General features: G+C 55.1%; 50 protein-coding genes and 9 pseudogenes (2 of these 59 cut by a window edge). 28 read left to right on the forward strand and 31 right to left on the reverse strand.

From position 1 onward, the window contains the following. The 6 genes in view from ASE07_RS12335 to ASE07_RS12360 are tightly spaced (at most 39 nt apart) and all read left to right on the forward strand, a layout consistent with a single transcriptional unit that may run on beyond the window. Positions 1–764: the 3' portion of a branched-chain amino acid ABC transporter permease gene (locus ASE07_RS12335; RefSeq protein ID WP_057291129.1), read on the forward strand. 277 nt of this gene lie to the left of the window's left edge; only the last 764 of its 1041 coding nucleotides appear in the window; its start codon lies off the left edge, out of view; its stop codon occupies positions 762–764. 23 nt (positions 765–787) lie between these two features. Further along, a complete protein-coding gene (locus ASE07_RS12340) occupies positions 788–1975 on the forward strand; it encodes an ABC transporter substrate-binding protein (protein WP_057291130.1) in 1188 nt (395 codons plus the stop codon). Between the two features lie 33 nt (positions 1976–2008). After that, positions 2009–2800 carry an ABC transporter ATP-binding protein gene (locus ASE07_RS12345; RefSeq protein WP_156396576.1) on the forward strand — a complete coding sequence of 264 codons (792 nt, stop codon included), beginning with the start codon at positions 2009–2011 and terminating at the stop codon, positions 2798–2800. A 2-nt stretch (positions 2801–2802) separates the two neighbouring features. After that, a complete protein-coding gene (locus ASE07_RS12350; protein WP_057291132.1) occupies positions 2803–4614 on the forward strand; it encodes an AMP-dependent synthetase/ligase in 1812 nt (603 codons plus the stop codon). Positions 4615–4640: 26 nt separating this feature from the next. Beyond that, on the forward strand, positions 4641–5384 hold the full coding sequence (locus ASE07_RS12355) for a TetR/AcrR family transcriptional regulator (protein ID WP_057291185.1): 744 nt from the start codon (positions 4641–4643) through the stop codon (positions 5382–5384). A gap of 39 nt (positions 5385–5423) precedes the next feature. Continuing rightward, positions 5424–6209 (forward strand): enoyl-CoA hydratase/isomerase family protein, encoded by a 786-nt coding sequence (locus ASE07_RS12360; protein ID WP_057291133.1) that lies wholly within the window; start codon positions 5424–5426, stop codon positions 6207–6209. 69 nt (positions 6210–6278) lie between these two features. Here ASE07_RS12360 and ASE07_RS12365 read toward each other — a convergent pair whose 3' ends face one another. After that, entirely contained in the window at positions 6279–7958 is a 1680-nt protein-coding gene (locus tag ASE07_RS12365; RefSeq protein WP_057291134.1) for a GGDEF domain-containing protein, read from the reverse strand. 769 nt (positions 7959–8727) lie between these two features. Here ASE07_RS12365 and ASE07_RS12370 point away from each other — a divergent pair. The 14 genes and pseudogenes from ASE07_RS12370 to ASE07_RS29440 form a co-directional block, all read left to right on the forward strand. Then, positions 8728–9342: an A24 family peptidase gene (locus ASE07_RS12370; protein ID WP_156396568.1), complete on the forward strand. Its 615-nt coding sequence runs from the start codon at positions 8728–8730 to the stop codon at positions 9340–9342. Between the two features lie 31 nt (positions 9343–9373). Continuing rightward, positions 9374–10219, forward strand: coding sequence for a Flp pilus assembly protein CpaB (gene cpaB / locus ASE07_RS12375; RefSeq protein WP_057291136.1), 846 nt, complete (start codon positions 9374–9376; stop codon positions 10217–10219). Positions 10220–10239: 20 nt separating this feature from the next. Continuing rightward, entirely contained in the window at positions 10240–11763 is a 1524-nt protein-coding gene (locus ASE07_RS12380; RefSeq protein ID WP_235548447.1) for a type II and III secretion system protein family protein, read from the forward strand. Between the two features lie 12 nt (positions 11764–11775). Continuing rightward, positions 11776–12045 (forward strand): hypothetical protein, encoded by a 270-nt coding sequence (locus tag ASE07_RS12385; RefSeq protein WP_057291137.1) that lies wholly within the window; start codon positions 11776–11778, stop codon positions 12043–12045. Between the two features lie 179 nt (positions 12046–12224). Beyond that, entirely contained in the window at positions 12225–12437 is a 213-nt protein-coding gene (locus ASE07_RS12390; RefSeq protein ID WP_057291138.1) for a Flp family type IVb pilin, read from the forward strand. 180 nt (positions 12438–12617) lie between these two features. Beyond that, positions 12618–12827 carry a Flp family type IVb pilin gene (locus ASE07_RS12395; protein ID WP_057291139.1) on the forward strand — a complete coding sequence of 70 codons (210 nt, stop codon included), beginning with the start codon at positions 12618–12620 and terminating at the stop codon, positions 12825–12827. A gap of 374 nt (positions 12828–13201) precedes the next feature. Further along, positions 13202–14467 (forward strand): TadE/TadG family type IV pilus assembly protein, encoded by a 1266-nt coding sequence (locus ASE07_RS12400; RefSeq protein ID WP_057291140.1) that lies wholly within the window; start codon positions 13202–13204, stop codon positions 14465–14467. A gap of 8 nt (positions 14468–14475) precedes the next feature. Beyond that, a complete protein-coding gene (locus tag ASE07_RS12405) occupies positions 14476–14904 on the forward strand; it encodes a TadE/TadG family type IV pilus assembly protein (protein ID WP_057291141.1) in 429 nt (142 codons plus the stop codon). Beyond that, on the forward strand, positions 14901–15332 hold the full coding sequence (locus tag ASE07_RS12410; protein ID WP_057291142.1) for a TadE/TadG family type IV pilus assembly protein: 432 nt from the start codon (positions 14901–14903) through the stop codon (positions 15330–15332). The genes ASE07_RS12405 and ASE07_RS12410 overlap by 4 nt, the downstream gene beginning before the upstream one ends. Positions 15333–15348: 16 nt before the next feature. Continuing rightward, positions 15349–16500 carry a nucleotide-binding protein gene (locus tag ASE07_RS12415; RefSeq protein WP_057291143.1) on the forward strand — a complete coding sequence of 384 codons (1152 nt, stop codon included), beginning with the start codon at positions 15349–15351 and terminating at the stop codon, positions 16498–16500. A 69-nt stretch (positions 16501–16569) separates the two neighbouring features. Next, positions 16570–17916 carry a CpaF family protein gene (locus ASE07_RS12420; RefSeq protein ID WP_057291144.1) on the forward strand — a complete coding sequence of 449 codons (1347 nt, stop codon included), beginning with the start codon at positions 16570–16572 and terminating at the stop codon, positions 17914–17916. 8 nt (positions 17917–17924) lie between these two features. Continuing rightward, a complete protein-coding gene (locus ASE07_RS12425; RefSeq protein ID WP_057291145.1) occupies positions 17925–18917 on the forward strand; it encodes a type II secretion system F family protein in 993 nt (330 codons plus the stop codon). A gap of 15 nt (positions 18918–18932) precedes the next feature. Continuing rightward, positions 18933–19844, forward strand: coding sequence for a type II secretion system F family protein (locus ASE07_RS12430; protein ID WP_200960928.1), 912 nt, complete (start codon positions 18933–18935; stop codon positions 19842–19844). Between the two features lie 269 nt (positions 19845–20113). Continuing rightward, positions 20114–20381 (forward strand): annotated as a pseudogene (locus ASE07_RS29440) (DDE-type integrase/transposase/recombinase); the annotation flags it as partial. A 42-nt stretch (positions 20382–20423) separates the two neighbouring features. Here the strand turns inward: ASE07_RS29440 and ASE07_RS29700 are convergent. Further along, positions 20424–20513: pseudogene (locus ASE07_RS29700) on the reverse strand (IS6 family transposase); the annotation flags it as partial. A gap of 79 nt (positions 20514–20592) precedes the next feature. Further along, on the reverse strand, positions 20593–21675 hold the full coding sequence (locus tag ASE07_RS29705) for a methyl-accepting chemotaxis protein (protein WP_162256878.1): 1083 nt from the start codon (positions 21673–21675) through the stop codon (positions 20593–20595). A gap of 1040 nt (positions 21676–22715) precedes the next feature. On the opposite strand from ASE07_RS29705, the gene ASE07_RS12450 reads away from it, so the two are divergent. Continuing rightward, positions 22716–23306, forward strand: coding sequence for a hypothetical protein (locus ASE07_RS12450; protein ID WP_057291150.1), 591 nt, complete (start codon positions 22716–22718; stop codon positions 23304–23306). Between the two features lie 226 nt (positions 23307–23532). Here ASE07_RS12450 and ASE07_RS28050 read toward each other — a convergent pair. The 7 genes and pseudogenes from ASE07_RS28050 to ASE07_RS12475 all read right to left on the reverse strand — a co-directional run. After that, positions 23533–23655, reverse strand: a pseudogene (locus ASE07_RS28050) (IS3 family transposase); the annotation flags it as partial. A gap of 105 nt (positions 23656–23760) precedes the next feature. Next, a pseudogene (locus ASE07_RS28770) lies at positions 23761–23874 on the reverse strand (DDE-type integrase/transposase/recombinase); the annotation flags it as partial. A 37-nt stretch (positions 23875–23911) separates the two neighbouring features. After that, positions 23912–25510: an MFS transporter gene (locus tag ASE07_RS12455; protein WP_057291151.1), complete on the reverse strand. Its 1599-nt coding sequence runs from the start codon at positions 25508–25510 to the stop codon at positions 23912–23914. A gap of 10 nt (positions 25511–25520) precedes the next feature. Beyond that, positions 25521–27416, reverse strand: coding sequence for an amidohydrolase (locus ASE07_RS12460; protein ID WP_057291152.1), 1896 nt, complete (start codon positions 27414–27416; stop codon positions 25521–25523). Positions 27417–27501: 85 nt separating this feature from the next. Further along, positions 27502–27774 (reverse strand): XapX domain-containing protein, encoded by a 273-nt coding sequence (locus tag ASE07_RS12465; RefSeq protein ID WP_057291153.1) that lies wholly within the window; start codon positions 27772–27774, stop codon positions 27502–27504. A gap of 79 nt (positions 27775–27853) precedes the next feature. Then, complete coding sequence (locus tag ASE07_RS12470) at positions 27854–28537, reverse strand: hydrolase (protein ID WP_057291154.1); 684 nt, start codon at positions 28535–28537, stop codon at positions 27854–27856. Positions 28538–28693: 156 nt separating this feature from the next. After that, entirely contained in the window at positions 28694–29398 is a 705-nt protein-coding gene (locus ASE07_RS12475; RefSeq protein WP_057291155.1) for a pirin family protein, read from the reverse strand. Between the two features lie 177 nt (positions 29399–29575). On the opposite strand from ASE07_RS12475, the gene ASE07_RS12480 reads away from it, so the two are divergent. Further along, positions 29576–30502: a LysR family transcriptional regulator gene (locus ASE07_RS12480; protein WP_057291156.1), complete on the forward strand. Its 927-nt coding sequence runs from the start codon at positions 29576–29578 to the stop codon at positions 30500–30502. A 165-nt stretch (positions 30503–30667) separates the two neighbouring features. Here ASE07_RS12480 and ASE07_RS12485 read toward each other — a convergent pair. Further along, positions 30668–30883 (reverse strand): annotated as a pseudogene (locus tag ASE07_RS12485) (IS110 family transposase); the annotation flags it as partial. A gap of 112 nt (positions 30884–30995) precedes the next feature. On the opposite strand from ASE07_RS12485, the pseudogene ASE07_RS29710 reads away from it, so the two are divergent. Beyond that, positions 30996–31145 (forward strand): annotated as a pseudogene (locus ASE07_RS29710) (transposase); the annotation flags it as partial. Positions 31146–31201: 56 nt separating this feature from the next. Here the strand turns inward: ASE07_RS29710 and ASE07_RS29285 are convergent. After that, the gene (locus ASE07_RS29285; protein WP_057291158.1) at positions 31202–31543 is read right to left on the reverse strand and encodes a hypothetical protein; all 342 of its coding nucleotides are present in this window, start codon (positions 31541–31543) and stop codon (positions 31202–31204) included. Between the two features lie 124 nt (positions 31544–31667). Then, positions 31668–32324: a glutathione S-transferase family protein gene (locus ASE07_RS12495; protein WP_057291159.1), complete on the reverse strand. Its 657-nt coding sequence runs from the start codon at positions 32322–32324 to the stop codon at positions 31668–31670. Positions 32325–32440: 116 nt separating this feature from the next. On the opposite strand from ASE07_RS12495, the gene ASE07_RS12500 reads away from it, so the two are divergent. Further along, on the forward strand, positions 32441–33664 hold the full coding sequence (locus tag ASE07_RS12500; protein ID WP_057291160.1) for a polyhydroxyalkanoate depolymerase: 1224 nt from the start codon (positions 32441–32443) through the stop codon (positions 33662–33664). A 66-nt stretch (positions 33665–33730) separates the two neighbouring features. Here ASE07_RS12500 and ASE07_RS12505 read toward each other — a convergent pair whose 3' ends face one another. Both ASE07_RS12505 and ASE07_RS12510 read right to left on the reverse strand, forming a co-directional pair. Beyond that, positions 33731–34102 (reverse strand): cysteine hydrolase family protein, encoded by a 372-nt coding sequence (locus tag ASE07_RS12505; RefSeq protein ID WP_057291161.1) that lies wholly within the window; start codon positions 34100–34102, stop codon positions 33731–33733. Then, positions 34099–34593: pseudogene (locus ASE07_RS12510) on the reverse strand (ABC transporter ATP-binding protein); the annotation flags it as partial. The pseudogene ASE07_RS12510 and the gene ASE07_RS12505, both read right to left, overlap by 4 nt. 380 nt (positions 34594–34973) lie before the next feature. Here ASE07_RS12510 and ASE07_RS12515 point away from each other — a divergent pair. Next, positions 34974–36536, forward strand: a complete 1563-nt coding sequence (locus ASE07_RS12515) for an MFS transporter (RefSeq protein ID WP_057291163.1) — start codon at positions 34974–34976, stop codon at positions 36534–36536. 456 nt (positions 36537–36992) lie between these two features. On the opposite strand, the gene ASE07_RS12520 is transcribed toward ASE07_RS12515, so the two are convergent. The 13 genes and pseudogenes from ASE07_RS12520 to ASE07_RS12575 all read right to left on the reverse strand — a co-directional run bounded on the left by ASE07_RS12520 (position 36993) and on the right by ASE07_RS12575 (position 48050). Then, entirely contained in the window at positions 36993–37853 is an 861-nt protein-coding gene (locus ASE07_RS12520; RefSeq protein ID WP_235548450.1) for a sulfite exporter TauE/SafE family protein, read from the reverse strand. Next, positions 37845–38027, reverse strand: a pseudogene (locus ASE07_RS29715) (FAD-binding protein); the annotation flags it as partial. The gene ASE07_RS12520 and the pseudogene ASE07_RS29715, both read right to left, overlap by 9 nt. After that, positions 38021–39076, reverse strand: coding sequence for a YeiH family protein (locus ASE07_RS29720; RefSeq protein WP_235548448.1), 1056 nt, complete (start codon positions 39074–39076; stop codon positions 38021–38023). The gene ASE07_RS29720 and the pseudogene ASE07_RS29715, both read right to left, overlap by 7 nt. A 137-nt stretch (positions 39077–39213) precedes the next feature. Then, positions 39214–39987 (reverse strand): ferredoxin--NADP reductase, encoded by a 774-nt coding sequence (locus tag ASE07_RS12530; protein WP_057291164.1) that lies wholly within the window; start codon positions 39985–39987, stop codon positions 39214–39216. Continuing rightward, positions 39980–40375 (reverse strand): gamma-butyrobetaine hydroxylase-like domain-containing protein, encoded by a 396-nt coding sequence (locus tag ASE07_RS12535; protein WP_057291165.1) that lies wholly within the window; start codon positions 40373–40375, stop codon positions 39980–39982. Before ASE07_RS12535 ends, ASE07_RS12530 begins: the two co-directional genes overlap by 8 nt. Then, entirely contained in the window at positions 40365–41222 is an 858-nt protein-coding gene (locus ASE07_RS12540; RefSeq protein ID WP_057291166.1) for an ABC transporter ATP-binding protein, read from the reverse strand. The genes ASE07_RS12535 and ASE07_RS12540 overlap by 11 nt, the downstream gene beginning before the upstream one ends. Continuing rightward, entirely contained in the window at positions 41219–42163 is a 945-nt protein-coding gene (locus tag ASE07_RS12545) for an ABC transporter permease (RefSeq protein WP_082584114.1), read from the reverse strand. Before ASE07_RS12545 ends, ASE07_RS12540 begins: the two co-directional genes overlap by 4 nt. A gap of 2 nt (positions 42164–42165) precedes the next feature. Then, complete coding sequence (locus ASE07_RS12550; RefSeq protein WP_057291167.1) at positions 42166–43608, reverse strand: ABC transporter substrate-binding protein; 1443 nt, start codon at positions 43606–43608, stop codon at positions 42166–42168. Between the two features lie 54 nt (positions 43609–43662). Continuing rightward, positions 43663–43992, reverse strand: a complete 330-nt coding sequence (fdxA, locus tag ASE07_RS12555; protein WP_057291168.1) for a ferredoxin FdxA — start codon at positions 43990–43992, stop codon at positions 43663–43665. Further along, complete coding sequence (locus ASE07_RS12560; protein ID WP_057291169.1) at positions 43989–44939, reverse strand: HEAT repeat domain-containing protein; 951 nt, start codon at positions 44937–44939, stop codon at positions 43989–43991. Before ASE07_RS12560 ends, fdxA begins: the two co-directional genes overlap by 4 nt. A gap of 11 nt (positions 44940–44950) precedes the next feature. Next, positions 44951–45184 carry a 4Fe-4S dicluster domain-containing protein gene (locus ASE07_RS12565; protein ID WP_057291170.1) on the reverse strand — a complete coding sequence of 78 codons (234 nt, stop codon included), beginning with the start codon at positions 45182–45184 and terminating at the stop codon, positions 44951–44953. Between the two features lie 22 nt (positions 45185–45206). Beyond that, a complete protein-coding gene (locus ASE07_RS12570) occupies positions 45207–46934 on the reverse strand; it encodes a fumarate reductase/succinate dehydrogenase flavoprotein subunit (protein ID WP_057291171.1) in 1728 nt (575 codons plus the stop codon). 381 nt (positions 46935–47315) lie between these two features. Next, a complete protein-coding gene (locus ASE07_RS12575; protein ID WP_057291172.1) occupies positions 47316–48050 on the reverse strand; it encodes a GntR family transcriptional regulator in 735 nt (244 codons plus the stop codon). 536 nt (positions 48051–48586) lie between these two features. On the opposite strand from ASE07_RS12575, the gene ilvD reads away from it, so the two are divergent. Next, positions 48587–50260: a dihydroxy-acid dehydratase gene (gene ilvD / locus ASE07_RS12580; RefSeq protein WP_057291173.1), complete on the forward strand. Its 1674-nt coding sequence runs from the start codon at positions 48587–48589 to the stop codon at positions 50258–50260. Positions 50261–50691: 431 nt separating this feature from the next. Here the strand turns inward: ilvD and ASE07_RS12585 are convergent, their stop codons facing one another. From ASE07_RS12585 to ASE07_RS12595, 3 genes and pseudogenes are all read right to left on the reverse strand, one after another. After that, entirely contained in the window at positions 50692–53232 is a 2541-nt protein-coding gene (locus tag ASE07_RS12585; RefSeq protein ID WP_162256881.1) for a sensor domain-containing protein, read from the reverse strand. 958 nt (positions 53233–54190) lie between these two features. Next, positions 54191–54445, reverse strand: a pseudogene (locus ASE07_RS28780) (IS6 family transposase); the annotation flags it as partial. Between the two features lie 126 nt (positions 54446–54571). Continuing rightward, the gene (locus tag ASE07_RS12595) at positions 54572–55699 is read right to left on the reverse strand and encodes a C4-dicarboxylate TRAP transporter substrate-binding protein (RefSeq protein WP_200960931.1); all 1128 of its coding nucleotides are present in this window, start codon (positions 55697–55699) and stop codon (positions 54572–54574) included. A gap of 403 nt (positions 55700–56102) precedes the next feature. Between ASE07_RS12595 and ASE07_RS12600 the strand changes: the two genes are divergently transcribed. Next, entirely contained in the window at positions 56103–56372 is a 270-nt protein-coding gene (locus ASE07_RS12600) for a hypothetical protein (RefSeq protein WP_156396572.1), read from the forward strand. Between the two features lie 70 nt (positions 56373–56442). Then, a protein-coding gene (locus tag ASE07_RS12605) for an AMP-binding protein (RefSeq protein WP_057291177.1) crosses the window boundary here: on the forward strand, positions 56443–57671 show its 5' portion. It continues 373 nt past the right edge of the window; the window shows 1229 of its 1602 coding nt (coding positions 1–1229); the start codon lies at positions 56443–56445; the stop codon falls past the right edge of the window.

Below are 57671 nucleotides of genomic sequence, written 5' to 3' on the forward strand. Positions count from 1 at the left end.
TCGGTTCTCCCTTCCTGATCAATTTACTCGCCGGCGGCATCGTGGCAATGATTGGCGGCATCTTCGTCGGCTTGCCATCGCTACGCGTGAAGGGTCTTTACCTTGCGATCGCCACCATCGCGGCTGGCTTCATTTCGCATTTTGCATTCTCCCATTGGGCAAGTTTGACCGGCGGCACAGGCGGCTTGGCTGTACCGCCCGCGCAATTGTTCGGGCTAGCGCTCGACACTTCCTTCCGGTTGTATTGGGTCATCATGCCGATCACCATACTGATGTTGTTCGGTGCGGCCAATCTGTTCCGTACGCGTATCGGACGCGCCTTCATTGCCATTCGCGACCGCGATATTTCAGCGGGTGTGCTTGGCATTCCTCTGTTGCGCTACAAGTTGATGTCTTTTGCCTTGTCCTCCTTTTACGCCGGTGTGGCAGGCGGCATGTTTGCGTACTTCTTCCGGATCGTTACACCGGAAAGTTTTCCCCTGATCATGTCGATCTTCTTTCTGGCCGCTGTCATCGTCGGCGGCATGGGCACCATACGTGGCGGCATCTTTGGCGCAGTGTTCATGACCATGGTGCCCGAATTGCTCAAGCTGGTAGTCGGCTGGCTGCCGCTGACCAGTAACGCGACGCTGATACTTTCACCGGTCCGTACTGTCGTATTCGGCCTGCTGATTGTGCTGTTCCTGATCTTCGAGCCGCACGGCCTGGCCGAGATATGGCGCCGTGTTCGCCGCACTTTTCACCTATGGCCATTCCGGACATAGGACATAACAAGAGGAGACGACAGATGTTTGGCAATCAATGGAAGAAGTGGCTTGCGACACTCGCCGCAGCCGGCACTCTCGGCCTTGCCGGCAATGCATCGGCACAGCAAAACGCACAGCAAAACGATATCGTCCTGGGTGGCTCCATTCCCATGACCGGTGTGTTTGCCTTCGCCGGTATCGGCATTGACGCTGGTATCAAGGATTACCTCAAAATCGTCAACGATGCGGGCGGTATCAAAGGCCGCAAGGTGTTGTACGTGCCCGAGGATACGGGCTACAAGGTTGACGCCTCGATGGCGGCCTTCAAAAAAATCACCAGCCAGCACAAGGTCAATCTTTATTACGCCGATTCGACCGGTTTTTCCAAAACGGTCAATCCCGAACTGGAGCGTGCCGGATCGATGCTGATGACCGGTGCGTCGTTTGCGAAAGAACTCAACGATCCGCAGAAATATCCGCTGCAGTTTATGGTTGGACCCGACTATACGGAAATGGTCGGCATTCTGCTGAATTACATCGCCAAAACCAAACCGGGCGCAAAGATTGCGCTGGTGTATTCCGATACGGAGTTCGGCCGTGACCCGGTAGAGGGAACGCGTGCCGCCGCCAAAAAGCTGAACCTGAATCTCGTCAGCGAAATCGTGACTCCTCCAAGCAGTGTTGATGTGAGCGCCGAAGTGATCAAGCTCAGGCGTGCCGACCCCGACTATACGATTTTCCATGGCTACGTCCTGGCACCCATTCCTGAATTTATCAATCAGGCCAAGGCGATGGGGATGAAATCCGCTTTCATGGGCACATTCTGGACCATGGACAATTCCACTGTGATGCGTATGGGCGACGCTGCTGACGGCTTCATGGGTGTGATGCCATATCGGTATTACTACGATACCGAAGGCAAGTCACCGATGCTGGAAAAAATCCGGCAAATGCGTCCCGAATACCAGAGCACTGCTTACACACAAGGATTCCTGGCGGCGATGCTTATGACGGAAGCGGTCAAGCGCACGCTTGATGCAGGAAAACCGCTCGACGGAAAAAACCTGAAAGCAGCGTTGAATTCGATTCAGAACTTCGACACTGGCGGTCTCATCGGGACGCCGATTTCCATCAAGGGAAATTCCATTCCGGTGGGGCGCATCTACAAGGCAGACATGAAGCAAAAGAAAATGCTGCCGGCATCCGACTGGATCACACTGAGCCAGTAAGGAACCGACGTGAGCGATAGTGAGAGCGAAGGCATGGTCCTCGAGGTGAATAACATCGAGGTCGTCTACAACAAATCTGTGCAAGTCTTGCGCGGCCTGTCGCTCGCGGTCCCGCGCGGCCAGATTGTGGCGCTGCTAGGCAGCAATGGCGCTGGTAAGTCGACCATGCTGAAGGCGATTTCCAATCTGCTGCCATTGGATGACGGCGCTGTGACGCGGGGTGAAGTCCGTTTCCAGGGTCATGCGGCAACCAGCAAGGCGCCGCATGAACTGGTGCGTGCCGGCCTGTTTCATGTGATGGAGGGGCGACGTGTATTTGAAGACCTGAGCGTGGAAGACAATCTTGTCGCCGCCAGCTATGCGCTGGCAGATGGAAAGAAGCCCGACTTCAATCTGGTGTACGAGTATTTTCCCAGGCTTTATGAACGACGGAGCGGTCTCGCCGGTTATCTTTCCGGCGGCGAGCAACAGATGCTGGCAATTGGCAGGGCACTCGTCGCTGAACCGGTCCTGATGCTGCTCGATGAGCCTTCCCTGGGCTTGTCGCCTGTCATGGTCGAGGCTATCTTTACCATCATTGCACGCATCAATGCGGAGCGGGGCGTATCGATGCTTCTGGTGGAGCAGAACGCGTCGGTGGCTCTGGCCGTGGCAGATTACGGCTATATCATGGAAACTGGCAAGGTCGTGACTGACGGAAGCGCTGAAAAGCTGGCGTCGGATCCCGACGTACGCGAATTTTATCTGGGCGTCGGCAGTGAAGGGGCAAACAAGGGTTTCCGCGAACTCAAACATTACAAGCGTCGCAAGCGCTGGCTGTCCTGAACATGGAACCAATCGTCTATACCAAAACCCAGCCGCAAATGTTGCGCGAACAGGCAAGGCTGCATCCCCACAGCGTTGCAATACGGCAGAAGGAATTCGGCATCTGGCGCCCGCTCACCTGGGCCGCCTACTACCGGCGAGCCCGCCATGTGGGACTGGGCTATCGCGCAATGGGCCTGCAACCGGGCGCCCACATCGCCGTGATTTCGGAAAATCGCACGGAATGGGTACTTGGCCAGCTTGGTGCTGCGGTAGCGGGGCTTGTGACAGTCGGTGTTTATCCTACTAGCCCGGTCAACGAAATTGCTTACGTTCTTCATCACTCGGATGCGCAGCTTGTCATTTGCGAAGATCAGGAGCAAGCCGACAAAGTGCTTGATGCCATCGATCAGCTTCCACATCTCAAAAAGATTATTGTCATTGAAAAAAAGGGCTTCCTCGATATCCAGTCCAGGGACACGGAAAAGGTAATTACTTTTTCCGACCTCGAAACAATCGGTGCGGAATATGAGCGGACACGCCCTGATCTTATTGATGTTTGCCTCGATAGCCAGACCATGGAGGACACAGCGCTCATCATCTATACATCAGGTTCGACCGGCAAGCCCAAGGGCGCCATGATCAGCTATGCCAATATCGCCGCCATGGCCCCGGGTGTCATTGAGCGTCTTGCGCTTCAGTCCGACACCACGCATCTTTCCTACTTGCCGCTCTGCCATGTTGCAGAACAGATGCTCACAGCGTTCGTTCCGCTTTATCTTGGGTCGCGTGTCGATTTCGGCGAATCGATCCGGACGGTTCAGGAGGACCTGCGTGAAGTCGCACCCAGCATGTTTCTCGGTGTGCCGCGTATCTGGGAAAAGCTCCACTCGGCCATCTCGATCAAGATGCAGGAGTCGGGAGCATTGCAGCGGTATCTATTCGCGAGTGCCATGCGACGTTGCCAGCCGTTTTCCGAAAAGGCGGCGCACCAGCGCAGTGTCGTCGAGCGCCTTACTTTTTTCATCTACTACCTGTTGATTTTTCGTGCCCTGCAAAACTTTATTGGTCTGCGACGCGCACGTATTGCGCTGACCGGCGCAGCGCCGATAGCACCTGCCATTGTGCAATTCTTTCGTACCATGGGTGTTCCCCTCATCGAGGTGTACGGAATGACAGAGTCGAGCGGTATGGTGCTGGGCCAGAAGGCTGATTCAGTGCGCATCGGCAACGTCGGTGTGCCGACCGTAGGCGTCGAATACCGGTTGTCCGACGTAGGCGAACTACAGATACGCGGGCCCATGGTCTTCAAGGGCTACTACAAGAATCCCGAGGCTACTTCTGCGTCGATCGTGGATGGTTGGCTGCATACCGGCGATGTGGTAAGCGAGCAGGGCGGTGTATTGAAGATAGTCGACCGTCTCAAGGACATCATGATTACGGCCGGCGGCAAGAACCTGACGCCATCTGAAATCGAGAATACGATGAAAGCCAGCCGCTTCATCAAGGAATGCATCGTTATCGCCGATGGGCGCAAGTACGTTTCCGCGTTAATCCAGATTGACTACGATGCGGTTGCCCAGTGGGCCGAGGCACGGAATATTCCCTTTACCCACTTCCGCTCGCTGACCGAATCGCCCGAAGTGCGCGACCTGATCCAGGCCGAGATCGATAGTGGCAATGCGCGTCTCGCGCAGGTGTCACACATTCGCAAGTTTCATTTGTTGACCAAGGAACTTGACCATGACGATGGCGAAGTCACGGCGACCATGAAGGTGCGGCGCGCAAGTATCTATAAGACTTATAACGCAGAGATTGAAGGAATGTATTCCTGAACCCCTCTGCTCACCGAAACACATTGATGACCTCAAGGAAAGCGCCGGCTTCAACGACGGCAACACCATCGGAAACGTCAACGGCTTCCCCATGGAAGAAAACCCGTGACGTCGCGAAGGAACGCGAGGAAAAGCGAGACGCGGTACTGCGGACAGCGGCACAGATGTTTAATGAAAAGGGATTTCATGCAACCTCGCTGGATGAAGTGGCCGAGCGTCTGCACATAACAAAACCAACGCTTTATTACTATGTGAAGAATAAGGACGATATCCTGTTCCAGTGCGTCAGTCGTGGACTGGCGCTGCTTCAGGATGCGATTCGCGTGGTCGGACAGTCGGGCGGTACTGCCGAAGACAAGTTGTATGCGGCAATGCGGCAGTATGCGGAAATCGTCACGATGGATTTTGGCATGTGCGTGATCCGTGTCGGCGAGGATCCCTTGCCACTGGAAAGCCGCAAAAAACTGCGCAGCATGAAGGGAGCGATCGACACGGAGTTTCGGCAGTTGATCGAACAAGGTATTGCCGAAGGCACAATGGCGCCATGCGATCCAAAAATGGCGGCGTTCACCATTGCCGGCGCGCTGAGCTGGATAGGGCGTTGGTATTCGCCTGACGGGCCGATGCATCCGGATGACATCGCTACCCAGGTAATCAACTTGCTGTCGTTTGGAATTTCCCGCCGTCGCGCGGAAGAGCGTAGTGCGGTCGTTCGTCCGGCCGCATCGGCACCCGCGCGCAAACGTCCGAGGAAAGCCGGCACAATCTGAATCGGTAAAATCGGCACAACTTCACTCTGGAGCACTCCCATGATGGATTCAGGCAAACCAGTATTAATGAAGCGAGAAGGCGACGTTGCCTATATCGTATTGAATCGGCCCTACGCTTATAACGCGCTGGACGTCGCGACTGCCACGGCATTTCATGACTGCTGCACCGGCATTGCGGCTGATACAAGCATCCGCGCGGTCGTAATCAAAGGGGAGGGCAAGTCTTTCGGCGTGGGAGGGGATCTTGCCGCATTGCGCGCCGACCCTCCGGCGATTGCCATGGCCCTGATCGAGCCTCTGCATGCCTCGATCAAAATCCTCACCTCCATGGACGCGCCGGTAATCGCCAGTCTGCACGGCAACGTCGCTGGCGGCAGCATGAGCTTGGCAATGGCCTGTGATCTGGCGATTGCTGCTGACAGCGCGCGGTTCAATCTTGCCTATATCAACGTGGCTGCCAGCTGCGATTTATCTGGATCGTGGCATTTGCCGAGGCTCGTAGGCCTGCGTAACGCGATGGCAATCGCCGTGCTGGGTGACACGTTTGACGCGTCCGAGGCGCATCGCCTCGGATTGGTGAATCAGGTGGTACCTGCCGCGGATCTGGAGTCGGCTACTGCTGCGCTTGCTGAACGGCTCACCAAAGGGCCGACGCTGGCAATCGGGAGGATGAAGCGCTTGATGCGACAGTCATTCGACAACACGCTTGCCACGCAGCTTGATGCTGAACGAGACAACTTTCGCGACAGTACCGGGACGCAGGATTTTCGTGAAGGACTGGATGCGTTCTTCTCTAAACGCCCTGCGCGGTTTCAAGGGAAATAGGGTATTGAAGCAAAGCAGAACAATGCAGAATCATTATTACATAGGTGATCGGCATGTTGATTAGTCAAGCTACGCGTCTGCACCCATAGAGGGTTGTTCCTGCGCACCCGAGGCGCGGATGTTATCCATGAAGAAGAGGCCTTCTTTACCTTTGCGCTTGGCCTGATACATTGCGATATCGGCCTGGGCGATTAAATAGGATGATGTGATAGCAGATCCTGCGTGGGTCGCAATGCCGATGGACATGCCAAGCTTGAAAATTTCCCCGCCGATCTCGAACGGCTCACTGATGGCGCTCAGGCATTGCTGCGCGATTAAGTTCGCCGCGGCGCTCGCATCGCTTAGCCCCGTAGCCAAGATCACAAATTCGTCACCTCCCAAGCGCGCCACTGTATCGATCCGGCGGCGCCCCTCCGTCAACCGGCGCGCAACTTCGCACAGTACCGCATCGCCCGTAGTATGGCCGTAATTGTCGTTAATTCCCTTAAAGTCATCCAGATCGCAAAACAGCAATGCGATCTGCGATCCGTCACGGTGCATGGCTCCCAACGCTAACTCCAGGCGCTCTTCCAACATCGTCCGATTATATAATCCGGTTAGCGAATCATGATGCGCCAGGAACTTCAGACGTTCCTCGGTGGCCTCGCGGGCTGATTCTTCGGCGCGCAGTCTATGTACGAGAAAATTAAAACCGTGTAGCAGTTGACCGACTTCGTCGTCGCGCACCACCGGCAAGGGCGTGAGCCTTATTTTTCCGTCTGCCATGCCACGTATCGCCCGCGCGGCATCAGTGAGAGGGCGCAGGATACGAGGTAGAGCAATGAGCAACATCGTCATGATTAAAACGAGAAAAATTACGCTCGTTTTGAACATGAACTTGCGCAATTCTTCAACAGGGCGAAATGCCTCCTTCGTCGGCATGCGTGCAACCATGAACCAGCCTGTGCTAGGTACCGTCACAATCGCTGACAGTTCCTCCGTGCCTTTGGCATTTATCGTGATGCCGGTACCCCGATAGCCGGCCATTGCACGATCATGCAGGTGATTCACACCCGTAGGCGGCGTTGGCGTCAAAATCATCGTCGGATCGCTTGATGCGATAAACAAATGATCTGCCGGTGAAATCAACAGAAATCCACCGGTTGCTCCCAATTGGGATTCTTGCATCAGATCTAAAAATCCTGGTGTATTGAGTCGTGCCACGCCTGCCAGCACCGCCACCACGCTTCCGCCAGTATCGCGTACCGGTGCCGCGAAAATGATAATCGGGTCGCCGCTTGCGCGGCCGCGCGTTGGCCGTCCAATGACTGGTTTGCTGCTCCGTAGTGCGGCCAGAAACCAGTCTGATGTTGCATAGTCGAGCTCGCTACGACCGGTAACGCGTGGATATTCCGCATAGAGGCCACGCCCGTCCGGACGTACCACGATCAGACCGCCGTTAAACAGAGGATTGATTTGCTGCCTATCCTTGATCCAATTTTGTAATGCGTCGGGTTGAGACGCTAATTTCGCGGGAAATTCAGTTGCAAATTGGTTGATTAATTCCAGGCGTGACGTAATGCTGTGGTCTATATCCTGGGCTATATAAGATGCAATAGACAATTGTTGTGTGGCGACCAGCTCTTGCACGTTTGCGTGAAACATCGGCAGTGCGATGAAGAAGCGCACAATGACACCAATTATGACAAGCCCGACGCCAAGCGCCACAAGCCGAAACTTCATGCTATGAATGCAAATTTTCAGTTGCATTGACTATTCGCTTTTAGCTGTCATACGCCTTTGCACCGCCGGTACCAGAATAATTCATATACTACCATCTGAATAATTGATAAGTACGCATCAAATTCACAGCGTGCCGCCAACGACTATCGACCAATTCCCCATACGAGAGCGCTTTAGCCTTGACTGTACCGCCAATGCCCGCTGCCGTCGTTTCGGATAATCAGCTTCGGATATGTCAGTACCATTTCAAGAAGGCTTAACTGCGTAAACTTCCTCGGTGAAAAGCTTGGCTCCGTACCATGCATATATGGTCACAAAGTACCCGGGCCTACCCATCCATCAGCTGCAACCGACACGAGTAGCGAAGTCGCTGCATTGATGGCGTTGGCCTTTTTGTACTTTGCGTACTTCAGTGCTGGACGGCCCGGTCAGTCCGGCGTCTGAGCCCCCGAACCCCGGTAATGATCGCTACCTCGTGCTTTCTTTCGAAAGGCATAGGCATAAGACGCATAAAAAGCGACTTACAGAGTTTGATCATCATCATGGCATGAGTGACCAAGTTTAACTTGCATCAAGTTATTTTTGGTTTACGGAAAATGCAAGACAGTTAACAAAAAAAACAGTTCCGCGTGACTCAATAAAGTTTGTGGTTACTCAATAACCATGACATGCGGCAGTTATTTAATGATCAACAACTAAATGCCATTTAATCAATAAAAACTTTAACGATAAATGGCTTAACCGCTACCAACGTCGCTCGGGTAAGTGTGCGAAAGCGTGGCATAGGGAGAAAATATTGCAAACCGATTCTGGTATTTCCGCAATTCTCACTTCGCTGTCTGTATGCATAGACCTCCTAGTCATGCTCGGTACCGAACCACGCATGGTCGCATTATTTAGTCTGCTGCTTTGCGCTGGCGTTATCGACTACCGTACACACAAAATTCCTAACTGGCTCACGTTAAGCGGTACTGCCGTTGCGCTTATCTATGCTGCTTTTGTTCCTTTCACCCCGGTCCACGGTTTTATATGGGCATTAGGAGGAATGACAATCGGCTTCGTCCTGTTGGTTCCGTTTTATGTGCTGAAGGTGATGGGAGCGGGCGACGTGAAGCTGATGGCAATGACTGGCGCATTTTTGGGCGCGAGCGACGCATTCAACGCTGTGATTGCTACCTTCATTGTCGGTGGCATCGCATCCATTTTTTTCGCGGCGTATCACCGAGTTTTTGGCCGAATGATAAGCAATGTAAAAGCCGTTACCGAGCTCATGCTGATATCGGCCGCAACCGGCGTCAAAGCTGGTAGCCCTACCCAGGTGGTCCAGTCGGTAGGGAAGTTGCCTTACGGCGTAAGCATCGGAATAGGCACCACTGGCTATGTCATAGCAACACAGCTTGGCATTATTTGAAACACTTCACAACATCAACTCAAGGCAGAACATGAAAAACATCAAGGCAATAGGGTTGTTGTTCCTTGCAGTTATCGCGGGTCTTACGGCAGCGGTATACGCAGCGGGATGGGTATCGCATCAGGGAAACATCGCTTCGAATAAAGTGGTAGTGGCGGCTGTCGATATCCAGCTTGGCACCAAAATTAATCAACAGATGCTTGCGACGATAGACTGGCCCAGCGGATCCATGCCCTCCGGATCGTTCACTGAAATTAAAGATCTGCAGGACCGAGTACCGAAAGTCAGCGTGCTACGTGGCGAACCTATTCTAGATGGAAAACTGGCGCCGATAGGAACACGTGGCGGCTTATCCGCTGTCATCGCCGATGGAAAGCGCGCCATGACCGTGCGCGTTAATGATGTAGTCGGTGTCGCGGGCTTTGCTCTCCCGGGTAATTATGTTGACGTCATGCTGAATACGCAGCGCGATAAGGACGGCCGATCCGAAGAAAGCAAACAGATTAGCAAAGTAGTGCTCGAGCAGGTGCTCGTTCTAGCAGTTGCGCAGGAATCCGGCCGTGACGATACCACGCCAAAGGTAGTCAGCGCCGTCACGTTGGAGCTAAGTCCGGAAGACGCCGAAAAACTTGATCTTGCTCGCAGCGTCGGCACGCTATCTCTCGTTCTGCGCAACCAGGTAGACAAGGCGCCTATCTCCACGGCAGGTGTGACTAAGAAGCAGCTCTTTGGCGAGAAAGAAATACGTCCGACCACAGTCGCCTTGACCATCAAGCCGACTCCACCAAAGCCTGCTCCAGTGAAAAAGCAACATCCAACACAGTGCGTCGAGGTTATCCAAAACGGCACACATTCACTCAACTGCTTCCAACAATAAAACAACCAGGAGCATTCCTCGTGCGCAAATGTTATATACAGACCGCCGTAGTTATCGCACTGGCTTCCACCGGCCAGACATTCGCTGCCAGTCAAACGCCATCAAGTAATACATCTGCAGGAGGATTGAAGCCATGTTCATCTGTCGCCGTCGATCCGCCAACATACGTTACTTTGGGAAAATCAACAGTCGTGAAGCTTAGTTTTCCTGCTGCACGCATGGTCGTCGGAGGTCAGTCCACCAGTCGCACGGTTTCTCCAGCAACACCGATAAACAAGGAGGAAAAGCCCGCTCTACCACCAGGCCCCCAGACAACTTCCGATGGCGTCGCCGACGTAGACATCACCCTTCTCAGTCCAACTGACTTATTCTTCCTTGGCAAGAAATCGGGGTCCATGAATCTTGTTTTGCAAGGAACGGACGGACGCTGTTCTATCAAGGATGTCATCGTAACGCTTGACCCAAACACCTTGCAAGCCAAGCTGACCGAACTTATGCCAGAAGAAACCGGTATCAAAGTGCGAGGCGCTGAAAACGCCGTAGTCCTAACCGGGTTAGTCAGCGACGTCGTCAAGCTCGATCAGATCATCAATCTCGCGACATCCTATGGCGACGGGAAGAAGGTCGTCAACATGCTGCGCGTCTCTGATCCGCAGCAGGTCATGTTGGAAGTGAAGATCGCGGAAGTAAGCAAAAGCCTATTAGATCGGTTCGGATTGGACTTCAGTAGACTCGCCACGTCGGCTGACGGTTCCAAGTCAAAAATCATTTCCGGAATTGTTGGCGGTGGACCAGCGGTCTTTGAGCGATATCGGCCGGGACTGACCTTTGATCTCGAACGATCGGTTCCCTTCGATGCACGGGTTACCGGTGTCAATCAGGCGTCTCTGTTTGGGATGGACGCAGAAAAGAAAGACGGTTTGGTACGCGTACTCGCCGAACCAAACATCATGGCAATCAGCGGCCAGCAGGCCAGCTTCCTCTCAGGAGGAAAGATCTTCATCCCCGTTGCGCAGAACAACATGGGTGGGGGCACGACCATTACGCTTGAAGAGAAAGAGTTCGGCGTAGGTTTAAAATTTACTCCGACAGTCCTGGACCGTTCCCGCGTAAATCTGAAATTGACATCAGAAGTTTCCGAACTTTCTCAAACGGGGTCTCCCTTTACTACGATCAACGGTGCGACGTCTATCCTCCCATCAATGGCTACGCGCCGCGCAGATACAACTGTGCAGCTAGGTGACGGACAAAGCTTTGTCGTCGCAGGACTTATTCGCAATAACGTTTCGGAGACCATCAGTCGTTTCCCCGGGGTGGGAGAGGTGCCGATTCTGGGCGCACTTTTCCGGTCAACCGAGTTCCAGAACGATAAAACAGAGTTGGTCTTCGTCGTGACGCCGCGATTGGTAAAGCCGATTACTACGGACGTCGTTCTGCCAACTGATAACCACATCGTGCCAAATCGGGCCGAAGTTCTATTCCTGGGAAAAGCTGAAGGCGCGACCAAAGAAACGACGTCTGAGCCAAGTCCCCCGACCAAGTAACCGGAGATAGATATGAAAAGTTCTGTAGCAGTATTCTGCATCGGCATATTGGGCGCCTGTTCGACCACACCCAATTACGATGCCAGATTCGGGGACGCTGTACGGCAATCGCGATTCCAAATGACGATTAACCCCGATGCTGGGAAAACTCTTGATTCGATTGCGGGTATGGATGGCAAATCCGCCAAGGAGGCGGTTGGCCGTTATCAGGGAAGCTTCAAAGAACCCCCGCCGGTAACAAATGTAATCAACATCGGCGGCAGCCTTGGAAGCGGAAAGTAGCTATAGAAGATGCGCATTTGACCTGCGGATCCAAGTCATAAAACCCATTGCATTCCCGCTGCCAGTATCGGTATGTACCTGCTTGTTGTTCGTAGTAGCTGTTCGTAGTAGTTGTTCGTAATGTAGTACCACTTAATAGTAAAAACGTCCATTTACAACCTATGCCGAAGGAATCACAAATGACCAAATTTCTCTCAGCGTTCACCAAATCAATACACAATTTTTGTAGGGATGATGACGGCGCTCAAGTTGTCGAGTATGCGCTTATTATCGCGGTCGTTTCAATTGCCCTGGTATTGGCGCTTCAAGGCCTAACCGCCAACGGGGGCGGTTTCGCGACCTTCATAACACGCGTCACAACTTGCTTGACCGGTACAGCAGCTTGCGTTTGATTGCATGTTGAGGTTCTTTGTATGACTGGCCTTGGAACTTCCAGCCGTACTAATTGGGAAAGATATCTCTAGCCAGTATTCGGCCTTGCCGATTTTGAGCAGCATCGCAGTAGTAGTTCGTTAGGTAGCAACGTGTCATGTCAGTAAACATCCATTCACCACTTATGCCAAGGGAAGAAAATGAACCAACTGATCACAGCATTTAACAACTTCATCCGATCCTTCGCCCGAGACGAAGAAGGCGCGCAAGTTGTCGAGTATGCGCTAATTATCGCCGTCGTCTCAATTGCCCTCGTAATTGCGTTGCGTGCCTTAACGACCGGCGGTGGATTTGCGGCTTTTATTACCCGAGTTACCACTTGCTTGACAGGCACTGCAGCTTGCGTGTGATCGAACTGGTCGATCGCAGATAACAAAGTTTGGGAGGCTACTACGGTCTCCTAAACTGCGTTAGCTGTATGGGTAAAAAGGTATCCCTGGTTATTGCGGTTTATGAGGAGCGAATTCGTTTTTCAGCGGTGAACTTATCTGCTTCTACACTTGACGGCAGGTTAACAAGCAATACCCGCAAATGCGAACTCACATTCACTGTTTTAGTTAGTCACTATGTCAGGCGATGTAGTCATCAATGGCAGCAATATGCAACCAATGATGCACTTTGGTCTATGGAACCAGTTGTTTGACATTGATGCCGCTTACTAGATTCTGTTGCTACACAGGGTGCCGGAATGCCCGGCTTGTTACGTCCACTCTAAGGTACCGTTATGAGTAAGGTAGATCGCAACCAACGAGGTGCTGTTCTTGTTACCTCCATCTTGGTCGTGCTTTTCCTAATGGGATTCATGGGCATCGCGTTGGACTTTGGCCGACTGTTTATCGTGAAAACCGAGCTGCAGACTGCAGTGGATAGTTGCGCGCTGGCTGCGGCCCACGAGCTTGATAAAAAGTCTGACTCGTTGACTAGAGCACGCAGCAGCGGTACCACGGCCGGAAATTTGAATCGTGTTGACCTGCAATCCATTAATTGGAGAAACCGCGGCCAGATTGTTGACGCCGATATCACATTTAAAAACGCAAACTATGTCGATACAACTGATCCAGCGGTAGCTATCTATGCGCAGTGCCGACATACCCATGCTGGGGTACCAATGTGGCTTCTGCAAGCGTTGGGGGCATTCTCCGGCGCATCCGCGACTTTCCCAGGCACACAAAACGTTTTTGCATCGGCCGTAGCAACAAGGGCCAGCGCCCAGACGACCTGCCCTGTACCTGTCGCCCTGAAACCGAGGCCTGGTGGGACGGCGCCGAACTATGGATTTGTGGTTGGTGACTGGATCACGCTCATCATGGCTCAAAATGCAGCAGCGGGAGGCCAAATCGGCTGGGCAAACTTGGACGGCTCCAATAGCGCATCCCAGACCGTAGCAGAAATGGAGGGATCTTGCGGCACTGAAGTCGGCGATACGCTAGGCACACCTGGCGTACAAGCATCTGTTGCCGACGTATGGAATTTTCGATTTGGAATATACAAAAATAGCAGTGAGCCTAGCATACATCGGCCCGACATGACCGGCTACGCTTACACTTCTACCAATTGGCCAAGTGGGCGTAACGCATACGACGGACCAGTCCCTCCCGGAGCACATTCTTCCGCGGAAAATTTTGTCACAAAGCGGCTTTCTTTTGCTTCTTGCGCCGATACCGGTACGAGAGTACGTGGTGCAAATAGCTGTGAATCCATTACCGGCTTAAGCCTGAATAGTTTCCAGAGCCTTGCCGCTCCAGGCAATGTGCCCGGCGGGCATCGCGAGTATGGCAGCAATCGCCGACTTGTGGTTGTCCCCGTCGTTAACGATGCAATGGGAGTCGTTGATTATGCATGCATGTTCTTGTTGCAACCGCTCAGTATCCCAATGACCGACGTACAGCTTGAGTACAGAGGAAATGCGGGAGATGCAAACAGTCCTTGCACCACCAGCGGCTTGCCCGGTGGGTCGGCTGGTCCTCTGGTTCCAGTGTTAGTCCAATGAGGTACGCCATGAAAAGAAATGAACAGGGGGCAGCCGTGATAGAGCTTGCTTTGATACTACCCGTACTCTTGCTCTTAACGTTTATCGTGACTGAATTTGGACGGGCCGTATATCAGTACAACTCCATTGCCAAATCGGTCCGGGACGCCGTGCGTTATCTTGCAGTCCAAACCCCGGGCACGCACATTGCAGAAGCACGCAGCCTAATTGTCTACGGAAATACTGCAGGCGTTGGGACGCCGCTTGCTCCCGGCCTCACGTTAGCCCACGTGGCTACTCCCACTTGGCAGGCAGCGGGCGCTACCCCAGCGATCAATACCGTCACCATTACCGTGACAGGCTACACGTTCCAGTCCCTATTCGGCAGCGCGTTCGGCGTTAATCTCGGAAACTTTAATTACAGTGATATCAGTGCAACCATGCGAGCCCCATCATGAATGTCCGTCAATCTGGTGCGACGATCATCGAGTTTTCTCTTTCTCTAACGATCTTCCTTACCTTCTTGTTAGGCATAACAGATTTTAGCCGGATGCTATTTACCTGGAGTGCGGCCAATGAAGCAGCACGAATGGGGGCAAGATACGCCGTAGTTTGTGATAACACATTCAACCGAGACGCAGTACTAGCAAAGATGCAGCGCTTACTGCCGCAAATTGCGAGTATTGATGTCGTTTGGGAACCGGCGGGTTGTAATGCATCCAACTGCGCGGGTGTAACGGTCAACATTACTAATATCGACTATCAGTGGATATCGCCGATTGCGGGATTATCAAGAATGGCGCCAATCAGCATGCCAAGATTTTCCACCTACCTTCCCAGGGAAATGATGGGACAGGATCCAAATAACGCAACAATCTGTTCTTAATAACCAGGATAGAAAAATGAAAATCGTATTGATTTCCACGAATAAAAATAACATAGATGAAGCGAACAAGATAGCCCAAACGGGATCGCACACGCTAGTGGCCATCGACGGAGGTTTTTCCTCAGTGCGTACTATCGCTGAACAGGAACAACCCGACCTGCTGCTGATAGATGACGCCGGTACCGGCACCAATGCTTTTGATCAAATTGAATACATTGCAATGCAGCGTCCGAACACAGCCATCGTTTTGATCTCGTCCAACCACACGCGCGACTTCTTATTGGATGCTATGCGTGCTGGGGTGCGCGAAGTACTACTTTCACCGGTTTCTGCACATTCACTCGAAGTAGCGATCAATCGCGTCGCGGCAAAACTACCTGGTGGCCATAACATGGCGTTAGGTAAAGTTCTTGCCTTCATGTCGTGCAAGGGAGGGAGTGGCGCCACATTTCTTGCCACCAATCTTGGTTATCAGTTAGGGGAAGATCGCAAAGTGCTTCTGATTGATCTCAATCTTCAATTTGGCGACGCCCTTTCATTTTTGTATGACGGCAAGCCTGCTTCCACACTGGCCAGCATTGCACGTGATATCCGTCGTCTGGATGGATCGTTTCTTGCAGCAAGTAGCGTTCGAATCACGGAAAATTACAGTATTCTCGCTGCGCCAGAAGACCTGTCAGAAGCCGTCGATATAAAGCCGGCGCATATCGACGCCATCCTTAACCTCGCGGTTACACAGTACGAATTTGTATTGCTCGATGTAGGTCGCACCGTCGACCCGGTGTCCATCAAGGCTCTCGATCACGCATACCGCATTTTTCCAGTGCTGCAAGCTGGGTTGCCGTATCTTCGTAACGCAAAAAAGTTGCTGAACACTTTCAAAGCATTGGGCTATCCCGACGAAAAGGCGGAGCTTATAGTCAACCGTTTTGACAAGCGCGGCGATATTGGCATTGATGATATCCGTCGGCTTGTCGGCTCGACACGACTGCATATGGTCCCCAATTCGTATAGGGACGTGAATACTTCGATTAATCAGGGCAACCCATTAATTAAGACGGCAAGCAGTAACACGGTTTCACGAATTCTGTCGGACCTTACTGCCGCGTTGAACCCGCGCCAGGAAGCATCACGTGGCTTTTTTGGCCGAATTCTCAAGCGTGCATGACGTGGTAATCGGTGCCGCATGCCCTCGTCATTTTCCTTCTAACAGGCTTATCTACGGAGTACGCACACAATGTCATTTCGAGAAAAACTAAATGCGAGCGCCACCGAACAAGACTTACGAACTGAATCAAGGGCGCCTAGGGACGCATACCAGGCATTGAAGAGCCGCATTCATCTGAAGATGCTGGATAAATTTGATTTGTCAGCCTTGGAGACTCTTCCTCCGCAGGCATTACGCCAGGAGATCGCTGGGTTGGCAGAACGCCTACTTCAGGAAGAGCAAGCGCCGATCAACGACACTGAGCGCCACCTGCTTGTTCGTGATATTCAGCATGAAATGCTTGGATTTGGGCCGTTGGAATTGCTAATGGCGGACCCTGAGGTTTCAGACATTCTAATCAACTCCTATAACCGCGTATATGTCGAACGTAAGGGGAAACTGGAACTGACGCAAGTTGCGTTCACCGACGAAAAGCATCTATTGCGGATTATTGACAAGATCGTGTCGCTGGTCGGTCGCCGGATCGACGAGTCCAGTCCGATGGTGGATGCTCGCTTACCAGATGGCTCACGTGTTAACGCCGTGATTCCTCCCATAGCGCTCGATGGTCCAATGATGTCCATCCGCCGGTTTGCCCACATTCCGCTCAAGATGGACAATTTGGTTGAAGACCTCAAGAGCCTGACGCCGGAAATGGCCCGCATGCTCGAAGGGCTATGCAAGGCAAAGATCAACATTTTGATCTCTGGCGGTACTGGCGCAGGAAAAACCACTTTACTCAATATTTTATCCGGCTTCATCCCAGAATCGGAACGTATAGTCACTATTGAAGATGCAGCGGAACTGCAACTGCAACAGCCGCACGTCGTGCGCCTGGAAACGCGCCCAATGAATATCGAGGGGACCGGTGAAATCACCCAGCGCGCGCTTGTGCGAAATGCACTCCGCATGCGCCCAGACCGAATAGTCATCGGTGAGGTACGTGGCGCCGAAGCAGTCGACATGCTGCAAGCCATGAATACCGGTCATGAAGGTTCACTGACAACTATCCATGCAAATACGCCCCGGGATGCATTGGCGCGTTTGGAAAATATGATTGGCATGGCAAATCTCAACTTGCCGCACCGAGCTGCGCGGCAGCAGATTGCTTCCGCAATTACCGTCGTTCTCCAAGCGCTCCGCCTTCCAGACGGAAAGCGAAAAATCACGAGCATCCAGGAGATCACTGGTATGGAAGGCGATATGATCACTATGCAAGAAATCTTTTCATTTAAACAAACTGGAATAAGCGGCGACGGTACGGTCGAAGGCTATTTCCAGGCAACGGGAATCCGTCCAAAATTTACTGAACGGCTGCGGTCCTTTGGTGTTGCGCTGTCAGAGGCGATGTTCGACCCAACAAGAAACTACCAATAAGGGACCTTATGTCACAATCAATTGAAAGCAATTCGGCCCTAATCATTTCGCTATTAGTATTTCTAACGGTCGTTTTACTGCTGGAAGGTCTATACCTCCTATGGAGGAATTACAGAGGGCCGAGGGCTAAAAAAATCGAAATGCGACTGAATGCATTGTCCGCCTCATCGAAACGCGTACAGTCGTCGTCAATATTAAAACAACAGACGCTTAGCGACGTACCAGCCCTCGAGCGGTTTCTATCTTCGATGCCACGAGCGCTCGGATTGCAAGGATTTATTGATCAGTCAGGATTGCAATGGACCGTTTCTCGGTTATTGCTCTCCTGTGCCGCGACCGGGATCTTTGCTTATTTGGCGGTCACTGCGTTCGCGCACCAAGCGATGCTTACTGCCACACTGATTTCGATCTTCGTTTCCGCTATGCCGTTTCTTTATGTGTATGCTAAACGTAGCTCTCGTCTAAAAAAGCTTGAACAACAGCTCCCCGACGCAATCGATCTCATCATCCGAGCACTGCGCGCCGGGCATGCATTTTCTTCGGGTTTGCAGATGATCGGCGAAGAAATGTCTGAGCCGATTGCAGGCGAGTTCAGAATTGTCCATGATGAGATTAGTTTTGGTGTCTCACTGCAGCATGCACTGGCAGGCTTAAGCAAAAGAGTACCAATCACTGACCTGCGCTACTTTGTCGTGGCGGTGCTGATCCAGCGAGAGTCTGGCGGCAATCTTACCGAGGTCCTTGGAAACCTGAGCCGGCTGATCCGTGACCGGTTGAAGCTGTTTGCCAAAGTACGTGTTTTATCTTCCGAAGGGCGGCTATCGGCGTGGGTGCTTGGAGTGATGCCATTCGTTTTGGCGGCCGTAATGAACCTCGTGAATCCGGACTTTATGTCTCTGTTATGGACCGATCCAATTGGAACCGCCATCATCAAGTATATGCTGACGCTGATGGTCATCGGGGTTCTGATACTACGGAATATCATCAAAATTCGGGTATAACAAGGGGCAAGCATCATGATACTACCGGCATTGATTTTTATTGCAGTAACGCTGGGATTGGCCGGCATCTTTCTGCTAGTTACGCCGACGAAAACTCAACAGCGAATACGTACGTTGGCAGAACCGGTGAAACATGCGAACTGGATTGAAAATGCGGCCAATGTCGTAAAACCTTTTGCCAGGCTTTCGACCCCCGAAGACAATTGGGAGAAGTCGCTGCTCAGAATTAGGTTTATCAATGCCGGCATTCGGCACCCGGATGCACGGATAGTCTATTTCGGAATCAAAACATTATTGCCCGTATTATTCGCCGCGGTTGCCTACATCGCAGTCCGGGCGATCCCTCAACTCGATGGGCTGATGCTCGCTATGTGGTTAATGTTATCGGCACTTCTTGGCTGTTATCTTCCAAACTTGTATCTCTACTTGCGGATAAAGAACCGCAAGCGCGAGATTTTTGAAAACTTTGCAGATGCAGCTGATCTTATGCTCGTATGTGTGGAAGCAGGTCTAGGTTTAGATGCGGCGCTCACCAAAGTGGCAGACGAAATGAATGCAAAGTCTGTTGCATTAGCAGAAGAAATTCATCTCACCAATCTCGAGATGCGGGCTGGCGGTTCCCGTGAAAAGTCACTGCGCAATCTGGCGCTCCGTACCGGTATCGAGGAGGTCAGTACATTTGCAACGATGCTTACGCAGGCCGACAAGTTCGGTACCAGTATCGGTGAATCACTTCGAGTCTTCTCGGACGATCTACGTCACAAACGGCAAACACGTGCTGAAGAGCTCGCTGCAAAAATCCCAACGAAAATGCTGTTCCCACTCGTTGTGTGCATTTTCCCGTCAATAATTATGGTAATCATGGGGCCTGCAGCTATCCAAGTTGTCAGGACTATATTGCCGATGATCGGCAAAGGGTCCGTTTGAAAACGATTCTCCTCGTACACTATGAGGAACTGAAACAGGAGTTCGAACAGGGCGTTATGAAGGACATAGCTAGTGTGGTTTCCATCGTCCTGCATCGCGGCATTTGGCTGCTTATGGCTTTACGCTTGCGCAACGGTGTCGTCAAAAAAAGGGCAAGGGAGGGCCGGCTGCCTTGCTTAGCCAAAAGTTACCGCCCATGCGTGCCAGTGAGCGCGTAACGTCATGTCCCTGACGCCATCCGATCGCTGCGTTTATTCGTGACGGATGTACTTGAGCAGTTAAATACGGAACGAGTAACGCCGATCACGATCCGGCAGGTTAAATACCTCAACAATATCGTCGAGCAGGATCATCGCGCGGTCAAATGAATCACCCGGATGATGCTGGGTTTCAAATCGTTTCGAGCCACCCAAGCCGTCATCGCCGGCATTGAGTTGATGCATATGATTCGAAGGCCAGTTCATGATGAAAGGCTGCGCCGGGATGTCGTTTGCCGACCAGTTTTACGCGTTGGCAGAAGAAGTCCGTCCAGCGTAAGGATTGGGCAAACTTGTCGCACCATCGACGGATCGTCTCCTAATTGACCGTCACGCCGCGCTCGAAGAGCAGATCTTCGATATCACGCAAACTCAGCTGAAAACGTAAATACCAGCGCACGCCGCAACTGATGACGGCGCAGGGGCTTGGGTTTCTTCATCGAACAATTTTTCCAGCATTGTTCGTTAATGTGACAACGCAGCCGTCCCCACTATCGCACAAAACTTACTTTGTCAAAAGGCTCCATTGCATGCTCAAGCTTTTTTACTTGCTCACGCATACTTTCGGCGGCTGACGATGTCTGACCTACTAAGGCATTGTTTTCCTGGGTGACCAGTTTCATTTCACGTACGATCTGGTTGACGCCGTCAATGCCATGCTGTTGTTCTTCACTTGCAGCAGCGATTTCTCCCATAATGCTGGCGACTTGCTTAACCGAGCTTACAATTCGTTCCATCGTCTGTCCAGCATCATCGACGAGTCTTGCTCCATTTTCGACCTTATTGACTGAGTCGCTAATAAGGTTCTTTATCTCGCTCGCAGCGATTGCACTACGCTGAGCGAGACTTCGAACTTCGGCAGCAACAACCGCAAATCCGCGTCCTTGTTCACCTGCTCGCGCCGCTTCGACGGCGGCATTCAGGGAAAGAATATTGGTCTGAAACGCTATACCATCTATCACGCTTATGATGTCAACGATCTTGTGTGAACTTGCTTTAATCGCGCCCATGGTCCCGACCACCTGCGTTACAACGTCCCCGCCGGCCTGTGCAACAGTCGACGCAGTTACAACCAAATTGTTTGCTTGTATTGCATTTTCTGCATTTTGTTTGACCGTTCTGGTAAGTGCCTCCATCGCATTTTCGGTTGATACCAAACTTGTGGACTGCGTTTCTGTGCGAGTGGTCAAATTGGCGCTGCTTATCGCAACGGCCTGCGACACCTGAGCCATCGTTCGCATACCGTCGCGGACGTTTGTGGCAGTGGTTCGCATTGTGTCGAGGGCACCGTGTAGCATGCGACTGCTTTCGGTCACCATCGTCGATTCTCTATGCAGCAAAATTGCGAGATAGGACAGCACCGCTGTTTCCACGACCACATACGTGGCATGCACAAGAACGATGTCAAGTCCGGGATGCGTGAAGCAGAAGGTGGGATACCCCCACTTTTGGAGATAGCTGAAACTGAAATGATGAACAGCAGCGACTGTTGCTCCGGCAACGATGACACGCCAGTCCTGATAACAAAGCAAAAAGGCTAGCATGACAAAAATGCCAAAGTGCAGCTCCGTCATGCCATGTGCTTGGTGAATGTGCAACGCGCAAAACATGATCAGTGCACTCGCCACACAAAGTCGAGTGGCGAGCGCGCCAGGCGCAAAAGATATTAGTATCGTTGGGACCAGAGCGAGGGGCAGCCCAATAAGAAGGGCTATAGAGAATGTATCATGCCACCTAGATAATGCTAGTGAAACAAAAAACAACATCCAGAGCAGTGGTAGAAATAGTTTGTCAGCTCGAATGTGCTCTTTCTGTCTTGTGGATTGGTGCTGACTCATTTTCGAAAGCCTGTTCTTTTCTTAAGTAACCTATAGATGGCTGTCATGGCACTTTCCACTAAGCCTAAGGCAAGACTAACTATATGTATCCCGTTACAAACCCGATTGATATTACGTTGCATAGGGGAATGTTGCATCCCATATTAATGGGAAATGCACGGTGAGGGCGCGACGTCGTGATGGCAAAAGCACGGCAGCCCCGAACAAATTCGGAGTTTGTTTGGATCGTGTCGTATCCGAAACGTTTCGGCATTTACCGCCTTGACGACAAACGGCTTCGGGCAACCTATGTCGTCTAAAAGAAGGCCTGTCTTTTTGGACCTAAAGCTGCCTGCAATTGATGACCTAGTAATTCTCACGACAAGCCCGTCTGCACCACCACTGAATGATTTGCACAAAGACGCTTATAGCCCAACTGACGATACTTTTAACGATAGCCACATTCGCCCGGATAGCATTAGGGCGTGTCATTAATAAAGTTATATGTCACAAATTCTGGTGTGTTTTATGTCTAATGCCACGATGACGCGAGCACAGAACAACGTTAGTAACGGGCTGCCGACTCAGCGTTATCTTGAAAACGAGTGCCAGAACGACTCGGAAGATTCAAAACGGCGTCCCATCCAATTTGTCGCTGTGCGCCAAACTTTTTCTCGATTTAGATAAGTAGTTTCTAAGCCTGTTTCACTTTTCCAACGCTCCCATGAATATGGGGAGGCATCCAATAAAGGTTTACGGTCTACTTGTGGTTTGTTTAAGCACACAAAATAGAAGATATGCAAAAACACACGCTGTTTTCATTCGGGTTGGCTCTCGCGCTTGTTGGCGGAGGTGTTTTTCTGCTCAATAACTCGATGTCTGGCTTTTGGCAGCCATCCGAAGATGCACCTGCGAGTTCGACAAACGAAGCGAACTCCGTTATTTCAATCCGTGAACCCGTTAATGCGGCATTACCGGACCAGCCAAAACGAGCATCACTCGATGAGCGCTCTGCCGCGGGCGGCATGATCAATAAATGTCTCATTGAAGAAAAAACAGTCTACGTTGACCAAAAGTGCCCGACTGGCGCTACTGCTCAAGAGATTCACCTTTACGACACCGCAGGTGTTATCAGTCCGCCAAAAGCGGACCTTCAGGTCCTTACTGTACAGCGCAAAGCAGCCGAGGCAGAAGAGCACCAGGCGGGGCGTAATCAAGTGGTGACCGTAGGCGCATCCCAGTCAAAATCGAACCAATGTGCCTTCCTCGACCGGCATGTCGAGTACTTAGATTCGATGGCACGACAACCGCAGTCTGGTTCCACGCAAGATTGGATTAGAGACGAAAAATCTAAGACCCGGGACCGACAGGCTTCCCTTGGTTGCTAAATAGTCATTAGATTTATGCGGGAGGCGTCTGATAGTCGCCAGCACAATGAGGTCCGGTACTAGCTCTAGTCAATATCCCTGGAGTTGCCCCTATTAAATCGGACACCCTACGGCTAATTGGGCGCGGATGATGATCCGCTTGGGTTTCCCGGACCAATCCGAGGGCGAGTTTTCGGCGTTGTGATCCGCTTGGCTTGATCTTGGCTTGCCGAGTGACCACTATCTTGCGGCGCTTGGGCAGCTTGGAGCGTAGCTGCAGTTGTTCTTCGCTATAGAGTCGGTACATCTGGTTCTTGCCAAGCTGCCAGCCTTCGCGCTTGAGCAGTACGTGGATGCGCCGATAGCCGTAACAGCGCTGTCACGTTAATGAATCAGGAACACAGTGAGAGCTGGTCCAATCAATGCTCAAAAAGCAGTGCACGGATTTTGGGCGAGACCAATGATCTGATGAGCGCTTGGCGGCTACCGTGACGCGGCGCTTTTGCAGCAGGATATCAAGCTCGGCTCCATGCTGATCGACGGCGCGCCACAGCAGGAAAGGTTCCCTGCCGATGTTGACGAACACTTCGGTATCCTGAGTTTCAGGACGATGTTAATCCGCCGCTCTAATCCGAACGCCGGGCGGCCAGGAAGTGGCGTACCACGGGCTTCCCCTCACCCCGGTGAAAGCGCATAACCTCGGCCTGGATATCGGCATCGGCGCGGGACACCCTTTGATGCTGGCGCAGGTGCTCGGCCCACGATTCGACCTCAAACCATTCGAGCATCAGGCCGGGGGCGGCCACGTCTTCCGCGATTCCCCAGGCATAGGCGCCGTCGCGCCGCCGTTCAGCCGACAAGCGCGTGACTGCGGCGATGAAGGCCGCGCGCTCAACGGGCTCGATACGGTACTCGATCTGGATCAGCACCGGACCGCGATCGTACTCGACGGGTTCCGCCGTCAGCGGTTCGGGCCAGTAGTTGGAGGGCGTCAGGTCGGCTTCGCCGCGAGGCAGCTTGAGCCGGTGCGCGGCCAGTCCGGCCAGTACCAGTCCCACTGCGCCGACCTGCAATGTGTAGGGCACGCCGATCCCTTGCGCCACTGCGCCCCAGCCCAGGCTGCCCGCCGTCATGGCGCCGTTGAACACGGTGAGGTACACCGCCAGCGAGCGCCCGCGCACCCAGTTGGGCAGGATGGACTGCGCCACGCCATTGAGCGTGGTCAGCGCGGTGATCCATGCCGCCCCCAGGAGCAACAACGCGATCACCGCCGCCCATTGCGGCGGCGCGAAGGACAGGAAGGCCATCACCGTGGCCGTGACCATGGCTGCCGCCAGCAGCAGCCCATCGGCGTTCAGGCGGGCACGCAGCTTGGGCATGACAACTGCGCCGCCGATCGCACCCAGGCCGACCGCGCCGAGCAGGATGCCGTAAAAGCCGGCGCCGCCGCCGAGCAGCTGGCGCGCCAGGAGCGGCAGCAGCGCCCAGACCGAACTCGCCAGCGCGAAGAAGACGAAGGCGCGCGCCAGCACGACGTGCAGTTCGCGGCTGGCGCGAGCGTAGCGCAGGCCGGCGCGGAAGGCGCCCAGGAAACGTTCGGACAGGGCGTCCTGCGCGGCTGGTGGTCGCCGCCACCAGAGCAACGCGGCGATGACAAACACGTAGCTGATGACGTCGATGCCGTAGGTGAAGGCGGCACCCAGGGTGGACAGAATCAGTCCGCCCAGGGCCGGACCGGTCGCACGCGCGATGTTGATGCCCAGCGAGTTGAGCGCCACTGCGCCCTTGAGGTCCTTTTTTTCCACCAGCTCAGGCACGATGGCCTGCCAAGTTGGTCCCATCAGCGCCGCACCGACGCCGCCGAGGAACGTCAAGGCCACGAGCGAAGTGATCGATTGCAGGCCTGCGGCCGACAGCAGCATCAGGCCGATGCTTGCGCAGGCCATCAGCACCTGAATGCCGATCAGGAATTTGCGCCGGTCAAGGATGTCGGCCAGGACGCCCGCAGGAATCGCCAGCAGGAATACCGGCAGCGTGGCGGCCGCCTGCACCATCGCCACTGCCGCAGGCGAAGGCGACAGGTCGGTCATGATCCATGCGCTGGCGACGTCGCGGATGAAACTACCGGTGTTTCCGATCACCGTTGCCGCCCACAGCACGGCAAACAGCGTCTGACGCAAGGGCGCGAAGCTGCCGCCTGTCGATGTTTGTGCGTTTGGCGCCATGGGGATCTCCTTACACAGCCCAACAGGAACAGCCGAGTGCGCCGAAGAAGCCCTTGAGGTCCGAGGCCGGCACCTTCGAGGCCCAGGCACGCGCGTGCTCGTGGCCATGCAGGCCGCAAGCGCTGGCGCAACCGCAGGAGGCGACCAACTGGTAGCCCGGCGGCTGCAGCGAGTTCCTGCCGGCGCCGTCCGGCTCGCCCCAGGCCCCGTAACCCTTGAAGGTGCGCGTGGGCGACCAGTCGGGCATGGCTGGCGGCAGCGGCGTGTCGTCCAGCGGCGCGAAGTCGCCCGCGCCGTAGACCACGCGCCCGCCCACGACCGTGAGGTCTGAGGTCAGGAAAGAAATCTCGTCTTCGGGCACGCCGAAGTAGTCCTTGCTCGGCATGATCAGGTCGGCGAACTGGCCTGCCTGGATGCGTCCGCGCTTGCCTTCCTCGTTGGAGAACCAGGCCACGTTCTCGGTCCACATGCGCAACGCGGTCTCGCGATCGATCAGCTTGTGCCGCGGATAGAGCTGCAGGCCGCCCACGGTCTTGCCGGTCACCATCCACGACAGCGATACCCAGGGGTTGTAGGAAGCCACGCGGGTGGCGTCGGTGCCGGCCGAGACCTTCACGCCCTTGTCCAGGATGCGTGAGATCGGTGGGGTGGTTTCGGCAGCCCTCGCGCCGTAGCGCTCGACGAAGTATTCGCCCTGGTAGGCCATGCGGTGCTGCACGGCGATGCCGCCGCCGAGCGCGGCGATGCGGTCGATGGATCGGTCGGAAATGGTTTCGGCATGGTCGAAGAACCAGTTGATGCCGGCCAGCGGGGTGTCCCGGTCGACCTTTTCGAATACGTCGAGCGCGCGCGAGATGGTTTCGTCATAGGTGGCGTGCAGGCGCCAGGGCCACTTGTTCTGCGCCAGGATGCGCACCACTTCCTCCAGCTGGCCCTCCATTTCGGGCGGCATGTCGGGACGCGGCTGACGGAAGTCCTCGAAGTCGGCGGCCGAGAACACCAGCATCTCGCCGGCGCCGTTGTGGCGGAAGTAGTCGTCCCCCTGCTTGTACTTCACGCTGGAGGTCCACTTGAGGAAGTCCTCCTTCTCCTGCCCGGGCTTTTGCGTGAACAGGTTGTAGGCCAGGCGCACGGTCAGCTGGCCCTCGTCGGCCAGCTTCTGGATAACCGCATAGTCTTCCGGATAGTTCTGGAAGCCGCCGCCCGCGTCGATCACGCCGGTCACGCCCAGGCGGTTGAGTTCGCGCATGAAGTGGCGCGTGGAGTTGACCTGGTAGTCGAAGGGCAGCTTGGGGCCCTTGGCCAGGGTCGCGTAGAGAATCATGGCATTGGGCTTGGCCAGCAGCAGGCCGATCGGATTGCCGTTGCCGTCGCGCGTGATCTCGCCGCCCACCGGATCGGGCGTATCCCTGGTGTAGCCGACGGCGCGCAGGGCCGCGCCATTGAGCAGGGCGCGGTCGTAGAGGTGCAGCAGGAACACCGGCGTGTCCGGCGCGATGGCGTTGATCTCGTCTAGGGTGGGCAGGCGCTTCTCGACGAACTGGTGCTCGGTGAAGCCGCCAACCACGCGCACCCATTGCGGCGCGGGCGTGATGGCAACCTGGCGCTTGAGCATGTCGAGCGCATCAGCCAGCGAACGCACGCCGTCCCATCGCAGTTCCAGGTTGTAGTTGAGGCCGCCGCGCACGACATGTGTGTGGTTGTCGAACAGGCCGGGCAAGACGTGCCGGCGCCTGAGGTCGACGAGCTTCGTTGCGGGACCGGCCAGGGCCAGGATGTCCTGGTCCGCGCCGACGGCCAGGAACTTGCCGTCCTTGACTGCGACGGCGCTGGCGATGGGATTGGCGCGATCGAGGGTGGTGATCTGGCCATTGTGGAAGACGATATCGGGAATGGAATCGGCCACGGTGGACTCTCCTTTCAAGCACTTCGGCGATGGCGTTGCGTCCTCCGGGCCATGCTGGCGGACGTACTTCAGGATAGGACGTTATTCAGATCCGGTCTGTTTTATCCGTCTGCTGTCCGGCATGCCGGCCGGGCAACTGGCCGAACAGATGGCTGACGGTATGTTCCTTGTCGCAGGCGCTGGCGAACGGGGTTCCGCCAAGCAATTGCTTGCCGACCGGGATGATCTGTTCACCCACGAGAATGCCGAGCAGCCCCACCAGGGCGACCAGGGGCGGCGCGGGCGAGCGTACGTTGAGCAGGCTGTAGATGATGCCGACCAGCAAGCCGGCGCCTAGGGAAAGGGCGTAGATTTTCATGGTTCACCTCGATTCACGGCCATGTATGGCTGTTCCCCCAGCAGGCGCCGAGGGGATTGCAAGGAGAGCTTGCCTGGGCTTACTTGGCCGGGTTCGGGCCGACGCGCTCGCCGTGCTTCACGCGCTCGGGCGACTTGTGGACCATGGTATAGGCATAGTCCACACCCATGCCGTATGCGCCGGAATGTTCCGTGACGATCTCGATCACCTCGTTGTACGTTTCCTTGCGCGCCCAGTCGCGCTGCCATTCGAGCATCACCTGCTGCCAAGTCACCGGCACGATGCCGGCCTGCACCATGCGGTCCATGGCGTACTTGTGCGCATCGATGGAGGTGCCGCCGGAGGCATCGGCCACCATGTAGATTTCGTAGCCGCCTTCCAGCGCGGCGCAGAGCGCGAAGGTCGTGTTGCAGACTTCCGTCCACAGGCCCGAGACGATGACCTTCTTGCGGCCGTTGGCGGCCAGCGCATCGCGCACGTTCTGGTCGTCCCAGGAGTTCATCGAGGTGCGCTCCAGGATCTTGTGCTGGGGGAATACGGCCAGCAGTTCGGGATAGGTGTGGCCAGAGAAGCTTTCGGTCTCGACGGTGGTGATGGTGGTCGGGATGTTGAATGCTTTCGCTGCCTTGGCCAGCGCCACGACGTTGTTCTTCAGTACCTGGCGATCGATCGACTGCACGCCGAAAGCCATCTGCGGCTGCTGGTCGATGAAGATGATCTGGCTGTTCTGCGGTGTCAGGACTTCGAGATACTTTTTGGACATACTAATTCTCCTCCGATGATGGGAATGGGTTGAAAGAAGCGGCGTGCATTGCTGTTCGTGTTGCATTCGTACCGATGCGGCTGCTGCGGGAGCAACCGGCCCGGGCCTTGCGCGGAGGACGCCGCAAAACCTCCCCGCGTATTTCTGTCTGCTGGATCAGGCAGGCGCGTCCACCAGTATCAGCTCGGCATCCTCGCTGGCGATGACACGGATCAACGCCTCGTCGCTGATGGCCGCGCCGTCGCGTGCATTCAGCGCCACACCGTTGACCTCGACCTTGCCCTCGGCCGGCACCAGGTAGCCGTAGCGCCCGGCGCCGGAGAAGCGGTACTCGGCGGTCTCCCCTGCCTTCAGCGTGGCGCCCAGCACCCGCGCGTCGGCACGGATCGGCAGCGCATCCTCGTCACCCCGGATGCCGCTGGCCAGGGCCACGAACTTGCCGGAACGGTCGTCCCCCGGAAAAGGCTTGGATCCCCAGGACGGCGGCTCGCCGCGCCGGTCCGGGAATATCCAGATCTGGAAGATCCGTGTAATACCTGGCTCCGTGTTGTGCTCGGCATGGCGGATGCCCGTGCCTGCGCTCATCACCTGCACGTCGCCGGCCACGGTGCGGCCCTTGTTGCCCAGGTTGTCCTGGTGGGTGATCGCGCCTTCGCGCACGTAGGTAATGATTTCCATGTCGGCATGCGGATGCGGCGGAAAGCCCGTGCCCGGCTCGATGGTGTCGTCGTTCCAGACCCGTAGCGCGCCCCAGTGCACGCGATCGGGATCGTGATATCCGGCGAAGGAAAAGTGATGCTTGGCATCCAGCCAGCCATGGCGGGCTCCACCGAGGCTTTCGAAAGGACGGCGTTCAATCATGACGTTCTCCTGTGTGGTCTATTTGCGATGGATTCAGTTTAGGTCTTTTCCATCATGTGGAGAATCGAAGGAATGGAATCTCATCCTTTCCATTTTTGATTGGATTGGCATATGCTCCCTATCTCATGCCGGGGACGCTCCCGTCATGCATTGACTTGCATTATTTTCAGAAGACACATGAAAACACTACCGGACCTGGAAGCCTGGGCCATCTTCGCCAAAGTCGCCGAGACTGGCTCCTTCGCCCGTACCGCGGCCGAGCTTTCGCTGTCGCAGGCCACGGTGTCGAAGGCTATTACCCGCCTGGAGGCGCGCATGAAGACCATGCTGTTTCATCGCACTTCGCGGCGCATGTCCTTGACTGAAAGCGGCTACGCCGCCCTGGAGAGGGCCTCGCGCATCCTGGAGGATGGCGAGGCGGTGGAGGCTGAGATTGCCGAACAGTCCTCGAGCCTGCGGGGCCTGGTCCGGCTCGCGGCGCCGATGTCGTTCGGCATCACGCGGTTGGCGCCGATGTTGCCGGGCTTCATGGAAGCCCATCCCGAGGTGGCGCTGGACGTGCAGTTCGACGACAAGATGGTGGACCTGGTGGGCGACCGCTACGATCTGGCGCTGCGCATCTCCAATCTGGTCGATTCCAGCTTGCTGGCGCGACGCCTATGCACGGTGCGCCTCCTGTTGGTCGGCGCGCCCGGCTACTTCGAGCGCCACGGGCGCCCGCAGCATCCGCGCGACCTGGTCAACCACCGCATCCTGCAGTACATCTATACGCGCGGGGGAACGAGTTGGCGCTTCCGCCACAAGCGGCACGGCGAGTTCTCCCAGGCCGTTCCGGCGCGCCTGTTCGTCAATAATGCCGAAGCGCTGGAGCCCGCCCTGCGCGCCGGCCTGGGGCTGGCGCTGCAGCCGGAGTTCCTGGCCTGGCAGGACCTGCAGTCCGGCGTGCTGGAGACGGCCATGGACGACTGGCAGGTGGAGCCGATCTCGCTGCACATCGTCACGCCGCCGGGGCGCAGGCGTCCCGCGCGCGTGCAGGCCCTGATCGACTACCTGGCCGAGCGCCTGGCCAGCGAACCTTGGACATACGACACGAGAATGCCGTGAATAGATTTTCACAGAATCGAATTTCTTAACCAACGCACCAGGAAGTCGTACCGTAGTGCGTGCTCATGCTCGCGCACTTCGCTTCACTCGATTCATGGCGCGCGTGCTGTCATTCGCTTTGCCCAAAACAGAAGCAATGTAAAGAATGCTTGACTGGGACAATTACCGGGCCGGATGCCCCATTGCCACCAGCTCGCGCATCCGGTAACGCGCGCTGCCGCAAGCGTTCATCCCGATCAGACACGGTTGCAGCTTGATAAAATATTCCAGCATCTTCGACCGGTCCAGCTTCTTGCACAATACCGCTTTCCCGTGGCCATCTATGCCATGAATTTGAAACACGTTCCTTGCGAGATCGATGCCAACAGTAGCAATCTTCACGGTGGAATGTAAGCCTAGTCGAGCAATTCCTTGGGCAAATTGACAATAAAATCGGTCAGCCCCTTCGTTCCTTGTCCCGGGCTCAAGTGCTTTACCATCGCAGCCGACGCTCGTGCGGCAGCATGAAACTGCACGTCGACTCGGAGTGCCGGTGGCGACGCTTGGCAACTGGGTGCGAAGGCAACGGAAGGGACAGCAGCCCACCCAGGCAGATGCGGCCACAGCACCAAAGCGCCCAGTGAGCGAACTTGAGGCGGAGGATGGCCTACGGTGGCCGACTTGTTTAAAACTATCAATAGCCAACGTTTTCCGTCATGATTATTCCTTTTTATCTTCCTTTACAACGACAACTTCGATGCCGAAGCAGGGGGTTGATTCGCCGAATAGGTAATCATGCAAAAGCTCCCGCACCTCTTCATTCAACGGATTTTCGTCCATACGGAGTAGACGTGCATGCAGCACTTCGTCACCATTGACTTCAGCCTCTTGTTGCGCTTGGCTGACTAGCCACTGATCATAGAGTGTGAGCTGTCGGCTACTTTCTATGAGCGCATAAGGTGGCTCGGGAATGGTACGACCGGAACATGTCAATATGAGGCCGTTCTTGCCGCTACGAACCTGATTTGATATAAACGATTTCGCCAAAGAAAATATTCTCATATCGACCTAGCTCCAATCATTAGGAGGGACATTCGGCGATTGACGGGTTTCGACGCTAACCAAACAGATGCACTGCCATCCCCAAGATGGGGCGCACTGCTCCATTTAAGGGATTGCCGTTAACTTAGAATTCCGTTTCAAGTTCGTCGATTTGTTCTGGTTCAACGAGTGCAGCAGCAGTCCATTCCTGCATTGCCGGTAATTCCAGAACGGTCTTGCAATACGCTTCCATTTCTCGATTCAACTCAACATGGTAGGTCATGAAGCGAGTCACCACCGGCGCATACATGGCATCCGCAAGTCCTGGGGTGCTGCCAAACAAAAACGGACCGCCATAGGTTGTTAGGCAATCCTTCCATATAGAGTCGATGCGGCCAATATCCGCCTGTGCCCGATCCCATATCTTGAAGTTCTCGAATCGACCTCTGATATTCATAGGTAGCGCAGAGCGAAGCGAAGTGAATCCCGAGTGCATTTCACCGCAAATGGCACGGCAATGCGTGCGCGCTCCTAAATCCGTAGGGATCAATTTTGCCTTCGGCCGGACTTCATTAAGGTATTCGCCGATAGCGAGCGTATCCCATACCTTCAGACCATTGTGAGTCAGGCAGGGAACGAGAATCGAGGGGGCAAGCAGTAGAATTTCAGCACGAACGGATGGATCGTCGAGCGAAACGATGTGTTCTTCGAAAGGCAATCCAGAAAATTTCATCATGAGCCATCCACGCAGGGACCATGATGAATAGTTCTTGCTGCTGATCGTGAGGATTGTGCGCTCCATTTGCGACCTCCGTACGCATGACCTTTGGTAGAGGCCACGCAAGCAGCATGCCATCGTGGCGTGCTACTTGCTTCGCAGTGATGAATTGTTGTGTAACATAACAGTCTGGAGTGGCCATGCAATATCATGTATATCAGGCACAGGCGGATTTCATTAAGAAGGTGCAACTTATCCTTCAGATGACGCATGCGAGCGTGACTAGTCCGTTGCTGCGTCAGCAGCAGATTGTCAAGCAAATTGGTGCACTTTCGGAAATTGTTTCCGCTGCACGCATTACCCATACGCGACCGAACTTCGGTATTGACCGCATTAGCGTTAATGATGGACATGGCACACGCGATGTTGCAGTCCGTGAAGTACCCGCCCTGGTTTTACCATTTGGGACCTTGCTGCATTTTAGAAAGGAGTCGGTCGAGGCACAGCCACGGGTATTAATTGTTGCACCGCTGTCAGGCCATTTCAGTACGCTCATGCGTGAGACCGTGCGGACAATGCTTGCCGATCATGATGTGTATGTCAGCGACTGGCATAACGCCTGCAATGTGCCCCTTGCAAGCGGTGGATTTGATATGGAAGACTATGTCGACTACCTGATCCGCTATCTGACGTTGCTGGGTCCAGGTACACATATCGTAGCGGTCTGCCAGCCTTGTGTGGCTGCACTTTGTGCTACCGCCATTCTGGCCGAGGATGGCAATCCGGTGCAGCCTAGAACGTTGACGCTCATGGCCGGGCCGATCGATACGCGTATCAATCCAACTTCGGTGAACGAACTTGCCGTCAAGCGCCCTCTGCACTGGTTCGAGAAGAACCTGATTAGCACCGTCCCTTGTCGGTATCCCGGTGCGATGCGCCGTGTTTATCCTGGCTTTTTGCAACTGACAGCTTTCCTCAATATGAATCTGGAACGGCACCTCATGTCGTTCAACGAGTTGCACCGTGCTTTGCTTGAAGAGGACTCAGCGAAGGCAAATACGATCAGCCGTTTCTATAAGGAGTACTTTGCAGTTCTTGATCTATCGGCGGAATTCTATTTGGAGACGGTACGGCTAGTTTTTCAGGAGCACGCACTGCCACGCGGGGAAATGATGTGGAAAGGAAGCCGCGTCGATCCGGCGGCAATCCACCATACGGCCCTGTTGACGGTAGAGGGTGAGCGCGATGATATCTGTGGACTAGGGCAGACCATGGCGGCACATGATCTCTGCCGCAACATACCCACCCGTCTAAAATTGCATCACATGCAGGTCGGAGCAGGGCACTACGGCGTGTTCAGTGGACGGCGTTGGGAGCAACAGATTTATCCGGCTGTGCGCAGTTTGATTTACTCAAGGCAGTGAAGTACCTAAAGCTAACAGGCCGCATAAGGGTGATGGGCACCTTAAAAGCTGGGGAAGTGCCTCCGTTTAGGTTACCAATCGCGCCTCATGCAGCCGGTGCAACGTGATTTTACGTACTTCAATCTTGCTCTGCTGTATATGTGAGCGCAGCATCGGGTTGCGACGCGCAAGTTTGGACGGCGGGCAGTCCGACAGATCAGGCAAGTGAGATTCGCGTGTGTGGATGGTCAGCAGACCTTGGCGCCGGGCGAAAGCGAGCAAGCCGGCCACTGCAGGCACGCTATGCGCCAGTGGCGTGACATCGTTGCCGAGCGATTCGCCGAAACCGCCTTGTTCGATGAAATCCCTTTGCATATCGATGACGATAAGAGCTGTCGTTCGATAGGGAAAGCGGTAAGTGCAGGGTGCCGCATTCACGATGCATTCAGGTGTCGTCATGCGGCTTGCTCCAGTGGCGTTTCGTCGACATGACTTGCCATGTACCGACCCAGCGTAGCCCGGTCAACATGGCGCGTTGCGCATTCATAAACGATGCGGCCGTTTGCCATCACGACCAGACGGTCCGATAGTTCCAGCAACTCGTCCAAATCCTCGCTGACGAGCAGCACCGCAGCGCCTTCCTCGCGCGCAGCGAGAATCCGTCCATGAATGTCGGAGACCGCCTTGAAATCAAGTCCGAACACCGGATTGGCAGCAATGAGGATGTTGGCACCCGCAGCAAGCTCCCGTGCCAGTACCGCACGTTGTACATTACCGCCCGACAAGGTGCCGATCGGGCGTTGCGGCAGCGCCGGCTTGACGTTGAACGCAGCAATGAGCTCCCTGGCTCTGAGCTGCATTGAAGCGCGGTCGACTCGCCATCCACGGCGGATGTATTGCGGACTGTCGAAATCCCGCAATGCCATGTTTTCCGCGACGCTCATGCCGGCAAACTGCTTCTCCCAATTATTGTGGAAGGTCAAGCGCTCAAAGATTGAGCAGTAATGGTTGACAACCCTATTTGTAAAAATCGACAGCGCCTCCCTGTGCGAGTAGTAATTGTATTGGTAGCAGTTAGCAGCATCACGCCTTTCGCTTACGGAAGCCGTCCGAAAGGTCGGCTACGCAGACTGGTATAATTATTTTATTGCGGCCAAGAAATAGCGCTTCGCGTTGAGACAGGGCCAAACCTCGTCGTCGATCTATGAAATACTCAGGTTGAAGATCAATGTTCCTGCCTCTACCTTTGTCCTATTCTCGCATGCAAACCGAACCTCCTCCGGATCCATCGCGTCACCCATCCTTACCGCCCCATGTGGAGGCGGAATCGATGTCACCTTTGCTGCCGTTGAAACGCCCGGTCTTCCGCATGCTCTGGAGCGTATGGCTGACGGCCAATATCTGCATGTGGATGAATGACGTGGCGTCGGCCTGGATGATGACCTCACTAACTACAGCACCGATCTGGGTTGCGCTGGTGCAGACAGCCTCCACCTTGCCGGTGTTCCTGCTGGGACTACCAAGCGGCGCTTTCGCCGATATTCTCGATCGCCGCCGCTATTTCATCATGACCCAATTCTGGGTTGCGGCAGTGGCCGTGGTCCTGTCGGTGACCATCCTGGCAGGTTGGATGACCCCCTGGCTATTGCTTGCCTTGACGTTTGCGAACGGTATTGGGCTTGCAATGCGATGGCCTGTATTTGCGGCCATCGTGCCCGACCTAGTGCCTCGCAACGAGTTGCCGCTCGCCCTGGCTCTGAACGGTGTTGCAATGAATGCGTCGCGCATTATTGGGCCGCTCATTGCCGGCGCACTCATTGCAGGACTGGGCAGCGCGTATGTATTCGTGCTTAATGCCGTGCTGTCATTGATCTGCGGTTTTGCCATCATGCGCTGGCGTTATGAAAGACCGCCTAACCCGCTAGGGCGTGAACGTCTGCTGAGTGCGATGCGGGTGGGCATACAGTTTGTTGGCCAGTCGTCTCGCTTGAAGGCGGTCTTGTTGCGCATTTCGCTATTCTTTTTTCATTCAACTGCACTGCTCGCTCTACTGCCGTTGGTAGCCCGTGGGCTCCAAGGCGGCGATGCTGGCACATTCACCCTACTACTGGCGTCGATGGGGGCAGGCGCTATCCTGGCGGCCATGTTCTTGCCACAACTGCGCCGGATGATGTCCCGCGATGCCCTAGTAGTACGCGGCACGATGCTGCAATCGGCGGCCACTTTCGTAATTGCCTTCGCGCCGAATGTGTACGTAGGCGTAATAGCGATGTTTTTTGCAGGCATGGCATGGATTACGACGGCGAACTCGCTTAGTGTCTCAGCCCAGCTGGGCTTGCCGAACTGGGTGCGGGCACGAGGCATGTCGATGTACCAGATGGCGATCATGGGGGCAAGCGCGGCCGGCGCGGCCGTCTGGGGGCAAGTAGCCACGCTGCAGACGGTCCAGATCAGCTTGGCAGTTGCGGCGATCACTGGCACTTTGGCTATGTTAACGGCGGAGCGGCTTGTAGTGGACCGCGGTATAGAAGAAGACCTAACGCCCTCGCGCGAACTGAAAGCGCCGGTGTTCGATCTCCCGGCACAACGAACCCACGTCGTCGTCACAATCGAATACATCATCGATCCTCAGCATGACAACGAATTCCGCGCACTCATGTTGGACAGCCGTCGCAGCCGCCTAAGACAAGGGGCGCTGAAGTGGGATCTACTGCATGATATTTCGGATCCGGGCCGCTATGTGGAGCAGATCGTCGACGAGTCATGGACAGAGCACTTGCGGCGCTTTGATCGCGTTACCGCATCAGATGTGGCCTTGCGTGAACGCAAACTGGCTTTTCACATCGGACAGACAGCGCCGGTTGTCAGGCGCTTTCTTATTGAAGCGGGCTGACCATGGTTACGCCTGAAGATTGCCCTTTCAGACTTGCACGCATTCCCGGTTGGAAAGGTGATTGCTTGAATCGTTATTCTCGGCCATTTTACTAACCTGCACCGTGGCCTTTGTATCGTGACATCGAGCATAAGACGCCCGAATGTGTAAGGCACTTCTCGGTCTTGAATACGTAACGTCCGAATAAACGTGGGATCAACCCGATACCAAGGGCATGCGGCGGTTCGCAACATACAGCGTCGTGCATGAATTGGGGGGCTGACGTCGTTGTCCGTTTAACCCGCAGCAGTCGATATGGAAAGGGAAGGGAAGAGTAGCTAAATCGCAGATGACGAACGAGCCTCAACTATCGATACTGAGAAGAAGTCCCAGTTCGTCAGGCGGATAGGTCACTTGGATATGGAAATGGTGAAGTGTTACCGGCGTTCGAGCAGGGTGGTGGACATGTGTTCTCCGTTATAAGGTTCGCAGAAGAAAGGTAACTCCGGCCACCAGGCACAAGCCACCCACGAAGCGCTTGATCAAGGCGGCATCGACGCGATGAATGATGAAGGCGCCCAGCAGGACACCACCAATTTCAAAAACGGCTATGAAGGCCGCAAGCGCATAGTCGATACTGACGTAATGCAGATTGGCGATCGTACCGGACAATGCGCCGACGATCTGCAGAACCTGGCCGACGCCGATCGCCGTCAGTGCTGAATAGCCGCACAACATCATTAACGGCACCGACAGCGCCGGGCCGCCGATGCCGGTCAGGCCTGAAAGAAAACCAGTCAACGCACCGATGGCCACCAGCCTCATCCGGCGCCGGCGTTCATCGGATGGCAGGTGCAATGCACTACCATCGCCACGGGCACTCAAAGTATAGACGCCCGCGACGAGAATGACCGCAGCCAATACCAGGGACAGCATGGTCATGCTCAAGTGGTGACCGATCCATGCGCCGGCAAATCCGGTCGCGGCCGCGCTCAGGCAGATCGGCCGCACCAGCGACCAATCGATGCTGCCCTTGCTGTGAAAATAGACGGCACCCGCAACGCCGGTAAATATGAAGGTGAATAGCGAGGTCGCCATGCTTTGGTGGATATCCATACCTATCAGTAGCATCAAGGCCGGCGGCATGAAGAAGCCGCCGACGCCGGCCGCGCCGACCAGGACGCCGATGGCAATGGATATTAATACAAGACTGGTGTGCGTCGGCATGGCTCCTCGACCAATACGGCTTAAGCCATCATTATAACTCGTTATGACGAGTTGAGCGAGTAATGTACACGTTGCCAGCCGCTTCTGTTCTTGCTGCAAGGCCGCGATCATCTTGCCGGTCTGCCCGACCTGCACATCGTTGGAGAGGAAGCCGGCATCGACAGCGGCACGCGATGCTCCGATCGCTGCACCCGCCATGTCGGCCATTGGCTTCAGCATTCTGAAGTTGCCACTAGAACCGAGGCCGCGCCCGCGAGCCACCACCACGCGCGCGGCAGCTACATCGCAAACCGTATCGCCAGGAGGACCAGCCCCGCGATCCAGACCGTCTCGGACACCAGCATGAGAATCGGTTTCCATCCGAGCGAAGCCAGTGATTGAAACGAGGTCTTCACACCCAGCGCCGCGATCGCCATTACCAGACAGAAGCGCGACGCATCGTTGATCCATTCCGATGCAAGGTGCGGGATCCAGTGCACGCTGTTAGCCGCCATCATCAGCACGAATCCGATCAGGAAGAAGGGAATGAGCGGCGTACCGACCGGTTCCTGCGCATCGATGCTGTTGCGGTAGGAATAGGAAACCACGATGACAATGGGCACCAGGCAGGCCACGCGAAACAGCTTGACTAATGTCGCAACTTCACCGGTATGGTTGGAAATAAGATACCCTGCGCCGACGACTTGCGCGACGTCGTGTATGGTGCCGCCGATAAAGACGCCTGCCGAAGTGTGATCAAGCTCGAGAAAATGCACGATGAGCGGATAGATGATCATCGCCAAGGTGGACAGCGTGGTCACGCCTACCACGGCAAGCAGTGTGAACTGGTCATTTTCCTTCGTTTTCGGCAGAACGGCCGAGATTGCCAGCGCCGCCGATGCGCCGCAAATGGCCACCGCGCCGCCAGACAGCAAGCCTTCCGTTCTGCCGCGTCCGAGGAAGGATGCAACCGCGCAGCCGACCGCAATGGTGGAACCGACCGCGAGCAGCACGATGATCAAGGACTTCGATCCCAGCGATGCCATTTGTTCGAACGTCACACGCGCGCCAAGCAGCGCCACCCCGGTACGCAACAGCGTCTGGCTGCAGAACTGAATGCCGGGCAGGCAAACGGCATCCTGTGCCAAGAAGTGAAACGCCAGGCCGAAGAAAAGCGCATACAGCAGCTGCGGACCGCCATACGCCGTGGAGACGAAGGTAGCCGCCAAGGCGATGACGATGCAAATCGCCGAACCAGGCCAATTGCGTCGAAGCGCCATCGGATGCCAGGCCGCGAAAAATGTTGTCGAACGTCGCGCAATGGGCAAGCCGGGCAAATTATTCTCTCGGTTCATCTCGTTTTCACTTTCACCGGGCGAGCGCGCTCCGCAGACGATACGGCACCGCTTTGCGGCGCCGTATCGCCATGATCGGATATGGACTGCGGGATTGGCTGAATAGGCTCGTGCAGTAAACGGGCCGGGACGCGTAGCTACTTGTCTACAAACGCGCGCTCGATTACGTAATGCCCGGGGCGGCTCATGTTGCCTTCTGTTAAACCGTGCGTTTCCAGCACTTCCACCGTGTCTTTCAGCATGGCCGGACTGCCACACAACATGAAACGGTCGGTACCGACATCAAGCGGCGGTACGCCGAGCTTCTCGTAAAAGTGCTCACTGACCAGCAAATCGGGAATGCGGCCCTGGTTTTCAAACGGCTCACGCGTGACCGTCGGATAGTAGACCAGGCGACCGGCAACGATTTCGCCGAGGAATTCATCGCTGGGCAAGTCCTCGGCGATGCGCTTTTGATAGGCAAGTTCGTCGACCTGACGACAACCGTGTACCAGGATCACCTTTTCGAACTTCTCATAGATGTCCGGATCGCGAACGATGCTCATGAAGGGCGCCAGGCCGGTTCCCGTACCAAGCAGATAAAGGTGTTTACCCGGCAGCAAATTCTGGCTGAGCAAGGTGCCCGAGGCCTTGCGGCCGACAAGAATGCAATCCCCGATCCTGATGTTCTGCAGGTGTGACGTCAATGGACCGTCCGGTACTTTGATGCTGAGGAATTCCAGCTGCTCTTCGTAATGGGGGCTGACCATGCTGTACGCGCGCATCAGTGGCTTGCCTTCAACATCAAGGCCGATCATGGCGAACTGCCCGCTCTGGTAGCGGAAGCTGGGCTCGCGCGTAGTGGTGAAGGAAAACAGGCGGTCTGTCCAGTGATGAACAGACAGAACTTCCGCTTCATAAAAATTACTCATCGCGCCATCCTTTCATCAATGCTTCGGTAAACCCGCTCGTAGTCGGGCCGAAGGCGATTTGTTTGAGATATGTCCATGGATAGATACCGCGTTCATGACCGTCGGAAAAGAATAGCTGTAAGGCCGTAGAACCGAGCGGTTCTACTTTCAGCAACACAAGGTCGTCGGCCACCGGGAGCACGTCGTTGATCAAGCGGCGTGTGCTCTCACATACACTGCAACGACAGGAGCGCCGCAATACGCGGTGTGAAAGGATCGCATGCTTCCCGTCCCATACCAGCTCCAGCGTATGCGCCTTCTTGTTGAGATTGATTTCCGAAGGCCATGTCGATGACGGCATATCGCTTACGTCGATCGGCGCTGCGGCCACTGCATCATCACAAGACATTGGTAACGCCCTCCGGTCCGATTTCCATGCTGAGGCCGGCGTAGCCACCATCAATCAGTTCGCCATCCATCGCCGCCAGGCTTTCCTCGCGAATCAGCTTCTTGATCGAGCGAATCAGTGTTGCAAACTCGGGGGTATCCATCATGTCCGGCGTGCGTGGGCGCGGTAGCGGCACCTTGATCTCAGCCTTGATGCGACCCGGTCGCGCCGTCATCACATAAATGCGGTCGGAAAGGAAGATTGCCTCTTCGATGTCGTGCGTGATAAATAAGACGGACAGGCGTAGCCGCTGCCACATATTAGTCAGGATTTCCTGCATGACCGAACGCGTCTGCGAATCGAGCGCGCCGAAGGGTTCGTCCATCAGCAATACCTGCGGGCTGGTGGCCAGCGCGCGGACGATGCCCACGCGCTGTTTCATGCCGCCCGACAGTTGTGACGGGTAATGATTCTCGAAAGCGAGCAGACCGGCGAGACCAAGCAGCGTGCGCGCCTGCGTCTCTCGCCGTGACGGCGAAACGTTTTTCATCTTCAGACCGAATTCGACGTTCTTGCGCACCGTCATCCAGGGGAACAGCGAGTACTGCTGGAACACCACGCCGCGGTCGGATCCAGGTCCGTCGATACGTTTGCCGTCCAAAGTAAGTACGCCACTATTCGCCTTGGTAAAGCCGGCGACCGCATTCATCAGTGTCGATTTGCCGCAGCCGGACGGGCCAATCAATGAAACGAATTCGCCCGGCTGCACGTTCAGCGATACCGATTTCACTGCCTGCACCGTTTCGCCTCGCGCCTTGAAGCTGATGTTGAGGTCACGTACTTCGATATGGCCGGATAGGGTGCTCATTTTCTCGCTCCTTCCGCCACGCCCATCCACGGCATGGCAAGTTTTGAACAGATGTTGATCGCCTTGCTGCACAGTAGACCCAGTACGCCGATGGTGATCATGCCCAATGCGATGTCGGGATACGAGATCAGCGAATATGCCTCCCACGTGAAGTAGCCGATACCGAACTGGCCAGAAATCATTTCCGCCGCAATCAGCGATACCCAGGCGACGCCCATGCCGATGGCGAGACCGGTAAAAATGTGTTGCACCGCACCGGGTATCACCACGTACAGAATGATGTCCTTTTCCTTTGCTCCCAGGCTGTGTGCCGCCCGGAACAGCACTTCATCGATTTCCTCCACGCCGTGGATCGTGTTGATCAGGATCGGGAAGAAGGCGCCAAGAAACGTGATAAACACGATGCTGACCTCATTGCTCGGCCAGAGCATGATGGCCATCGGCACCCAGGCAATCGCCGGAATTGGCCGGAACAGCTCCATCGCCGGCATCGTCAGTGAACGGAAGATGCGGTAGCGTCCAACCATGATGCCGAGTACCGTACCGATGATCGCCGCGCCGAAGAAGCCCAGAAGAACTCGCCGCACGCTAATGCCGATGTTCACCAGGAACTTGGTCGACTGATTGACTTCGAGAATGCTGCCCCAGACGTCCATCGGCGTTGGAATATTACCGAAGCGCACGTAGAAGTCGACCTTGTACCGCGTGGCGAGGTACCAGGTGAGCAACACGACCGCGATCGAAAAGCTACCGAGAAGCGTTGCGCCGACCCGGGATTCAAGCCAGCTCTTTAGTGAAAAGGGCATGGCCGGAGCCGCGCTTGACGCGGCACCACCTTCGATTGCTTCCAGCTTGGGCTGACGTATCGGCTTCCGACGAATCGGGTGGGGCGGCGCAGCTGTGGCTGGCGGCGCCTTTGATTGACGATCTGTAAGAGCCATGGTCATTTCTCCATCTTGGCGAGCACTTGCTCGTAGGTTGCGACCGTGCCGCCGGTTTTCGCTGCACTTGCCTCTGCATCCTTTTTCAGCAGGAAGGGCATCACTTCAAGCTTCGAACCACTGCCGCTGACCGCATAGAAGGCTCTGTCGGCAAACACTTTGATACCGAGCGCTTGATCGAACACATAGGCAACTGCAATTTTCTTGCCAGCTCCCTGGTATTTATTGATCCCCATGAAGGTGCACAGCGGCGAGCTGAGCGGCACAATGTCGCCACCGTCGATCCAGATTTCGCCAGCGTTCTTCGGATTGCTAATGGTCTTGTCGCACACCGGATCCTTGCCTTGGATGTCGTAATTGGCGAGTGTCTGTTTCTGTGCATCGTAGTTGAGACCGCGTTCCTTGAACGCATCGCGCAGATAGCTTTCGTTGACCCAGGCGTCGACGTCGAACTGCTTTACGCGTCCGAGCTTCTGCAGTATGCCAAAGCTGGTCTTGACGGCATTGACCAAAACCGGCTTGATGGTGGGGTCCATCGTATGAATGCCGTTAGGTCCGAGGAAGATGTAGACTACCTCCTTCTCGATCTTGGTCCACTGTTCGATCTTTTCCGCGGCCAGCTTCGGGTTCTTGCGTACCCAGTCGTCTGCGTCCATCATTGCGCGGATATAGGCGATCACGACTTCCGGATATTTCTTGGCGAAGTCCTTGCGGACGACAATGCCGTGGAAGGTCGGAACCTTCGTTTCAGCTCCGTCAAAGATTTTTCTTGCAAAGCCGCGATACGGCAACAGTTCGGCAAACGGAACGAAATCGGCGTGCCCATCGATTTTCTTTTCCTGCAAATTGGTCGTGCCAATTTCCGGCGTCTGGCTCACCAGGTTCCAGTAATCTTCGGGCCATCCACGTGCCTGCATGGCCTGAAGCAGCATGCCGTGCGCCGCTGAGCCGAAAGGCACGGAAACGTTCTTGCCTTTCAGATCGGACAGTTGGTAGTACGGACTGTCTTTATGGACGACCAGACCATTGCCGGCGCCGAAGGCGTTATAGGCGATTACCGCGATCAACTCAGTCTCATTGCCCTTGCTTTGCTGGCCGTTGGCGCCGTTGATCAGCAGCGGATAGTCGCCCATCATGCCGATCTGGATCTTGTTGGCCATCATGCCGTTGGTCACCGGAGGACCGGACGTAAAGTTCTGCCAGTCGAACTTAAACTCGACATTCGCATACTTGCCGGTCTTCGGGAGATATTTGTCGAGCAGTCCGAGTTCCTTGATAACGATGCCGCCGGTCACCGTATTCGTTGTGGTGTTCTGCGTGCCGATGCCAATGGTAACGACGTCTTTGGCATAGACATGCGAGGTAAGCAGAAAGCATGCGGACAATGCAGCAGTGCGAATGATGCGGAAGCCGGCGCGGCCTGGCTTGAAGCGCGAGAGTGTCATGTTGAATCCTTCCAGAGTTAGTCAAGGATGAAAAGCTGGCGCATTTCCCGCGCTCTAAACCGTCTCCACCAAATGTTCCCGCTTATCCGTCTTGTCGGCCCAGTCGTCCGCATCCGGCAGCGGTTCGGTCGACTGGATGATCAACGGCCAATGCGCAGACAGCCGCGCGTTTAGTTCGACATATTCCTTCTGCTCGTCGGGCAACGCCTTTTCGTCGTAGATTGCCTCCACCGGGCATTCGGCTACGCACACGCCGCAATCGATGCAGACGGCAGGGTCAATAACGAGAAAGTTCGGCCCTTCATGAAAGCACTCGACCGGGCAGACTGCGACGCAATCTGTGTATTTGCAGCCAATGCACGCTTGGCCGACAACGTGTGTCATGATGCACCTCCGTTCAGGTGTATGCTGGCAAGCGCAAGCTTGGACAGCTTGCGCACATCCGAATCGACGTCCTTCATCGCCAGTTCGAGATAGGCGATGGCACGAATGTCGCCGATTTCACCGAGCGCGATGACCGCTTCCTTACGCAGGTTGCTCATCGGATGCTGCAGCGCCTCGCACAGCGCAGTGACACCCGCCTTCGCACGCAGCTTGCCGAGACTGCGGGCCGCTTTCACGCGCACCTGCCAGAATTCGTCGTCCATCGCTCGCACCAGATCCGGCACGCCGAGCGTGAGGCCAAGCTTCCCCATCGTGACGGCCGCTTCTTCACGTACCTGCCAAGCAGGGTCGGTCAACACCCGGCTCAGGGTCGGCTGAATGCTGACCTCGGAGGCGTAGCCAAGCGCGCCAACGGCAATGCGCCGCACTTCCTGATTGGGATCGTTCGCTGCGGCGTTCGTCAACGCGCCGATCGCTTCCGGTTTCTTCAGGTAGCCGAGCACGCCGACCGCTTCACGCCGTACATTGGGGTTCTCGTCCTGCATGGCCTGCAAGGCCGGTTCAAACGCGGCGTCAACCCGCAACGCACGGATCGCGTGCAGTGCAGCAGCCTTCACTTCCGGATTACCGTCAGACAGGTAGGGAACAAGATAGGATGCGCTGGCCGGCTCCTTCAATTCTGCCAGCGTGATCGCGGTGGCCTGTCTGACCTCGGGGTCGCTGTCCTTCAACAGCGGGACCAGCGCTTCTAGCACCTCGGGTTCTTCATAGCCCTCGATCGCCTTCACCGCCTCCAGCCGCACGCCGGCGTCCGGATCGGCAAGTGCGCTGAGCAGCAACGGCACGATATGGTCCTCTTCCTCCGAGTAAGGCAGATCGATCACGGCGATGCGTCGCACGCCGGCGTCGCTGCTTTGCAGCCTGTCATGAATACTGGTTGCCATCATCACGCGGCTCCTTATCGGACGAGGTAGGGAATGTTGACGTGCACGGCACCGGTCGGACAGTCCTGTTCGCACGGCATGCAGTACCAGCATTCATCAAATTTCATAAAAGCCTTGTTACTCACCATGTCTATGGCGAGTACGTCGAGCGGACAGACATCAACGCAGACGGTGCAACCTTTTTCAGCGATGCATTTCGATTGGTCGACGACGACCGGGGCTTGGGTTCTAGTGATGGCGATGGTCATGATCTTTCCTTTTCGTGTTCGGTTAGTTGATAGCCTTGCCAGCGACGCGCAAGCGCTGGTAAGCAGCCTTTTCTTCGGCATTCAGTTCGACAATGTAGGGTTCAATTTCACGCTTGCGGAAGGACGTCTTTCCGTCGTCTCCCCGCTTCACGTTCGTGTGGCAGAACCAGTTTTCGTCGTCCTTCTCCGGGTGGTCGACGCACAGGTGATACAGGCCCCAGCGGCTTTCCGTCCTGAACAGCGAGGCGCGTGCGGCCAGTTCCGCACAGTCGCGGATCGTGTGTGCTTCCATCGCACGCATCAACTCATGCGGATTTTCAGCACTCATTTCGTTCAGGTCGTCCTTAATTTCGCCGAAGCGTTCCAGCGCAATTTCCATCTTGCGGGTGATCTTCGGCGGTTGCAGGTAATCGTTGACGATGCGGCGCGTCTTGTACTCGACCTGGAACGGAGTCAGACCTTCGCTGCGTGACAGCGGCGCCATGATGCGTTTGCGTTCAGCTTCGACCATGTCGGTATTGATGACCGCCGCGGACATGCCCGAGACGTAGTCCGCGGCATTCTCGCCGCAGAACTTGCCATATACAAAGGCGCCAAGCATGTAGTTGTGTGGAATGCTGGCGCAATCACCTGCCGCATACAGGCCGGGGATGGAACACTCGCCTTTCTCGTTGGTCCAGATGCCGGAGGCGCTGTGGCCACTGCAGAAACCGATCTCGGAGATATGCATCTCGATTGCCTTCTGCCGGTAGTTGTTGCCACGCCCTTCGTGGAAACGGCCGCGGCTCGGGCGTTCATTGGTATGCAGAATGTGTTCGATTTCAGCGATCGTTTCTTCTGCAAGATGGTCGAGCTTCAGGAATACCGGACCGCGGCCACCTTCGAGTTCGTTGTAGAACTCCAGCATCATCTGGCCGCTCCAGTAGTCGCACTCGATGAAGCGTGCGCCGGTGGAGTTCGCGGTATAGCCGCCGAATGGGCCAGTCACGTAGGCGCACGCCGGGCCGTTGTAATCCTTGATCAGTGGATTGACCTGGAAGCATTCGAGGTTAGTCAGTTCTGCGCCGGCGTGATACGCCATCGCGTGGCCTTCGCCGCTGTTGGTCGGATTCTCGTAGGTGCCGAACATGTAGCCGGATGCGGGCAGGCCCAGACGGCCGGCAGCGCCGGTGCACAGTACGACCGACTTAGCCTTGATCACGTAAAAATCAGCAGTACGGCAGTCGAAGCCCATGACACCGGCAATCTCGCCCTGCGCGCCAGTAATCAGGCGCGTTGCAACAACACGATTGGTGATGTCAACACGCTGGCGCTTCAGCTGGCGATACAGCACCTTTTTCATGTGATGACCTTCCGGCATCGGTAGCACATAGCTACCGAGATGGTGCACCTTGCGCACAGCGAAGTCGCCGGTTTCATCCTTCTCAAATTTCACGCCCCAGCGATCGAGCTCCTCGATCATCGCGTAGCTGTTCGATGCATACGCATACACGCCTTTCTGATCGACGATGCCGTCGTTGGCCACGGTGATTTCCTTTGTATACTGCTCGGGTGTCGCATGGCCTGGAATCACCGCATTATTCAAGCCGTCCATGCCCATGGAGATGGCGCCGCTGCGCTTGACATTGGCCTTTTCCAACACCAGCACGCGCAACTTAGGATTTTTTTCCTTGGCCTTTACGGCAGCCATTGGGCCGCCGGTACCGCCTCCCACGATTACAAGGTCGTATTCTAGTTCGATGGTTTTCATGTCACCCTTTCAGTAAAGTTTGCGTGCGACATCGCTATCGCGTCTCGTCATAGCTCGTCATAACCAGTTCAGCAAAACGCGTGCCAATCGGTTTGACGGGCTATACGGCGAATAGCAGGGGTGGAATGATCAGGAACGGTGCGAAGAAGAAAAGAATGTCGTCTTCTGGTGAAGAGCCACCCAAATTGGGGCGAGGTCCGGCGGTCGGCATGCCAGCCCGTGGAGGTAGGCGGGTTCGGTGAGAGCGATGCATTGCTCCTGATGCGTTAAGCATCAACGACGAGGCGAAAGAGTATGTCGGGGAAAGCGAACAGAGGCTTTCAATCTTGCCAAGGTGGCTCGTTGCATAAACGGCGTTGCGACCCTCTATGGGCCGTGCTGTCAGCGCAGAATCTTAATCTTGTATTTGAAGGTTTCGGCGCGGTAGTGCAGATATTCGAATACCAGCGGCTTGTTTTGTTCGACGTAAGTGAGCCGTTCGATGCGAAGAATTGGAGAGCCAGCGGCTACCTTGAGACGGCCGGCGACCTCGCTGCTGGCAACAGTGGCGTCGATTTCCAGATCCGCCGAATGCAGCGGCTGCCGCAACTGGTTTTCTAGCAAGAAAAATAAGTCTTTTTCACGCAGGTTTTTTTCGCTCAGTCGCGAGCCCACTTCGTCTGGCACCCACGAATAGTCAATCGACACCGGTTCTCTGTTCAGATAGCGGATCCGGCGAATCTCTGTAACCGCGCTGCCTTCGTCTAAATTCAGCTTTGCGCACACGATGCTCGATCCCTTGACCGTTTTTAGGCCGAACACTTCCGAAAACGTTTCATGTCCGAGCCGATGCATCGCCTCGCCAAAACCTTGCAGCTGAGTCAGCTCCTGCGATACGTTCGGCATCGCTACGAAAGTGCCTTTACCGTGCACCTTGAACAGCAAACCTTCCTTCTGCAAATCGTTGATCGCCTGACGCACCGTGATCCGGCTAACGCCGAAGGCGGCGATCATTTCGCTTTCCGAAGGTAGCTGCTGATGTCCGACATAGGTGCCGTCGATGATCTTGGCGCGCAGCGCTTCCTTGATCTGCGTATACAGAGGAACGGTCGAAGAACGGGGAAGTTGAATCTTCAAAGTGACTTTGGTAAGAAAATGAACTGTTGCTCATTATAGGGCCGCTTTGACGGAATAGCATGATTCATGCCCATTAGATGCGGCGGTGACCAGCTTGTAGGTCGCACTTATCGCTTTCGTACTGTAACGAATTCGATACCGAGCAACTCTACGACTGTTCGTCATTGGTTTTTCGGTCGATTCCGAAAGCTGGTTGCCTCTCTTAGCGAATTCGAGGTCACTTAATCGACCTACCTTGCAACGGGCGACGCCTCATTCAAGTGCGCTTTACATGATATTGAATGTTCGCTTTGGGCGGCGCCGTGAAAAGGCGATACAGGGGCGATAACATGCACCATCTGAAGTGGCTGAAGTGCACTGGACGATCGTTGTGAGTCGCTTGCCTTGCCAGTCCACAAGTTTCCCACTTGCCTATTCCTTTAAATGCTCTGACGACTGTTAGGCTACGGATTAGAATGGGAACGAGGAAGATGTCAGACACACACAGTATCAGTACTGCCACCAAACTTGCATTTCTTCAAGATGAAGGAGCCTCCATGTCATATAACCGCCGCTCCAAGAATGTTACGCAAGGGGTCGCACGCAGCCCCAACCGATCGATGTATTACGCAATGGGATATGAGAAGGAAGACTTCGACAAGCCGATGATTGGAATAGCGAATGGCCATTCAACTATTACGCCTTGCAATTCAGGACTGCAACGACTGGCGGATGTGGCTATAGCGGCCGTAAAAGATTCCGGCGCGAACCCGCAGGTGTTTGGTACACCGACGATTTCGGATGGCATGTCGATGGGCACGGAAGGGATGAAATATTCCCTAGTCTCGCGAGAAGTCATTGCAGACTGCATCGAGACGGCGGTCAACGGACAATGGATGGACGGCTGCGTCGTCATCGGCGGATGCGATAAGAATATGCCCGGCGGCATGATAGCACTCGCTCGGATCAATGTCCCTGGCATCTACATCTATGGCGGTACCATCAAGCCCGGGAAATGGAAGGGCAAGGACCTTACAATCGTCTCTGCGTTTGAGGCAGTAGGGGAATTCACAGCAGGGCGTATGTCCCAGGAAGATTTCGACGGCATTGAGAGGAACGCCTGTCCTTCCTCCGGATCCTGCGGCGGTATGTACACCGCGAATACGATGTCTTCCTCATTTGAAGCGCTCGGAATGGCACTTCTATGTTCATCCACGATGGCAAATCCGGATGAGGAAAAAGTGAGTTCAGCCGCAGCGTCTGCACGCGTCTTGGTGGAGGCAGTGAAACGTGATCTGAAACCACGTGACATTATCACCCGCAAATCGATCGAAAACGCCGTTAGCGTAATCATGGCAACAGGTGGGTCTACGAACGCAGTTCTGCACTATCTTGCTATTGCAAACGCCGCCGAAGTTGAATGGACGATTGATGACTTTGAGCGCATCCGGCGTAAGGTGCCGGTGATTTGTGACCTTAAACCTTCCGGGCAATATGTGGCTACTGATCTGCACACTGCCGGCGGCATCCCGCAGGTAATGAAGATTCTGCTGAACGCTGGCCTCTTGCACGGCGATTGCATGACCATTACGGGCCGGACTCTCGCCGAAGAACTTGGCGAAATTCCTGACCAACCACGCGCTGATCAATCCGTCATTTTCCCAGTAGAGAAGGCACTATATCAGCAGGGCCACCTGGCCATCCTAAAAGGCAACCTTTCACCGGACGGTTGTGTTGCGAAAATTACCGGTCTAAAGAACCCCGTCATCACAGGACCGGCACGGGTATTCGATGACGAGATGTCGGCCATGGACGCCATTCTTAGCGACAAGATCAAAGCAGGGGATGTGATGGTACTTCGCTACCTGGGTCCCAAAGGCGGCCCTGGAATGCCTGAAATGCTTGCTCCGACTTCTGCCATTATAGGAAAAGGACTTGGGGAATCAGTAGGCCTTATCACGGATGGGCGCTTTTCTGGCGGTACTTGGGGGATGGTGGTCGGTCACGTTACTCCCGAGGCGTTTGTAGGCGGTACGATTGCGCTGGTACAAGAGGGAGACAGCGTCACTATCGACGCACTACAACAATTAATTCAATTAATCGTACCGGACGACGAGATCGCACGCCGCCGTGCAAGCTGGAAGCAGCCGGCACCCCGTTACACGCGCGGCGTACTTGGAAAGTTTGCTGTGCTTGCGACGCCAGCATCTCAGGGAGCGAGCACATGTTAAGCGCTATGTTTCTTACTGGTTCTTAACGGCCGTCGGCACGCCAAGCGGAAACAGCTTCTTTAGACAGGTGCAGGCTGAAAGTGAGCGGAATACAGACACAGGTACAGGGAAAATTAGTATGCTGTATGTATATACAGCCAAGAAATTAGAGAATCAGAACAGGGTGGCTGATCTCTATACGATCCTATTGTGTACCACTAAATAATACGCCATCGTTTTTACATAAAGAAAGTCTGCTACATTTTTTATGTAAGGAGTTTAGACCAATCCCAACCTGTAACGTGACAAATGAGATCGGTGGATTTTTTTGACTGGCAAGGCGCAGGAGGAGTCAATAGCGGGCTATTGACGACGAGTGCAACGCCGGCGGACGGCTCGGCGCCCCCGGAAAAAGACGCGATCCCATGGTGCGTTATGGGTTGGGATTGGTATTAGATAGCGGACTGATCCTTCTCCAGGGTATGGGAACTGTCGCGGGCGACCATGAACTTGTCGAAGTCCTCTGGCGGCAGTGGTTCACTGAAGAAGTAACCTTGGAACGCATCGCATACGCACCTGTCGAGAAAATCGAACTGACCTAGTGTCATTACGCCTTCCGCGACGACCTTCAGACCCAAATTACGACCCAGCGTAATGATGGTCTTTACCAGCGTTGCGTCCTCCTGATTTACCAGTACGTCCCTGACAAAGGATTGATCTATTTTCAGTTGCTCAAAAGGTAATCGCCTGAGATATGAAAGCGATGAATAGCCGGTACCGAAGTCGTCCAAGGAAAATTCAATTCCAAGCGTCCTCAGCTGATCCATCTTTTCTGCTGTGCCGTTGACGTCTTCAAGCAAAAGACTTTCTGTCAGTTCCAACTTTAGTTGGCGAGGGTTAGCGCCACTCTTATTGACGACTGCAATTATCTGATCCGCGAAATCGGGCTGACGAAATTGTCGGGCGCTCACGTTTACTGCCATGCTTATCTGCGCAGTTTCTTGCCGAGTGGCCCACTTCGCCAATTGATGACACGCCGTTTCCAATATCCACTCGCCAAGGGGCAGAATCAATCCAGTATCTTCAGCAAGATGAATGAAGTGGACTGGGGAAATCATGCCTTGCTGCGGATGTCTCCATCGTAGCAACGCTTCCGTACCAACAACCTGGCCATCACGGTCCACCTGAGGCTGGTAATACAAGAGAAAGTCATGATCCAGAAGGCTGCGACGCATGTTGGCTTCCATCGCAACCCGCGCCGTGATCGCTGCTTGCATTTCAGGATCGAAGAAACGTATTGTATTTCGACCGGCTGCTTTCGCTTGATACATGGCGAGGTCCGCATGTTTAAGCAGCTCCTCTACGGTTACGGAGAGTCCCTGGAAGAGGGCAACGCCAATACTAGGGGTAGTGTGGTGCTCATACTTGTTTAGATCGAAAGGTGTATTGAGTGCCGCCCGTATTTGTTCCGCAATGGTGTCAGCATGGCCGACTGCATCTATAGAGTGCTTGCCAATCTGACCTAGCACCACGACAAATTCATCTCCTCCCCATCGTGCCACTGTGTCACCTTCCCGCACAGTTTGCGATAGCCGCTGTGCGACCTGCTGTAGCAGTAAGTCTCCCATGTCGTGTCCGAGAGTATCATTGAGCACCTTGAAGTTGTCGAGATCAATGAACATGACGGCTCCAACGCTACCGCGTCGGCTAGCCATCAGCTCATGTTCCAATCGATCAAGAAGCAGCTGCCGATTAGGCAACCCGGTCAGTGAGTCGTAAAAGGCGAGCGTATGTATTTCGCGCTGCGCAGCCTTCCGATCTGTAATATCGGTGTGAATCGAGAGAATCGATTGTGGGTCATCATTGTCATCTCTTACCAAGGTGGAGCGACCTTCGACAACGAAACAAGTACCGTTCTTGCGCCGTACAGTCAGTTCACCGCGCCACTCACCGGACTTCAATACTTCGTTCACAACCGCATTGAACATTGGGGAGTTCTCGCAACATAGCTCCTGTTCAGATTTGCCGAGTGCCTCTTCCTTCGTCCTGCCATAAAGCCGTTCAGCACTCTTGTTCCAGAAGATAATTTTCTCATCCATGTTGACGACAAAAATGGCGTCCTGTGCCTTATCAAGCAGAGAAGCTTGTTCACGAAACCGCTGCTCGTTTTCCTTCAGGGTTGCCAAGGCCTGCTCGCGTTCAATGACGACACTCACCATGTACGAGCAAGCCTTGAGTAACTCCATTTCTGCCAGCTCTGGCGACCGAGGGGCATCCGAATACACAGCAAATGTCCCATATACTTGCCCAGTGCTGCCTATAATTGGCATCGACCAACACGCTCGCAATGCACTACGCAACGCCAAGTCGCGGTAATTGACCCAAAGTGGGTCGCTGCTGATGTCTGCAACAATAACAGGCTGGCCCAGGTAAGCGGCGGTCCCGCACGATCCGACAACAGGACCTATTTCAACTCCATTGATTGCGTCGATAAACTCCTGGGGAAGCTTTGGAGCGGCGCCGTGGTGTAGGCGGCGTGTTTTGGCGTCGAGTAACAGAACCGAAGCACGAGTGCGGGCGTCCTGTGATTGAGCAACGTCTATAACGGCAACTAAAATTTCGTCAAGCGGCGCACCAGCCGCAATGCGCTCCATGATGCGCATTTGCGCATTGGTGAACGCCTCACGTCGGCGTCGGCTGGTCACATCCTTAAAATACACGGCTAGTCCGTCATTGATCGGATGGGCGTGGACTTCGAACCATTGCTTCCAAGGGGCGTTGTAATTCTCGAATTCTATGGATCGACGCTCGTCCATCGCGCGCCGGCATTCACGTTCGAAATCTGTCCCAACCGCTTCCTTGAACGCATCCCAGAGATCTCGCAGGAGGAGCGCGTGCCGTGGCTGCTGTAAAACAGCTTCAGCGCTCTTGTTGATAAACGTTAATCGCCATGCCCGATCGACTGTAAAGAAAGCGTCGGTAATGTCATCCAAGGTCGGTATCAGACCATTTGATGGCCTGATGGATTGCGTTTCATCCTTTCCTGACCGTTCCATCTTCTTACGTTCTCAAAGGTATATGTTCATTACGCTTTGTGAGAATGATACTTGACAACATTCCGGGTCAAATGGCTTGTGGGGCAAAGTTGACCGCAATTTCACAGACAAGTATCACTATAAGACCGTTTGAACGTACTCCTCAGTGTGAGCCTGGTCAAGAGATTACAGCAGATGGCCAAATGACCCCATTAAGCGTAAAAGGAACTTTAGGTAGAGGCAGACTATGATTGGAATTTGCTAATTGGAAAACACTGTCTAAAATAAAATTCCTTTGTTTGATTTGCCAAGCGAGATGTCCGAAAGATAAGCAGTGCTAATTTTGCAAGAAGACGCTATTTATAGGTAAGAGATCAACCACACCTTCTTTAAGCGCCGCCAGACTTCGTAGGGGGTTCTATGTATGACTGGGACGCTATAGAACAAGCGGCTTCCGCGTTTCTCCATACTGATCGAACGAGCACTACGTGGCCCAAGATTGAGGACGACTTTCAGAGAATCGCAGCCGATCCACACGTCATTTTGTACTTGGTGAAGGCGGTAAAGGCGTTAGGCGACGGCCAAGCTGCGGGACGCGAAACGAAAATGCTGGCTAATCTGGTACACGACTTTTCCGACTATGTGAGAAATGTTCCGGACGGTTCACAAGACCCGGCGCGTGCTTACTTACTGATCCAGGCCGATAAGGTAAAAGCGCGACATCATTTGTAGATAATATTGCTCACAGGAAAATCGCTCATAACTTAGATTATGTAAAATCAACTTTCACAGTAATGTTGAATCTTCGGCCGCCGTACTTGTACAGATACTTCCACCGACCACCCACCAGCACGTAGGTGTCGTCCNATTATGTAAAATCAACTTTCACAGTAATGTTGAATCTTCGGCCGCCGTACTTGTACAGATACTTCCACCGACCACCCACCAGCACGTAGGTGTCGTCCATGCGCCAGCTGCTGCCAAACGGACGCTTGCGGTGGCGGAAGACCGCAGCCAGCACCGGCAGGATCTTCAGCGACCAGCGGTGGAGGCCTCGTGCTCAATGAATACGCCGCGCTCGTGCATCATCTCCTCGATGTGCCTCAGGCTCAACGGATACGCGACGTACCAGCGCACGCACGTCAGCATTGACCTCCAGCAGATAGTGCATCCGCTTGATTGCCTTGCGCAGCGCTTCGTTCACCGGCTTCTTCTTTTATCAAACCAACTATTCTTTCAAGGCCGGCTTACTGCAACAGAACCCCGTTGCCTGCTGCGCGGCGTCGCTCGTCGTATGTTACATCCCGTGCTTGGTCACATCGACCTTAGAGTAGATCTCCTTCCAGTACAGCTCGCCCAGCTGTTCCTGGCTCTCGACTGGCTGGACGAGCCTAACCCATTTCCGCAGAATCGGACGGAAGCTGCTGAGCATCTCCTCGCCGCGCTTGACGCCATGTTTCTCTGCGAAATACTGCGCAATCACGCTCATGTCCTTTTCAATAAATTCCTGTGTCTTACGCACCAAAGCTGGGTCCACCTCGTGCATGCGCACATCCTTTTTCCTCGCTTGTTCCAAGATTTCGTTTTCCTTCTGCTGATATATCCATGGCGTGTAGGCCCCGCCCTCGGCCGACGCGCGCAGGAAGGCCTTGCGGTCTTCTACGCTCAGGCTGCGCCAGGTATTTGTATTCATGTTGAATCCGGCAGAGGCGAATACGCCGCCGGGCACTGCCATCGTGATATCGGAAATGACGTCCATCAGCCCGAAGTTGTGGATTTCGGGCGTCGAGAGAATCAGGCAGTCAACCACACCCTGTCCCAACGCCTCGCGCATTTCGTTGCCAGTCATCGTCACTGGCGTGGCGCCAACGGCCGTGGACCAGCGCGACCAGTTGGACGCACCCGCCCGCAGGCGTTTGCCCTTCAACTCCGCTTCGCTCCGTACTGGCTTGTTGCACAACAGTCCGAAGGACGAGCCGCCGACATGGCCTGTATACACCGCATTCTGGCGCGCGAATTCTTGGTGGCACTCCGGACAGTTGAAGAAGGTAAATTCAGTCACCGCCCCTGCGAAGGCCGATGCCTCCTTGCCCCGCACCTCGTCCCCCATCAGCCGCAGCATCATTGAAGCTTCAGTCACTAAGTTGGTGTGCGGGTATTCGGCCGGGAAATAAGGTGTAAGCACGAACCCGATGTCGGCAATGCCGTCGCGCAGTCCAGCCGAGGTCTCGGCCATGTTCAGCAGGGTCAGCGGAAAAATGCGGACGCTATGGCGCCCCTGCGTGTACTTCGCCACACGCTTGGCATAGTCCTCTGCCATCTTGATATTGTAGGAACCGGGCGGAAATCCGATCGCATATTTGAACTGCTTGGCCGATGCAGTTCCACTGATTATCGCAGCGCCGCACAGCAATGCAGTCATCATCAACCTGGGAATGCGGGATACAAATTTCATCTGGGTCTCCTTGGGGTGGGTTCAGCAAAATAGTTGGCTGGCGCGCGGTTCCGAGTGCGCGTCGGTGGAAGGCGTTGAAGCTGTCTTCTTTGACACGGCGCAGACCGATGCATGCCCTTGACCGCATCGGACGGCTTGCGGCACTGCCCCAGGATGACAGGTTCGCTCACTGTATTGTCCGCTCGGCTTCTAGAAGACATCAAGTTACCAAGGTTTCACGTTCGAAGCTTGCGTTAGGTTGCTGACCGCACCACGCCAAGGCGGGCTTGCTGTACAACCAGTTGACGCAAGCGTTGCGCGCACTTCCCGGTCTATAGTCGCATCATCCAGCCGGCCGCCGTCAGCACATCCTGCGTCCCAACAGGGATACAGCATGAGCGTTGCCCGGCATGCCAAGTTCGATGTCCGTTGGCTGGTGAGCGCTACTACCGCAATGTGTGGCTCTCATCTCGCGGTGATCAAGCTTTTGTCGCTGAACTTCGATCCAATGTGGCGGTCGGGCATACCCATGCTGTGCGCCTGCCTGCCGGCCGGTTCTGCCGCTGCGCCGAGTTCGAATTTTTGCGTGCGGGTAAAGCGTCACAACGCCGCGCGGCGCGACGCATGTCAGCCAGCTAACGCAAGACCAGACCACTTGGCCTGACTTATGGTGACAGGCGCAAGCGCCGCACGCGTGCGTTCCGCCGCCTTAACCTATGCCATGGAGAACAAGCATGCCCCAACGTGATGACCCAGCTATCTCCCCGCTCGAACGCAACCTGGTCGAGCGGGTCAATGTTGCCGACATCTTGACCCGCTCAGCCGACTTGTATCCGGAAAAGGTGGCGATAATCGAGGGGGAACGGCTCCTCACCTACGCAGAGTTCGATCGCCAGGTCAATCGGCTTGGCCACGCGCTGCTCGGGTGCGGGCTTGTGTCTCAGGACGTGGTTGCGGTGATGGCGCGCAACGCCACTGAACTGCTGCTGACCTATTTCGCATGCGCCCGCGGCGGACTAATATGTGCGCCGGTCAACCTGGGCCTGCGTGCTTCGGAAATCGCGTACTGCCTGCGCGACGCCGGTGCCCGGGTAATGATCGCCGAAGGAGCGCTGTCCGACCTGGCCGCGGCCACGCGCGCCGAAGAGTTGCCCTCACTGCATCAGGTTTTCTGGTTCGGCACCATGCCCGACGGCGGCCTCCCGGAAGGAGACGGACGCTTCGAAGACCTGCTCGCGCGCGGTAAGGACGAAGCACTGGAAGTTCTTGTCCACGAACGCGAGGCCGTCCAACTGCTCTACACTAGCGGGACTACGGCGCTGCCCAAGGGCGTACTGACTAGCCATCTTGCCGTCACCATGGCTGGCCTTTCCAATGCCATTGGCCACCGCTGCACGCCGGAGGTCGCCACCCTGGTGGCGCTGCCGCTGTTTCATTGCGCGATGCTCAACTCAATCACGATCCCGGTAATGATCGTTGGTGGCACCGTCGTATTGACGCAGGGGTTCGAGCCGCACCAGGCGGCGCGCCTGCTGGAAGAGCATTCGATACAGCTGATGGTACTGCTTCCGATGATGTACGGATTGATGCTGACCGACCCTGAACTGAAGGAGCGGCGCTTTCCGGCGATGCGGCGCGCGATGTATGCGATGGCACCGCTGCCCGAGGAAGGCCTGCGTCAGATCCACGCAATGTTCCCGAATGCCGACGTGGTACTGGGTTCAGGACAGACTGAGTTCACGCCGGCCACTTGCATGCAGCGGCCCGAGCACCAGTGGTCCAAGGCCGCAACTTGGGGCACGGCGACGGCTATGACGCGTGTGGCCATCATGGATGAACACGGACGGCTGCTATCGCGCGGCGAAACCGGCGAGATCGTCTATCGCGGCCCGCAAGTAATGAACGGTTATCTCAATTTGCCGGACGAGAGTGCCGCCGCATTCAGGCATGGCTGGTTTCACAG

Origin of the sequence: Noviherbaspirillum sp. Root189, from assembly GCF_001428545.1 — a bacterium.
In the GTDB taxonomy this organism is placed as follows: Bacteria; Pseudomonadota; Gammaproteobacteria; order Burkholderiales; family Burkholderiaceae_D; genus Noviherbaspirillum.

Bases quoted from the DNA above. Each gene is read 5' to 3' on its own strand.
- ASE07_RS12340 (WP_057291130.1), top strand. From the start codon at position 788: ATGTTTGGCAATCAATGGAAGAAGTGGCTTGCGACACTCGCCGCAGCC.
- ASE07_RS12345 (WP_156396576.1), top strand. From the start codon at position 2,009: ATGGTCCTCGAGGTGAATAACATCGAGGTCGTCTACAACAAATCTGTG.
- ASE07_RS12350 (WP_057291132.1), top strand. From the start codon at position 2,803: ATGGAACCAATCGTCTATACCAAAACCCAGCCGCAAATGTTGCGCGAA.
- ASE07_RS12355 (WP_057291185.1), top strand. From the start codon at position 4,641: ATGACCTCAAGGAAAGCGCCGGCTTCAACGACGGCAACACCATCGGAA.
- ASE07_RS12360 (WP_057291133.1), top strand. From the start codon at position 5,424: ATGATGGATTCAGGCAAACCAGTATTAATGAAGCGAGAAGGCGACGTT.
- ASE07_RS12365 (WP_057291134.1), bottom strand. From the start codon at position 7,958: ATGCAACTGAAAATTTGCATTCATAGCATGAAGTTTCGGCTTGTGGCG.
- cpaB (WP_057291136.1), top strand. From the start codon at position 9,374: ATGAAAAACATCAAGGCAATAGGGTTGTTGTTCCTTGCAGTTATCGCG.
- ASE07_RS12385 (WP_057291137.1), top strand. From the start codon at position 11,776: ATGAAAAGTTCTGTAGCAGTATTCTGCATCGGCATATTGGGCGCCTGT.
- ASE07_RS12390 (WP_057291138.1), top strand. From the start codon at position 12,225: ATGACCAAATTTCTCTCAGCGTTCACCAAATCAATACACAATTTTTGT.
- ASE07_RS12395 (WP_057291139.1), top strand. From the start codon at position 12,618: ATGAACCAACTGATCACAGCATTTAACAACTTCATCCGATCCTTCGCC.
- ASE07_RS12400 (WP_057291140.1), top strand. From the start codon at position 13,202: ATGAGTAAGGTAGATCGCAACCAACGAGGTGCTGTTCTTGTTACCTCC.
- ASE07_RS12405 (WP_057291141.1), top strand. From the start codon at position 14,476: ATGAAAAGAAATGAACAGGGGGCAGCCGTGATAGAGCTTGCTTTGATA.
- ASE07_RS12410 (WP_057291142.1), top strand. From the start codon at position 14,901: ATGAATGTCCGTCAATCTGGTGCGACGATCATCGAGTTTTCTCTTTCT.
- ASE07_RS12415 (WP_057291143.1), top strand. From the start codon at position 15,349: ATGAAAATCGTATTGATTTCCACGAATAAAAATAACATAGATGAAGCG.
- ASE07_RS12420 (WP_057291144.1), top strand. From the start codon at position 16,570: ATGTCATTTCGAGAAAAACTAAATGCGAGCGCCACCGAACAAGACTTA.
- ASE07_RS12425 (WP_057291145.1), top strand. From the start codon at position 17,925: ATGTCACAATCAATTGAAAGCAATTCGGCCCTAATCATTTCGCTATTA.
- ASE07_RS12430 (WP_200960928.1), top strand. From the start codon at position 18,933: ATGATACTACCGGCATTGATTTTTATTGCAGTAACGCTGGGATTGGCC.
- ASE07_RS29705 (WP_162256878.1), bottom strand. From the start codon at position 21,675: ATGACGGAGCTGCACTTTGGCATTTTTGTCATGCTAGCCTTTTTGCTT.
- ASE07_RS12450 (WP_057291150.1), top strand. From the start codon at position 22,716: ATGCAAAAACACACGCTGTTTTCATTCGGGTTGGCTCTCGCGCTTGTT.
- ASE07_RS12455 (WP_057291151.1), bottom strand. From the start codon at position 25,510: ATGGCGCCAAACGCACAAACATCGACAGGCGGCAGCTTCGCGCCCTTG.
- ASE07_RS12465 (WP_057291153.1), bottom strand. From the start codon at position 27,774: ATGAAAATCTACGCCCTTTCCCTAGGCGCCGGCTTGCTGGTCGGCATC.
- ASE07_RS12470 (WP_057291154.1), bottom strand. From the start codon at position 28,537: ATGTCCAAAAAGTATCTCGAAGTCCTGACACCGCAGAACAGCCAGATC.
- ASE07_RS12475 (WP_057291155.1), bottom strand. From the start codon at position 29,398: ATGATTGAACGCCGTCCTTTCGAAAGCCTCGGTGGAGCCCGCCATGGC.
- ASE07_RS12480 (WP_057291156.1), top strand. From the start codon at position 29,576: ATGAAAACACTACCGGACCTGGAAGCCTGGGCCATCTTCGCCAAAGTC.
- ASE07_RS29285 (WP_057291158.1), bottom strand. From the start codon at position 31,543: ATGAGAATATTTTCTTTGGCGAAATCGTTTATATCAAATCAGGTTCGT.
- ASE07_RS12495 (WP_057291159.1), bottom strand. From the start codon at position 32,324: ATGGAGCGCACAATCCTCACGATCAGCAGCAAGAACTATTCATCATGG.
- ASE07_RS12500 (WP_057291160.1), top strand. From the start codon at position 32,441: ATGCAATATCATGTATATCAGGCACAGGCGGATTTCATTAAGAAGGTG.
- ASE07_RS12505 (WP_057291161.1), bottom strand. From the start codon at position 34,102: ATGACGACACCTGAATGCATCGTGAATGCGGCACCCTGCACTTACCGC.
- ASE07_RS12515 (WP_057291163.1), top strand. From the start codon at position 34,974: ATGTCACCTTTGCTGCCGTTGAAACGCCCGGTCTTCCGCATGCTCTGG.
- ASE07_RS12520 (WP_235548450.1), bottom strand. From the start codon at position 37,853: ATGATCGCGGCCTTGCAGCAAGAACAGAAGCGGCTGGCAACGTGTACA.
- ASE07_RS29720 (WP_235548448.1), bottom strand. From the start codon at position 39,076: ATGAACCGAGAGAATAATTTGCCCGGCTTGCCCATTGCGCGACGTTCG.
- ASE07_RS12530 (WP_057291164.1), bottom strand. From the start codon at position 39,987: ATGAGTAATTTTTATGAAGCGGAAGTTCTGTCTGTTCATCACTGGACA.
- ASE07_RS12535 (WP_057291165.1), bottom strand. From the start codon at position 40,375: ATGTCTTGTGATGATGCAGTGGCCGCAGCGCCGATCGACGTAAGCGAT.
- ASE07_RS12540 (WP_057291166.1), bottom strand. From the start codon at position 41,222: ATGAGCACCCTATCCGGCCATATCGAAGTACGTGACCTCAACATCAGC.
- ASE07_RS12545 (WP_082584114.1), bottom strand. From the start codon at position 42,163: ATGGCTCTTACAGATCGTCAATCAAAGGCGCCGCCAGCCACAGCTGCG.
- ASE07_RS12550 (WP_057291167.1), bottom strand. From the start codon at position 43,608: ATGACACTCTCGCGCTTCAAGCCAGGCCGCGCCGGCTTCCGCATCATT.
- fdxA (WP_057291168.1), bottom strand. From the start codon at position 43,992: ATGACACACGTTGTCGGCCAAGCGTGCATTGGCTGCAAATACACAGAT.
- ASE07_RS12560 (WP_057291169.1), bottom strand. From the start codon at position 44,939: ATGATGGCAACCAGTATTCATGACAGGCTGCAAAGCAGCGACGCCGGC.
- ASE07_RS12565 (WP_057291170.1), bottom strand. From the start codon at position 45,184: ATGACCATCGCCATCACTAGAACCCAAGCCCCGGTCGTCGTCGACCAA.
- ASE07_RS12570 (WP_057291171.1), bottom strand. From the start codon at position 46,934: ATGAAAACCATCGAACTAGAATACGACCTTGTAATCGTGGGAGGCGGT.
- ilvD (WP_057291173.1), top strand. From the start codon at position 48,587: ATGTCATATAACCGCCGCTCCAAGAATGTTACGCAAGGGGTCGCACGC.
- ASE07_RS12595 (WP_200960931.1), bottom strand. From the start codon at position 55,699: ATGATGACTGCATTGCTGTGCGGCGCTGCGATAATCAGTGGAACTGCA.
- ASE07_RS12600 (WP_156396572.1), top strand. From the start codon at position 56,103: ATGAGCGTTGCCCGGCATGCCAAGTTCGATGTCCGTTGGCTGGTGAGC.